Source organism: Bartonella senegalensis OS02, from assembly GCF_000312545.1.
Classification (GTDB): Bacteria; Pseudomonadota; Alphaproteobacteria; order Rhizobiales; family Rhizobiaceae; genus Bartonella; species Bartonella senegalensis.
On the sequence record NZ_HE997540.1, the window covers coordinates 133,908 to 191,578 of the forward strand.

The 57,671-nt window shown below is 38.5% G+C and carries 50 protein-coding genes and 2 pseudogenes; 21 read left to right on the top strand and 31 right to left on the bottom strand.

The annotated features are described in order from the left end of the window. The coding region (locus tag BN200_RS00560; RefSeq protein ID WP_019220453.1) for a pertactin-like passenger domain-containing protein at positions 1 to 3,014 on the bottom strand (3,014 nt) is incomplete at its 3' end. A gap of 554 nt (positions 3,015 to 3,568) precedes the next feature. Between BN200_RS00560 and BN200_RS00565 the strand changes: the two genes are divergently transcribed. Then, entirely contained in the window at positions 3,569 to 4,858 is a 1,290-nt protein-coding gene (locus BN200_RS00565) for an MFS transporter (RefSeq protein ID WP_019220454.1), read from the top strand. On the opposite strand, the gene BN200_RS00570 is transcribed toward BN200_RS00565, so the two are convergent. Together BN200_RS00570 and BN200_RS00575 are read right to left on the bottom strand one after the other, a co-directional pair. Further along, complete coding sequence (locus BN200_RS00570) at positions 4,855 to 5,118, bottom strand: hypothetical protein (protein WP_019220455.1); 264 nt, start codon at positions 5,116 to 5,118, stop codon at positions 4,855 to 4,857. The two genes, BN200_RS00565 and BN200_RS00570, sit on opposite strands and share 4 nt — an antisense overlap. A gap of 192 nt (positions 5,119 to 5,310) precedes the next feature. Continuing rightward, complete coding sequence (locus BN200_RS00575; RefSeq protein ID WP_019220456.1) at positions 5,311 to 5,757, bottom strand: DNA polymerase III subunit chi; 447 nt, start codon at positions 5,755 to 5,757, stop codon at positions 5,311 to 5,313. Between the two features lie 427 nt (positions 5,758 to 6,184). Between BN200_RS00575 and lptF the strand changes: the two genes are divergently transcribed. The 6 genes from lptF (at position 6,185) to rsmA (ending at position 13,727) form a co-directional block, all read left to right on the top strand. Continuing rightward, a complete protein-coding gene (gene lptF / locus BN200_RS00580; RefSeq protein WP_019220457.1) occupies positions 6,185 to 7,375 on the top strand; it encodes an LPS export ABC transporter permease LptF in 1,191 nt (396 codons plus the stop codon). After that, positions 7,372 to 8,466: an LPS export ABC transporter permease LptG gene (gene lptG / locus BN200_RS00585; protein ID WP_019220458.1), complete on the top strand. Its 1,095-nt coding sequence runs from the start codon at positions 7,372 to 7,374 to the stop codon at positions 8,464 to 8,466. Before lptF ends, lptG begins: the two co-directional genes overlap by 4 nt. Continuing rightward, the gene (locus tag BN200_RS00590) at positions 8,467 to 10,821 is read left to right on the top strand and encodes an LPS-assembly protein LptD (protein WP_034988525.1); all 2,355 of its coding nucleotides are present in this window, start codon (positions 8,467 to 8,469) and stop codon (positions 10,819 to 10,821) included. Positions 10,822 to 10,936: 115 nt separating this feature from the next. After that, positions 10,937 to 11,893, top strand: coding sequence for a SurA N-terminal domain-containing protein (locus BN200_RS00595; protein ID WP_019220460.1), 957 nt, complete (start codon positions 10,937 to 10,939; stop codon positions 11,891 to 11,893). Next, positions 11,893 to 12,906: a 4-hydroxythreonine-4-phosphate dehydrogenase PdxA gene (pdxA, locus tag BN200_RS00600; protein WP_019220461.1), complete on the top strand. Its 1,014-nt coding sequence runs from the start codon at positions 11,893 to 11,895 to the stop codon at positions 12,904 to 12,906. The genes BN200_RS00595 and pdxA overlap by 1 nt, the downstream gene beginning before the upstream one ends. Next, positions 12,897 to 13,727, top strand: coding sequence for a 16S rRNA (adenine(1518)-N(6)/adenine(1519)-N(6))-dimethyltransferase RsmA (gene rsmA, locus BN200_RS00605; RefSeq protein WP_019220462.1), 831 nt, complete (start codon positions 12,897 to 12,899; stop codon positions 13,725 to 13,727). Before pdxA ends, rsmA begins: the two co-directional genes overlap by 10 nt. A gap of 37 nt (positions 13,728 to 13,764) precedes the next feature. On the opposite strand, the gene gmk is transcribed toward rsmA, so the two are convergent. The 7 genes from gmk to BN200_RS00640 all read right to left on the bottom strand — a co-directional run bounded on the left by gmk (position 13,765) and on the right by BN200_RS00640 (position 19,948). Then, entirely contained in the window at positions 13,765 to 14,433 is a 669-nt protein-coding gene (gene gmk, locus BN200_RS00610; RefSeq protein ID WP_019220463.1) for a guanylate kinase, read from the bottom strand. A 67-nt stretch (positions 14,434 to 14,500) separates the two neighbouring features. Beyond that, positions 14,501 to 15,610, bottom strand: a complete 1,110-nt coding sequence (gene mltG / locus BN200_RS00615) for an endolytic transglycosylase MltG (protein ID WP_034988529.1) — start codon at positions 15,608 to 15,610, stop codon at positions 14,501 to 14,503. Between the two features lie 99 nt (positions 15,611 to 15,709). Then, positions 15,710 to 16,972: a beta-ketoacyl-ACP synthase II gene (gene fabF / locus BN200_RS00620; RefSeq protein WP_019220465.1), complete on the bottom strand. Its 1,263-nt coding sequence runs from the start codon at positions 16,970 to 16,972 to the stop codon at positions 15,710 to 15,712. Positions 16,973 to 17,081: 109 nt separating this feature from the next. Further along, a complete protein-coding gene (locus BN200_RS00625) occupies positions 17,082 to 17,318 on the bottom strand; it encodes an acyl carrier protein (protein ID WP_011180466.1) in 237 nt (78 codons plus the stop codon). Between the two features lie 262 nt (positions 17,319 to 17,580). Continuing rightward, positions 17,581 to 18,318 carry a 3-oxoacyl-[acyl-carrier-protein] reductase gene (gene fabG / locus BN200_RS00630; RefSeq protein WP_019220466.1) on the bottom strand — a complete coding sequence of 246 codons (738 nt, stop codon included), beginning with the start codon at positions 18,316 to 18,318 and terminating at the stop codon, positions 17,581 to 17,583. Positions 18,319 to 18,339: 21 nt separating this feature from the next. After that, positions 18,340 to 19,284 (bottom strand): ACP S-malonyltransferase, encoded by a 945-nt coding sequence (gene fabD / locus BN200_RS00635; RefSeq protein ID WP_019220467.1) that lies wholly within the window; start codon positions 19,282 to 19,284, stop codon positions 18,340 to 18,342. Positions 19,285 to 19,360: 76 nt separating this feature from the next. Continuing rightward, positions 19,361 to 19,948: an undecaprenyl-diphosphatase gene (locus BN200_RS00640; RefSeq protein ID WP_019220468.1), complete on the bottom strand. Its 588-nt coding sequence runs from the start codon at positions 19,946 to 19,948 to the stop codon at positions 19,361 to 19,363. 351 nt (positions 19,949 to 20,299) lie between these two features. Here BN200_RS00640 and rpsF point away from each other — a divergent pair, with 351 nt between their 5' ends. The 9 genes from rpsF (at position 20,300) to BN200_RS00690 (ending at position 30,246) form a co-directional block, all read left to right on the top strand. Continuing rightward, entirely contained in the window at positions 20,300 to 20,707 is a 408-nt protein-coding gene (rpsF, locus tag BN200_RS00650; protein ID WP_019220470.1) for a 30S ribosomal protein S6, read from the top strand. Continuing rightward, positions 20,707 to 20,955 (top strand): 30S ribosomal protein S18, encoded by a 249-nt coding sequence (gene rpsR / locus BN200_RS00655; RefSeq protein WP_019220471.1) that lies wholly within the window; start codon positions 20,707 to 20,709, stop codon positions 20,953 to 20,955. The genes rpsF and rpsR overlap by 1 nt, the downstream gene beginning before the upstream one ends. Before the next feature lie 150 nt (positions 20,956 to 21,105). Beyond that, the gene (locus BN200_RS00660) at positions 21,106 to 22,086 is read left to right on the top strand and encodes a hypothetical protein (RefSeq protein WP_019220472.1); all 981 of its coding nucleotides are present in this window, start codon (positions 21,106 to 21,108) and stop codon (positions 22,084 to 22,086) included. Between the two features lie 24 nt (positions 22,087 to 22,110). After that, complete coding sequence (gene rplI / locus BN200_RS00665) at positions 22,111 to 22,731, top strand: 50S ribosomal protein L9 (protein ID WP_019220473.1); 621 nt, start codon at positions 22,111 to 22,113, stop codon at positions 22,729 to 22,731. A gap of 1,601 nt (positions 22,732 to 24,332) precedes the next feature. Continuing rightward, positions 24,333 to 25,820 (top strand): replicative DNA helicase, encoded by a 1,488-nt coding sequence (locus BN200_RS00670; protein WP_019220474.1) that lies wholly within the window; start codon positions 24,333 to 24,335, stop codon positions 25,818 to 25,820. Between the two features lie 5 nt (positions 25,821 to 25,825). Continuing rightward, positions 25,826 to 27,223: a DNA repair protein RadA gene (gene radA / locus BN200_RS00675; protein WP_019220475.1), complete on the top strand. Its 1,398-nt coding sequence runs from the start codon at positions 25,826 to 25,828 to the stop codon at positions 27,221 to 27,223. A gap of 119 nt (positions 27,224 to 27,342) precedes the next feature. After that, positions 27,343 to 27,924, top strand: coding sequence for a CvpA family protein (locus tag BN200_RS00680; protein WP_019220476.1), 582 nt, complete (start codon positions 27,343 to 27,345; stop codon positions 27,922 to 27,924). 79 nt (positions 27,925 to 28,003) lie between these two features. Further along, positions 28,004 to 29,494 (top strand): amidophosphoribosyltransferase, encoded by a 1,491-nt coding sequence (gene purF, locus BN200_RS00685; protein WP_019220477.1) that lies wholly within the window; start codon positions 28,004 to 28,006, stop codon positions 29,492 to 29,494. 2 nt (positions 29,495 to 29,496) lie between these two features. After that, on the top strand, positions 29,497 to 30,246 hold the full coding sequence (locus BN200_RS00690; RefSeq protein ID WP_019220478.1) for an SDR family NAD(P)-dependent oxidoreductase: 750 nt from the start codon (positions 29,497 to 29,499) through the stop codon (positions 30,244 to 30,246). 373 nt (positions 30,247 to 30,619) lie between these two features. Here the strand turns inward: BN200_RS00690 and pssA are convergent, their stop codons facing one another. The 5 genes from pssA to cysS all read right to left on the bottom strand — a co-directional run bounded on the left by pssA (position 30,620) and on the right by cysS (position 36,520). Beyond that, positions 30,620 to 31,459, bottom strand: coding sequence for a CDP-diacylglycerol--serine O-phosphatidyltransferase (gene pssA / locus BN200_RS00695; protein WP_019220479.1), 840 nt, complete (start codon positions 31,457 to 31,459; stop codon positions 30,620 to 30,622). An 8-nt stretch (positions 31,460 to 31,467) separates the two neighbouring features. Beyond that, positions 31,468 to 32,166, bottom strand: a complete 699-nt coding sequence (locus tag BN200_RS00700; RefSeq protein WP_019220480.1) for a phosphatidylserine decarboxylase — start codon at positions 32,164 to 32,166, stop codon at positions 31,468 to 31,470. Between the two features lie 114 nt (positions 32,167 to 32,280). Continuing rightward, positions 32,281 to 34,164 (bottom strand): ABCB family ABC transporter ATP-binding protein/permease, encoded by a 1,884-nt coding sequence (locus BN200_RS00705; protein ID WP_019220481.1) that lies wholly within the window; start codon positions 34,162 to 34,164, stop codon positions 32,281 to 32,283. A gap of 122 nt (positions 34,165 to 34,286) precedes the next feature. Further along, the gene (locus BN200_RS00710; protein ID WP_019220482.1) at positions 34,287 to 34,961 is read right to left on the bottom strand and encodes a DUF421 domain-containing protein; all 675 of its coding nucleotides are present in this window, start codon (positions 34,959 to 34,961) and stop codon (positions 34,287 to 34,289) included. Positions 34,962 to 35,008: 47 nt separating this feature from the next. After that, complete coding sequence (gene cysS / locus BN200_RS00715) at positions 35,009 to 36,520, bottom strand: cysteine--tRNA ligase (protein ID WP_019220483.1); 1,512 nt, start codon at positions 36,518 to 36,520, stop codon at positions 35,009 to 35,011. 508 nt (positions 36,521 to 37,028) lie between these two features. Here cysS and BN200_RS00725 point away from each other — a divergent pair. After that, positions 37,029 to 37,400 (top strand): TIGR02301 family protein, encoded by a 372-nt coding sequence (locus BN200_RS00725; protein WP_019220485.1) that lies wholly within the window; start codon positions 37,029 to 37,031, stop codon positions 37,398 to 37,400. A gap of 214 nt (positions 37,401 to 37,614) precedes the next feature. On the opposite strand, the gene BN200_RS00730 is transcribed toward BN200_RS00725, so the two are convergent. Continuing rightward, positions 37,615 to 38,943, bottom strand: a complete 1,329-nt coding sequence (locus tag BN200_RS00730) for a dihydroorotase (RefSeq protein ID WP_019220486.1) — start codon at positions 38,941 to 38,943, stop codon at positions 37,615 to 37,617. Between the two features lie 65 nt (positions 38,944 to 39,008). On the opposite strand from BN200_RS00730, the gene ygfZ reads away from it, so the two are divergent. Together ygfZ and BN200_RS00740 are read left to right on the top strand one after the other, a co-directional pair. Continuing rightward, a complete protein-coding gene (gene ygfZ / locus BN200_RS00735; protein WP_019220487.1) occupies positions 39,009 to 39,875 on the top strand; it encodes a CAF17-like 4Fe-4S cluster assembly/insertion protein YgfZ in 867 nt (288 codons plus the stop codon). Continuing rightward, positions 39,875 to 40,495, top strand: a complete 621-nt coding sequence (locus tag BN200_RS00740; RefSeq protein WP_019220488.1) for a YfbR-like 5'-deoxynucleotidase — start codon at positions 39,875 to 39,877, stop codon at positions 40,493 to 40,495. Before ygfZ ends, BN200_RS00740 begins: the two co-directional genes overlap by 1 nt. 507 nt (positions 40,496 to 41,002) lie before the next feature. On the opposite strand, the pseudogene BN200_RS09510 reads toward BN200_RS00740, so the two are convergent. The 12 genes and pseudogenes from BN200_RS09510 to rpoZ form a co-directional block, all read right to left on the bottom strand. After that, positions 41,003 to 41,275 (bottom strand): annotated as a pseudogene (locus BN200_RS09510) (Arm DNA-binding domain-containing protein); the annotation flags it as partial. 916 nt (positions 41,276 to 42,191) lie between these two features. Continuing rightward, a complete protein-coding gene (gene panB / locus BN200_RS00750; RefSeq protein WP_019220489.1) occupies positions 42,192 to 43,019 on the bottom strand; it encodes a 3-methyl-2-oxobutanoate hydroxymethyltransferase in 828 nt (275 codons plus the stop codon). Between the two features lie 11 nt (positions 43,020 to 43,030). Further along, on the bottom strand, positions 43,031 to 43,876 hold the full coding sequence (panC, locus tag BN200_RS00755; RefSeq protein WP_019220490.1) for a pantoate--beta-alanine ligase: 846 nt from the start codon (positions 43,874 to 43,876) through the stop codon (positions 43,031 to 43,033). Positions 43,877 to 44,051: 175 nt separating this feature from the next. Beyond that, positions 44,052 to 44,798: a DNA repair protein RecO gene (gene recO, locus BN200_RS00760; RefSeq protein WP_019220491.1), complete on the bottom strand. Its 747-nt coding sequence runs from the start codon at positions 44,796 to 44,798 to the stop codon at positions 44,052 to 44,054. A gap of 6 nt (positions 44,799 to 44,804) precedes the next feature. Further along, positions 44,805 to 45,704, bottom strand: coding sequence for a GTPase Era (era, locus tag BN200_RS00765; RefSeq protein ID WP_019220492.1), 900 nt, complete (start codon positions 45,702 to 45,704; stop codon positions 44,805 to 44,807). Beyond that, positions 45,697 to 46,404 carry a ribonuclease III gene (gene rnc, locus BN200_RS00770; RefSeq protein ID WP_019220493.1) on the bottom strand — a complete coding sequence of 236 codons (708 nt, stop codon included), beginning with the start codon at positions 46,402 to 46,404 and terminating at the stop codon, positions 45,697 to 45,699. The genes era and rnc overlap by 8 nt, the downstream gene beginning before the upstream one ends. Next, complete coding sequence (gene lepB / locus BN200_RS00775; protein ID WP_034988812.1) at positions 46,385 to 47,197, bottom strand: signal peptidase I; 813 nt, start codon at positions 47,195 to 47,197, stop codon at positions 46,385 to 46,387. The genes rnc and lepB overlap by 20 nt, the downstream gene beginning before the upstream one ends. A gap of 80 nt (positions 47,198 to 47,277) precedes the next feature. Then, a complete protein-coding gene (acpS, locus tag BN200_RS00780) occupies positions 47,278 to 47,679 on the bottom strand; it encodes a holo-ACP synthase (protein ID WP_019220495.1) in 402 nt (133 codons plus the stop codon). Next, positions 47,657 to 48,277, bottom strand: a complete 621-nt coding sequence (locus tag BN200_RS00785) for a DUF2062 domain-containing protein (protein WP_154645964.1) — start codon at positions 48,275 to 48,277, stop codon at positions 47,657 to 47,659. Before BN200_RS00785 ends, acpS begins: the two co-directional genes overlap by 23 nt. A 92-nt stretch (positions 48,278 to 48,369) precedes the next feature. Continuing rightward, entirely contained in the window at positions 48,370 to 48,948 is a 579-nt protein-coding gene (gene pyrE / locus BN200_RS00790) for an orotate phosphoribosyltransferase (protein ID WP_034988814.1), read from the bottom strand. Between the two features lie 17 nt (positions 48,949 to 48,965). Then, a complete protein-coding gene (locus BN200_RS00795; protein WP_019220497.1) occupies positions 48,966 to 51,191 on the bottom strand; it encodes a RelA/SpoT family protein in 2,226 nt (741 codons plus the stop codon). 130 nt (positions 51,192 to 51,321) lie between these two features. Continuing rightward, entirely contained in the window at positions 51,322 to 51,720 is a 399-nt protein-coding gene (rpoZ, locus tag BN200_RS00800; RefSeq protein ID WP_019220498.1) for a DNA-directed RNA polymerase subunit omega, read from the bottom strand. Between the two features lie 575 nt (positions 51,721 to 52,295). On the opposite strand from rpoZ, the gene BN200_RS00805 reads away from it, so the two are divergent. Continuing rightward, positions 52,296 to 52,964, top strand: a complete 669-nt coding sequence (locus BN200_RS00805; RefSeq protein WP_019220499.1) for a uracil-DNA glycosylase — start codon at positions 52,296 to 52,298, stop codon at positions 52,962 to 52,964. A gap of 46 nt (positions 52,965 to 53,010) precedes the next feature. Here BN200_RS00805 and smpB read toward each other — a convergent pair whose 3' ends face one another. Together smpB and dapA are read right to left on the bottom strand one after the other, a co-directional pair. After that, the gene (gene smpB, locus BN200_RS00810; RefSeq protein ID WP_019220500.1) at positions 53,011 to 53,487 is read right to left on the bottom strand and encodes an SsrA-binding protein SmpB; all 477 of its coding nucleotides are present in this window, start codon (positions 53,485 to 53,487) and stop codon (positions 53,011 to 53,013) included. A 17-nt stretch (positions 53,488 to 53,504) separates the two neighbouring features. Continuing rightward, positions 53,505 to 54,389 (bottom strand): 4-hydroxy-tetrahydrodipicolinate synthase, encoded by an 885-nt coding sequence (dapA, locus tag BN200_RS00815; RefSeq protein WP_019220501.1) that lies wholly within the window; start codon positions 54,387 to 54,389, stop codon positions 53,505 to 53,507. Positions 54,390 to 54,639: 250 nt separating this feature from the next. On the opposite strand from dapA, the gene BN200_RS00820 reads away from it, so the two are divergent. Next, positions 54,640 to 56,745, top strand: coding sequence for a lytic transglycosylase domain-containing protein (locus BN200_RS00820; protein WP_019220503.1), 2,106 nt, complete (start codon positions 54,640 to 54,642; stop codon positions 56,743 to 56,745). Between the two features lie 120 nt (positions 56,746 to 56,865). Here the strand turns inward: BN200_RS00820 and BN200_RS00825 are convergent. Further along, positions 56,866 to 57,635 (bottom strand): annotated as a pseudogene (locus BN200_RS00825) (energy transducer TonB family protein). Positions 57,636 to 57,671: the final 36 nt, after the last annotated feature.

Sequence of the window (57,671 nt, forward strand, 5' to 3'; positions counted from 1 at the left end):
TCTCTATGATCTGCAGCGACATTATCTTTGCTTTTGATTGCATGCACCCAGAAAGCTCCATGCTTCTTACTTCTGTCTACAATTCCTCTTCCCGTACGTACAGTTTGCAACTCATGGTGAAAAATAAGCGCTGGAGCTACAGATATCGACAACACCGAATCAGTAGAAGGGGTAGTTAAAAAACGAGGTACCGGCATTTCCTCACGCGATTGGGAAGAAGATTGATCCTGATGACTTGTGTGTAAAACCATTTGATTGACTGGCAATGAATTACCTTCTGAAACAGCGGTCCGTTGTTTTTCATCAGAATGCTGATGATTATCAACTGGACGTGAGACCTCAACAGCCTGATTTCCCTGAGACGAGACAGTGGAAGGAATGAAAATCGGTTGATTTTGGTCTAAATTTCGGCGAGATCTACTCCTACGTGGCAAATTATCAATGTATACTGCAGACAAATACCAGATTTTTCCATGTCCACCCTCACTGTTTTTCTCTTTCAAACCATAGGTATAGGTTCCACCATCAACATTACCAATTTTTGCCCCAGAAAATTTTTTCAAAGTAAAATGCGCTTCTCCACTTTGATCAACAATTAAATCAAGATCTGTTGAACGATCGGCTATTTCAACTCCAGAATCTACAACGCTTACTGTATGAAAGCCACTGCCACGCGTAATAAAGAGATAATCACCTTTTCCTTCTGCAAGACTCACATGAAACTTAAAATGTAAACTTCCTGAAAGCTCATCAACATAAAGGCGAGAATAGTGTAAATCAGACCCTGCAGACTTAAAAATAACCCTACCCACACCGCTCAACTTCTGAATGTGAGTACTCGTGTCATCATCCCCACTAGCAATAGAGTATAATCTAGCTTTTTCACCCTCTAAATTAATATCTTCTGCTGCAGTCTGATCCTCATCATCTCCAGCATAAAGATGGAGCTGTCCAGAATCATGAACTGTTATTTGTCCTCCTAACGTCGCACCAGCAAAAATCCACGAATTGGCTCCGCCTTCAATTGTTAGATTTTTTACCAATCCACCAGCATGCACTTCTTGAGCAGCATGGCGATGTAAAGTAACAAGATCTGCTGTTCCTCCTGCTAACACACGCTGTACACCATTCGCAAACACTTCAGTATTAAATGCTAAACCACCACTCTTTTCCGTAAAATCATCCTTGTCTGGAAACCATTTAGAAAGAACTTGTATCCCTCCACTCATAATTTTTGTTCCAACAGCCATCCCATCATCATACACACTCTGGTATCCTGATGTTTCACCTTGACCATAAATTATGGTGTTATAAGCACTACTCCCTACAATCCCCCCATTCACATAACCATCTCCGAAAATAAGCTGCTCACCGCCATAGATTTCAGCTTTCAATACAGATCCTCCACCCTCCACACTTTGCCTCCCACCTTCATAGACAATAGTAGATTCTGAAATGCCTTGTTCTGCTACAATCTCAGAACCACCATTCATAACTGTCGTATTCTTACTGAAACCACCTGCCTCAACATAGAGTGTGCCAGATTCCTCAACTGTATTGTTAATGGACCATTTAGGAGTATACGAATCTCCATCATCAGAAATATAAACGCTATCCTCACTGATTATAGAACTTTGCAGAATTTCTTCTTCTTTTTCCATAATGAAATCATCTGGATAAAAACTGAAATTACTTGCATAAGAACTGACTATAGGATCCTGGAAAACTGTCATATCCTCTTTTTTCCCAAAAGATCCAGTTATAGGTAACTGTGTATGAGATGAAGGGGATGAAGAAGTATAAATCTTCTCTGCAGCAGCCAAATACCAAATTTTTCCTTCTCCCTTCCCACTATTTTTCGATTTCAAATCATATACATATGTTCCACCATCAACGGCATCAGTTTTTTTATCAGAATGGTTTGTTAAAGAAAAATGTGCTTTTCCACTTTTATCCATAATTAAATTAACTGAGTGGAGTGAAGAACTGGTCATTTCAGTACCAATATCCATAACACTTACTGTATGACTCCCCGCCCCTTTCTCAATGATAAGGTAATCACCATAGCTCTCTGCAAAATTAACCCTCAAATTAAAATTTATATTCCCTGAAAGCTCACCAATATCAAGCAGAGAATGATACGGATTAAGCTTTGTAGAACCCGTAGAGACAGAGGTAGAAGTGAAAATAACACTCCCCTCACCGCTTAACTTCCCAATCAGAGAGCTTGAACCATCAGATTCAGTGGCAATAGAATGTAATTGAGATTCTTTTCCCTCTAAAATAATTTCTTCTGCTTTCGTTTGCTGCCCCTTATCTCCAGCATAAAGGTGAAGCTGTCCAGAACCATTAACTTTTACTTCCCCTTCTAATGTCGCCCCTGCATATACCAATGCATTTGCTGTGCTATTAATTGTTAGAGTTTTGACATATCCACCAGCATAAACTCTTTGAAGAGCTCCTTTTTCCAAAGTAACGGTATTTGCTCTACCACCAGCAAAAACATTCTGCACCCCAGCTTTATAAACCACAGTATCTACTGCTAAGCCCCCCTCATCTCCAAGCCATTTACTGAGATTTTGTTCCCCCCCACTCATAACATTGGTGAAGAAAGCTGCTCCATCACCATATACATTCTGTTGCCCCGATGTTTCCCCTTCGCCATGAACTTCAGAATTATAAGCATAGCTATCATCTCCTAAAACAATTTGTTCACCACCACGAACTGTAACATCCTCTGTTTGTCCTCCATACTCAACACTCTGTAATCCGTATTTATTGATAAGAGTCCCCTTTGAAGTTTTTCCATTCTTGACAATCTCAATTTCACCACCTTCAATTGTAAGGTTCTCATTAATGATATTCTTATCTATTTCTCTTAACTGTTCACTTATACCTATCGCTCTTTGCGATCTGTTTTTTGAATCAATAACTGCCTCTGCATTTATAGTCTTTATAAGAAAACTACTGGTCGTCAATAATGTCCAAAAACTCAGATTCAATTTACGTTGCATTCTCCAAACTCTACAATTTCAAATAAATTCAGCCTCTTAAAACAAAGTGGATAGAGAAAAACATCGCTACACTGCTGCTCACACCTCTGTCTTCAAGATAACGAGGCATCCTCTATAAAGCATTCAATTCAGTGCACTAAGCTCTGACACGAAAAATTTCACACTCTGTGCCTTAAAAAATTATACAATTAAAGATTTATGCTTTATATTATACACTTTAAAAGTGTTTAAATTGCAGTCATACACGCTTTTTTAACACTCTTGAGATGCTAAAAAACTTGACTACCAAACAAGACTGATCCCTCAATAGACAAAATTAGGGATGCGTTTTAAAGACATTGCATCATCTCTTTGTTAAGATACTTCTCCCTGTTAAATGGTGTTTTTACTATCTTCAATTCAGATAGAGATACAATGTTCCTATATGTCTATTCATTATTCTCATGCATTGGGATCATAATAATATCGACTCGACACTTGCCTCAAATTTTTATAATTATGGGAGTTTAGTGTCATAATTTGATTTGTCATATACTGAAAGGGACATTCTATTCATGTCTATAAACTCAGAAATACAAAGTATAAGCAAACAAAATTCTCCTTGTCGCATTCTGTTTGCGAGCCTTATTGGCCCAACAATTGAATTCTTTGATTTTTACGTCTTTGCAACTGCTGCAGCTCTCATATTTCCTCATGTGTTCTTTCCAACGCAAAATGATCAAATTGCCATTTTGCAATCTTTTCTAATCTTTGGAGCAGCCTTTTTTTCACGCCCTCTTGGATCAATTATCTTTGGACATTTTGGAGATAAAATTGGACGAAAAGCAACCCTTATCGCCTCTCTTCTAACGATGGGGCTATCAACCGTTATTATTGGTTTCCTTCCCACTTATGAAACAGCTGGATGGTGGGCACCCTTTTTCTTAACCTTGTGCCGTATTGGGCAAGGAATGGGATTAGGAGGCGAATGGGGGGGAGCCGTTTTGCTCGCAACAGAAAATGCTCCTCCAGAAAAACGCGGATGGTATGCGATGTTTCCTCAATTGGGTGTTCCAATTGGTTTATTCTTGTCTATTGTTGTTTATTTAGGTCTGTTGCACTTCCTTGATCACGATGAACTTTTAGCTTGGGGATGGCGCATTCCCTTTATTGCTTCAATCATTTTTATGATTGTAGGATTGTGGGTTCGTCTTTCTATCAATGAAACAGTGCAATTCAAGAAAACCCTTGAAAATAAAGAACGTGTCAAAGTTCCTATAATTGATGTCTTTTTAAAATGTCCACGAATCCTATTTCTTGGAATATTTTCTGGTATGGCGACATTCGTTTTGTTTTATTTAGTCACAGCATATTTATTAAGCTATTCAACAAATCACCTAAAACTGCCATATCATCAGGCTCTTCAAGTAGAGGTGATTGGTGCTATTTTCTGTGGAATTTTTACCGTTATCACCGGAAAACTCGCTGATCGTATTAGGCGTAGAACTTTGATGATTTGGGTCACAATCATTACTGGTATCTACTCTTTCGCAATTCCTTATTTTCTAAATTCTGGAATTATAGGAGTCCTTGTGATGTCTATCATTGGCTTGTCGATCATGGGAATGGTGTATAGCCCCCTTGGTGCTGTTTTAGCTTCGCCATATCCAACAGAAATTCGATACACGGGTTCTTCTGTAACATTCAATTTATCTGGTATCGTAGGTGCATCTCTTGCACCTTATATTGCAGAATATCTGGTACAGCATTTTGATACTTCTTATATAGGCTATTATTTACTTCTTGCCTCTTTTATTTCACTCCTTTGCTTCGTTGGGTTTAAGGATGAGGAAATATCAAACTAAAATGTAATGAAAAAGAATAAAATTAACACTGGCAGCAGAAATGCTGCCAGTTTTATTTTCAAAGTCATTGGTTGAGGGACATTCCACCATAATATTCCAGCAAACAATGCGCTCAAAAAAAAGAACAAAATATCCGCTATATTGTTAATATAAGCAACAGAAACTATTTGTGATAAAATATGTGTTGTTCCTAGCCATGAAACGCAAAAAAAAGCTAACATTACAGCCCATAAAATAAGCAAAATGCGATCAATGATCATCATCACTCCGTTTGAATATTTTGTCAGAAAAACAATGATGAGTAATTGTAGACCACATCTTTTTTATTGCTTCCAGAAGAAAAATCATAATAAAAACCCGACGTCCCCTTCTGATCCTTCTGCAATAAAAAGTATCAGATTAATCATTTCTCCCAATCCTATAAAAGTCAAAAATAATAGATGTGGCGTACATCAAACCTGTTTTTTCCAACAGCGATCTTCAGTCTGCTGCCAATAAGTCAAGTTATGATTTTCCATTTTATATTTTTTCCACTGTGCACGAGCAAGATTCAACTGTTCCTCACTCTGACCATCAAAGAGCACTACAAGTCTTTGATAAGCATCAATATCCGAACAAATCGCTCCCTCTATGAGAAAACGTATTTTTGAATCGTTCGGATTCTCCTGCCCTGTAGTAAGAAATACAGGCTGAAAATTTGGATATCGATCACACTCCGTTCCGTGCCCAATAAATGCTTCATCAGCATAAACCCATAAACGTGTATCTATAGCATCACGTCGTTCTTGACTCACACATTGGACTGTTACCCTACCGAAACGTTCTAGTGCACGTTCCACAAGTGTTGGTAAAATATCTTCCAATGTTGACTGCGTCAAATGATAGAAAAAAATATCCACCCTCTTCGCCCTTATCATTCTTTATAAAAAAGCTAATATCTTTCTGAAAAAACTTCTCTATCCCTTATACAAATACAAAAAGAAATATTTTAAGATAAAGTGATTCCTTTTTTGCATTTCTGTATAAAGCTTTTTCGCCTGTGTCTTAACTGTGTATTAAAGAGAGAAAAAGAAAAAAGACAATTCTTCATTTTTACAGTTAATAAAAGTTCTATTTTAGTCCATTTTTTAGCTTCTCTGTAGAATAGAATTGAAAATGGAATATAATGTACGCCAGAATGTGTAGAAATTAACTAACTACTTTATACTCTTTATTCGTAAAAATGCACAAGATAGTGAGGGGGGAGTAAATTTTGGTTATCTTTTTTAACCTAAGTCGTAGAGAGTATCTACTCTCTCATTAAATTTTAAGGATGTTATCCAATCTATGCGTATTATTGAGTTATACATCCTGAGGCGTGTTCTTATTCTGTTCAGTGCGGTCATGGTTGCAGCAGTTGGTATCAGTTGGACAGTGCAAATTCTTGCACGAATAAATTTTCTTACAACAAGTAGACAAACGCTTCTAACAGTCTTACAATTCTCGCTCTCATTGGTTCCTTCTGTTGTTTTTCTTGTTATTCCATTTGCCTTAGTCATTGCAATTACAAGCACCCTTTCAGCAATGAATCAAGACTCAGAGCTTGCTATCATCAGTGCCTCTGGTTTTCCCAAAAGTACTGTTTGGAAACCAATTCTTCTTCTTGCTCTTATTGCATCATGTGCATCCTTTTTTATAGCCAATTTTGTCGTTCCTCAAGCACGTCTTAATATGCGACAAATGCTGGCAAATACTCATTATGATCTTATTAATCTTTTTATCAGTGAGGGGAGCTTCCAAAAACTTGCCAATAATCTTTACATAGAAATTGGCCAAAGAAATCCAGATGGCACCCTTGGACGCCTTTTCATTGCCGACCAGCGTGATCCTAAAATTGATCTTTTTTATTATGCAACAAAAGCATCGATTGTCAGCAATAAAAATGGCAATTTTTTAATCCTCAAGAATGGTGAAATAGAAAGAAACAATCATCAAAATGATAGCGTTTCAATCGTTCAATTCAGTTCATATAGCTTTAGCCTAGGTGAATTCATCCCCAACGATAAAACACTCACGCTTTATCCAAAAGATAGACCTCTTTCTTATTTGCAAAATCCTAATCCGAAGGATCCGTACTATCAGCGTAAACCACTCCAATATAGAGCTGAATTTCACCGCAGACTTACAGAATGGCTTTATCCTATCGTTTTTTCACTCATTGCATTAGCAGCAGCAGGAGATACGCGCTCATATCGGCAAGTAGGTAATTCTGCAATTTTCTTAGCAATTGCCTTTTCTTTTCTAGTTTATTGGATGGGATATTTTGTTGCTGAAAAAGCAAAGAGTGATCTTGCATATGTCCCTCTCCTTTATCTGATACCAATAGGAATGAGTATGCTGGTTTTTTTCATGCTTTTAACAAATCGTACAATTGGTATTCCCACAAAACTTAATGAAGCTATTCAAATTGTTTTTCAAAAAATAATCAGTAAATTTGAACATCGAAAATCTCAATCTTCCTCGGATGAGGTATCATGATTGGATGGACGCTTGGGAGATATTTCTTTATACGATACCTCAAAATGACTTGTTATTTTTTGGGAGGGATTTTTGTTCTCGCTCTTTTAATTGACTTTACAGAAAACTCTAGTCGATTATCCTCTCTGTCCCAATATACTGCTAAAGATGCATTCCTTATATCCGTTTTACGCATCCCTTTTATCATGCAGCAACTCATCCCCTTTATTGCACTCTTTTCTGCAATGGCAATGTTGATCTCACTTAATCGAAAATCTGAGCTTGTTGTGACTCGTTCAATCGGTGTTTCTGCGTGGCAGTTTCTCATGCCTGCTTGTTTTGGAGCTTTTCTTTTTGGATTATTTTCAATTCTTCTCGTTAACCCTCTTGCCGCATGGGGATTTTCCCAAGCAGAAAAAATGATGACAGAATGGCGCAGTAGCAATAATGTGCTTACATCTCTTTATAACACACGCATTCTATGGTTAACACAACGCACATCCTCAGGCAGAACAACCATTGGTGCTAAATCTATCACCGATCAAGGGCTTTCTCTTATCGATGCAACCTTCATACAATATAATGACAATGCAACAGTCAAAAATTGGATTAACAGCAGAAAAGCAACATTAATCAATGGGGCTTGGCTGTTAACAGATGGAACAATTTATAAAATAGGGCATCCTCCTAAAAAGTTTGCTGAATTTCAGATAAAAACCAATCTAAAGCCTGAATTTTTAACTGAACGTTTAGCGAATCCCGCGACGATCCCATTTTACCAATTACCAACAAAAATTATGATTGCACGCTCATTTGGCTATTCTGCCAATAATTTTGATATGTATTTACAATCTTTGATTGCATTACCAGCATTGCTTATAGCAATGACTCTGATTGCAGCAACAGTATCTTTAAACTTTACGCGCTTTGGACAATCTAAAACATTGATTCTTGGTGGCATAATCGCCGGATTCTCCCTTTATGTCATTTCCGTACTGGTTCAAGCTTTTGGTAATGCCGGATATATTCCGCCAATTATTGCAGCTTGGACACCAGTTTTTATTGCATTATTTTTAGGAATCTCTTTTTTACTCCATAAAGAGGATGGCTAAGTGAAAGCGTTAGTAAGTAAGAAAATGATTCTGATAAAATTACCTGCACTTGCCTTTAAAATTATTATGGGCTGTGTCTTAAGTCTATTTTTATCCTGTTCTACAAACGCCAAAAACCCTACTCTTCTTGCTCAAAATCACAGCCAAAATCCTGTAAGTCCTCTCTTGCTTTCTGCAGATGAACTCATCTACAATCGTGATGAAAATACTGTTTCTGCACAAGGAAATGTGCAAATCGAATATGATGGCAATAAAGTTATCGCAAGAAAAGTCACTTATAATCAAAAAACAGGGCGTATTATCGCACAAGGAAACGTTGAAATTGTTCAAAAAGACGGTAATAAAATTTATTCAAATCAGATTGATATGACCAAAGATTTTGGCGAAGGCTTCGTAAATGCCTTACGTATCGATACAGCTACAAACATCCATTTTGCGGCAACAAGTGCTACGCGTAGCAATAACCAGATAACAGTCTTCGACAATGCCACCTATACAGCCTGTGAACCTTGCTCTTATAAACCAGATAAAGACGTCCTTTGGAAAATTAAAGCAAGAAAAATTATCTGGAATAACATTACAAAAAAAATTCGCTTTGAAAATAGTCGTTTTGAAGTTTTTGGTGTACCGATAGCACAGCTTCCAACTTTTGAGCTCTATGATCCAACGGTACGGCGTGCTAGCGGTTTCCTTGCGCCTCATTTTTTTTATACTGATTATCTCGGTATGGGCATCAAAAATTCTTATTTCTGGAATCTTGCTCCCCATTATGATTTCACGCTTTCCTCCACAGTCTATAGCCAACAAGGTCTTTTAACCGAGGGGGAATGGCGTCAACGTTTTCAAACGGGCAATTACAACATTCGCTTCGCTCATATAGACCAAATGAGACCACAAAACTTTGATAATGATATGATTGATGCACAGCATAAAAACCGTTATATGCTTGCAACAAAGGGGGATTTTCGTCTTAATTCACGCTGGACTTATGGATGGGATATTCTTGCCCAATCTGATCGACATTTTAGTCGTGCTTATAAACTTGAAAATTATAGGGATCCTATACAGCTCTCTCAGCTTTATCTTAATGGTCTTGCAGGTAAAAACCACTTTGACATGCGTTTTTACCATTTCAAGGTTCAAGATTTGATTTTGAATGACCCTGATCATGAACGCCACTCTCGACAAGCGTGGGTTCTCCCTCAAATTGACTATTCTTTCACTCCAGATGAATCAATCTATGGCGGATTGCTTACTTTTCATAGTAATATGCAATCAATTTATCGTCGTCATACTGACTTTAGCGCTAGTAAATGGAACAACCATTCACTTAATTCTTTTAGACTTTCTGGTCTCGCGGGAAATAGTTTTCGTTTAACAAACGAGATCGAGTGGAAAAAACGCTTTACCATGCATGGTGGTCTCATATTAACCCCTCTTCTCTCTTTACGTGCTGATATCATAACAACAAATATGCACGACAACGAGAATGCTCATATAATAAATGACTCCTTATCAACACTCCGTGGTTCAGCACTGCGCGGCATGGCAAATGCTGGTTTAGAAGTACGCTATCCATTCCTCATTACATTTGATAGTTCTACGCATATTATAGAACCAACCGCACAAATTTTTATACGTAATAATGAAAAATATATTGGACAAATCCCCAATGAAGATGCGCAAAGCTTTATATTTGATGCAACCACTCTCTTTCAACGGGATAAGTTCTCTGGTTATGACCGCGTAGAAGGTGGGACAAGAGCTAATATAGGACTAAGATATTCTGGAAATTTCAACAATGATTGGTCCCTCTATGGTGTTATTGGACAATCCTTTCATCTTGCAGGGAAAAACTCTTTTGCAGAAAGGGACTTTGTTAATGTAGGCACTCATTCGAGCCTTGAAGCAACACGTTCAGACTATGTTGCAATGTTTGGTGCAAATCATAAGAATGGTTTTTCCTTGGAAGCTCGTGGGCGTTTTGATAAAAAAACGGGAGCAATTCGCCGTAGTGAAATTGAAGCGTCACAGAAATGGCAAAATTTCTCAGCAGCTGTGCAATATGCCTATATTGCCAGCCAACCAAACTATGAACATCCACAAGAACGCCAGGAGATTTCTTTTCAAACTGGTATTAAACTGGCTCACTTTTGGTCTCTTAATAGCAATGCCGGTTACGATTTAATATCCAGTACATTTGTAAAGCGAGGAATCAGCTTGAGTTATGCAGATGAATGTTTCGGGCTAACATTTGGTTATCAGCAAGTAGCTCATCCAGGGGAAAAAACACCTTTGCAAAACTTTAATTTCTCTCTTTCATTGCGTACAATTGCAGATATCGGAAAAAAATAAAATCAGATTTATAAAGAGAATGTACAGGGAATGTAACTTATCATTGTTTTTATAAAAAAAACGTATATTTTAAGTCATTGGTGAGAATTGATAAACAATGCGAAAGCCTAATTCTATGAACAAGTTGAAAAAGCGTATTCTTGCTTTATTTTTTATTGCATCTTTAAGCGTGAGCAACCTAATGGTTAGTGAATTTTTAATTTCACCGGTCTTCGCACAGACTGCCATTGTTGTCACAGTCAATGGTAATCCTATCACAAATTATGATATTCAAAGACGAACAGCTTTTCTCAGATTGCAACAAAAGCAAGGCAATCTCTTTGAGCAAGCTAAAAATGAACTTATCAATGAAGCCCTCAAAAATACCGAAATAAAGCGTCGAAATATTGAGGTGAGCAATGATGAGGTTGATAAAGCTTTTGAAAATTTTGCAATACAAAATAATATGGCTGTTGATCAACTCAATCAGATTCTGATTCAAAATGATATCACAGTACAACATTTTAAGGATTACATCCGTGGACAAATAGGATGGGGACGCCTTGTTAATGCACGTTATCAAGCTGAAATGGGTATGATCAGCGAACAAGAAGCCGTACGCAGAATATTAAAAAATGGTGGTGTCAAACCTTCAACCAATGAATATACACTACAGCGCATTATTTTCGTCATTCCTGCGCATCGTCGTTCAGAAATTTTTGAAAGACGCCAAAGGGAAGCGAACAGTTTCCGCGCACATTTCCGTGGATGCGCGAATTCTCAGAAGCAGGCAAAGGGCATTTTAGATGTTACTATTCGCCACTTGGGAAAATTTCTCGAACCACAGCTTCCTAGTGCATGGGAACAAGCTATTCTTGCAACGCCTGTTGGAAAAATGACTCAATTTCAGGAAACAACGGATGGAATTGAAGCAGTTGCTGTTTGTAAAATAAAAAGAGTTTCTGATGATTACGTTGCTCGACTCATCTTTTCCCTTCAAGATAATAAGCAAAAGAGCCCGCAAAAACTTGAAATGTTAAGTGAAAAATATTTAAAAGAATTGCGGCAAGTAGCGCTTATTAGAAGTTCATAATGGCTGCACTTGTTGTTAGTGGTGGTGATCCTGCCGGAATTGGTCCTGAAATAGCACTGAAAGCGTGGAATTTGCGTGCCACACATCAAATTCCGCCTTTTGTTCTTATCGCTGATCCAGATGTTATTCGTGCACGTGCGCGTTTCTTACAGATTGACGTCACAGTAGAATCTGTTTTAACAGATAACCTTGCGAAAAACTTCCAAGAAGCTCTTCCTGTAATACCTTTAAAAAACCGGCAAAGTGATCAACTAGGATTGCCTTCACATGGAAATGCTGCTGGAATTATTGAAGCGATCAAGCGTGGCGTTCAGTTGATTCAAAGTGGTCATGCTTGTGCACTTGTCACTTGCCCTATTGCAAAAAAAAGCCTTTATGATACCGGATTTGAATTTCTCGGTCATACAGAGTTTTTAGCCGATTTAGCCCATCAAACTTCCGATAAATGTTATCATCCGGTTATGATGTTATCTGGACCTCGATTAAAGACAGTGCCTATTACCGTTCATATTCCATTCAATAAAGTTCCCTCACATCTTAGCCAGCATTTAATCATAGAGACGGCACTCATTACTGAAAAAAACTTAAGAACGCGATTTAAAATATCTTCACCCCGTCTAGCTGTTGCTGGATTGAATCCTCATGCTGGAGAAGAAGGAGCAATAGGAAAAGAAGAGTTTGAAATTATCATTCCTGCTATTGAAACTCTTAAAAATAAAGGACTTAATATTGTAGGTCCCTTGCCTGCCGATACAATGTTCCATGAGTGCGCACGAAAAACATATGATGTTGCCCTTTGCATGTATCATGATCAAGCCCTTATCCCTGTTAAAACATTAGACTTTGATGCCACTGTCAATGTCACTTTAGGGCTGCCTTTTATTCGTACTTCTCCAGATCATGGAACTGCTTTTGATATTGCTGATAAAGGAATAGCCTCTCCTGAAAGCTTTATTGCTGCTCTTAAACTTGCACATCAACTGGCAAAAAATAGTTTTACACCATGCCAATAGATAACCTCCCTCCTCTTCGTGAGGTCATTGAAACATATGGATTGCAAGCGCATAAATCCTTGGGTCAAAATTTTCTTTTTGATCTGAATTTAACATCTAAAATTGCCCATCAAGCAGGAAATATAGAAGGAAAACCTGTTATTGAAGTGGGACCAGGTCCTGGAGGATTGACACGCGCCTTGCTTGCAAAAGGTGCCATTGTAACAGCAATCGAGCGTGATGAACGTTGTATACCAGCTCTTTTAGAGATAGAAAAGCACTATCCACAAAAACTAAAAATCATTTGTAATGATGCTCTAAAACAAGATTTTTCAAAACTGTTTGAAACATCTCCAGAAAAACCACGCATTATTGCAAATCTTCCTTATAATATTGGAACACAACTCTTATTAAATTGGTTGTTAGCTGAACCATGGCCTCCTTTTTATGAATCCATGACATTGATGTTTCAGCGTGAAGTTGCACAACGTATTACGGCAAAACCTCAATCCGCCCATTACGGACGTCTAAGTGTCTTAACCGGATGGCGTACCGTTGCTAAAATTGCTTTTGATGTCCCTCCTCAAGCCTTTACACCAGCCCCTAAAATAACTTCTTCTGTTGTTCATATCATGCCGCGAATACAACCTCTCACCTGCTCCGCACAAAAATTAAGCTTTGTAACAAAAACCGCTTTTGGACAAAGACGAAAAATGCTTCGTCAAAATCTTAAAAAGCTTGGAGGTGAAGTGCTTTTAGAAAAAGCTGGTATCGATGCAGCACGCCGTGCGGAAACGCTCTCAATTTCCGAATTTGTGACTTTAGCTAATTTGGTGACCTAAAAAGCTTAACTTTATTTTTTCCAAAACAATAAGGACATTAATCAATCTTTTCAGCAATAAGCCCATTAATAAAAGATTCAAGAAAGGTACAACGTTCGCGTTTTACTGTTTCTGCTAAATAAATCGATTGAATAAGTGAAATGGATTGATTTAAATCTTCGTTAATAACTACATAATCATAAGAACACCAATGCTGCATTTCCGTTCGCGCATTTTTCAATCGTAAATTGATGATCTCTTGGCTATCTTCTGCTCGACGATGTAAACGTGAAATGAGCTCTTTCATTGATGGTGGAAGAATAAAAACAGAGACAGTGTCTCCTGGCATCTTTTTTTGAAGCTGTTTTGTGCCTTGATAATCAATATCAAATAACATATCTCTCCCCGCATTCAACACATTTTCAACGCTTTCGCGTAAAGTGCCATAATAATTCCCATGAACTTCTGCCCATTCAATAAACTCATCACCATCACGTTTGCGTTCAAACTCTTTTTTTGAAATAAAATGATAATGAAGACCATTCACCTCACTTGGACGTCTTTGTCGTGTTGTCATGCTTACGGAGAGTTCTAATTTTCCATCTTTCAAAAGTAACCGAGAAAGAGTTGATTTACCAGCACCTGAAGGCGAAGAGAGAATAAATAAAAAACCGCGGCGTTGATTTGTTTTTTTAGTACTCAATGCATTCTCAAAGAAGGTCATCATATCGTTCTACTTTTTAAACTTTTCTTCAAACTTCAATAACACGCTTTCTACAGTCCCCCCCAAAAAATTAATGCGTTGCTTTTAATGCACGCCATTTGCGGACATTTATATTATGCTCCTCTAAAGTTCTAGAAAAAACATGCCCTCCAGAACCATCAGCTACAAAATAGAGCACATCACTGCTTGGTAAACGCGCCACCGCTTTCAAAGAATCTTTGCCTGGATTGGCAATAGCTGTTGGTGGCAAACCCTTAATTTTATATGTATTATAGGGTGTTTCCTTCTCAAGATCTGAACGGTAAATTGCACGACCGGATGGCAGTCCTTTTCCACCAAAGAGACCATAAATCACTGTTGGATCAGATTGAAGACGCATATGTTTTGCAAGACGGTTATAAAATACCGCAGCAACCTTTGGTCGTTCTGCTGCAATTCCTGTTTCTTTCTCAACAATTGATGCCAATATAACAAATTCATCAATAGATTTGATTGGTAAATCAGGTGAGCGTGTAGCCCATATAGCATGAATGAGTTTTGTCTGTCCTTCACGCAGTCTGTTTATAATTTCCTTACGCGTTGTTCCCCGAATAAAACGAACAGTATCCGTCATCAAACTGCCTTCTGGAGGCAAAACTCTTGGAAGATCTCCAATCAAGATTTCATTAGCAGCTAATCGATCAAAAACTTGTTGAACCGTTAACCCCTCTGGGACTGTAAATGTATATTCAATAGATTTCCCCTTCACTAGGATATCCATAATATCTCGCATAGAAGCATATGCTGGTATTAAATACTCACCAGCCTTAAGATGTGTTGTTTTTTGATGGTAACCAACTCCATAAATAAAAACATCAGATGATCGAATGAAACCGTGTTTTTCAAGAAGTAAAGCAATTTCACGAATTCCTGTTCCCGGATAGATTAGGACAACTTGTTCTTTCTGCATCATCCCCTTTTCTTCAAAAATAATTTTTCCAATATAAAGAGGAATACTTATGGCCAAAACAAAAACCACAATAAGCATTAGAAAAAAATGACCAAGAATAACCAACGGATTACGAACGATAGACGACTTTCTCCGTTTCTTATATGCTAACAGACTCTTACTATCTACTCTATGATTCGAAGAGGAATCATTTACGTCCTTCAGCGGTCTTTGATTGTTCACATCGGACACAACTATCACCCTCAACAAATTTTAAGTATTACAATTATAATCTTCTCGCTTAAATTTTTATAATAAATTAGAAAATGCAGAAATAAATAAAAATATTTATTATTCTGCAAAACGCCGCATCACTAAAGAGGCATTTGTACCGCCAAATCCAAAGGAATTGGACAAAACCGTATCAATTTTTCGTTCGCGTGGTTTATGTGGAACAAGATCAATTTTCGTTTCAATTGATGGATTGTCAAGATTAAGTGTTGCTGGAGCTATATTATCTCGTATAGCTAAAACGCAAAAAATAGCCTCAGCTGCACCAGCTGCACCAAGTAAATGCCCTATCGATGATTTTGTTGATGACATGGAGACTTTTGGTGCATAATCGCCCAAAACACGCTCAACAGCCGCCAACTCTATAACATCAGCCATTGTTGATGTCCCGTGGGCGTTAATGTAATCAAGGTCGCTCACATTCACTTGTGCACGCTTAAGCGCAGCCATCATACTACGCTGCGCACCCTCACCATTCTCTGAAGGTGCTGTGATGTGGTAAGCATCACCAGATAAACCATAACCAACAATCTCAGCATAAATACGAGCACCGCGTTTCTTTGCATGTTCAAGCTCTTCTAAAACAACAATCGCCGCTCCCTCCCCCATCACAAAACCATCACGATCAGCGTCATAAGGACGTGATGCTCGTTCAGGGTCATCATTACGACAAGTAGAAAGAGCTCGACAAGCAGCAAAACCAGCAAGAGATATTCGATTTATCGGGGATTCAGTGCCGCCTGCTAGCATCACATCTGCATCCCCCAACGCAATCAAACGTGCTGCATCACCAATGGCATGCGCCCCTGTTGAACAAGCCGTTACAACCGAATGATTAGGACCACGCAAACCGTATTTAATAGACACATAGCCAGAAGCAAGATTGATCAAACGCCCTGGAATAAAAAAAGGAGAAATACGCCGCGGACCTTTATCACGAAGCGTGTAACCGGCCTCAACAATTCCTTCAATGCCTCCAATACCCGAACCAATTAACACACCTGTGCAAACCTGGTCTTCATCACTTTTTGGAAACCACTCAGCATCTGCAAGTGCTTGGTCAGCAGCTGCCACTGCATAAACAATAAATGCATCAACCTTACGCTGTTCTTTAGGCTCCATATGCAAATCAGCATTATATGTGCCATTTGTCCCATCCCCTACGGGGATACGTGCAGCAATCTGGCAAGATAAGTCGGATACATCAAATTCACTAATGCGTCGAGTACCACTTTTTCCTTCAAGAAGTCGCTGCCAACTATATTCAACATCACCAGCCAATGGAGACACCAATCCTAAACCAGTAATAACAACACGCCTCATGATTCTGTAACCCTGAATTGAGATTCACTCCTCAAAGCTTCCTTCCCCCAATAGCCGCTAAAGAATAGAGGCAAAAGCATCTTAACTTTACACCTTTGCCTTTTAGAAATTATGCAGAAGCTTTATCAATAAACTTGACTGCATCACCCACCGTGAAAATCGTTTCAGCAGCTTCATCTGGAATCTCTACACCAAATTCTTCTTCAAAAGCCATAACAAGCTCAACCGTATCAAGGCTGTCTGCCCCTAGATCATCGATAAAACTTGCATCTTCTACAACCTTATCTGCATTAACCCCAAGATGCTCTACGATAATTTTCTTAACGCGCTCTACTGTATCACTCATGTTGAAATCCTCAAATTTATAATATTTCCCATAATTTGGTTAGCTCTATCAAATCGCTTCATTAAGCAATAGATGCTTTAATTGTAAAGATTTTAGCAGCAATTTAAAACATCCTGTGGATATCCCCTAAAAAATGAAACAATCTGACCTTCCGACACCAATTGATTAACTCCCCTGGTAAAGAAACGGATGTTTTTTCTATTTTAATTGCCCCTATCTAAAATAATACGACTTATAAATCAATGTGGAATAACGTAAATACTCAGATCATTGCCATCCCACCATTGACATGAAGTGTTTGCCCCGTCACATATGCCGCTTTATCGCTGGCTAAATAAACAGCAGCAAAAGCGATTTCTTCCCCCATTCCCATACGTTTCATTGGAATCATAGTCATAATGGCTTCTTTTTGCTTTTCATTTAGTTTGTCGGTCATTGCAGACTTAATAAACCCTGGAGCAATACAATTGACAGTGATATTTCGTGAAGCAATTTCTTGTGCCAATGCTTTAGAAAAACCTATCAAACCAGCTTTTGCAGCACAGTAATTTGTTTGTCCAGGATTTCCAACAACACCAACAATAGAGGTTATGTTAATAACCCGTCCATAGCGACGACGCATCATTGTGTGTATCAATTCACGTGTCAAAATGGAAGCAGCTGTCAGATTGATCGCTAAAACATCATCCCAATCTTGATCCTGCATACGAACAAAAAGACCATCTCTTGTGATTCCAGCATTGTTAACTAAGATATCGACACCCCCCATTTCTCTTTCCGCTACTTCAGCCAGTTGTTTAATAGATTTACGGTCAGAAAGATTGGCAGGAAATACAAAAACATCTTTTCCTAAATCTGCAGCTATTTCTTGCAGCTTGTCTTCACGTGTCCCATGGAGTCCAACAATTGCCCCTTGCGCATGGAAACAACGCGCAATTGCCTCACCAATTCCTCCCGTTGCCCCCGTCACAAGAGCTTTACGACCTGTTAATTTAAACATTTTTTCAGACTCCTTAATAGACTAAATACCAAGCACCTGTAATGCTGCTTCTATTTCCTCCGCTGTCCCAACTGTTAATGCCTTTACATCCTTATTCATACGACGCGCTAAACCCGTTAATATCCTTCCAGAACCAATTTCAAAAAGCGTATCAACCCCATTGGCACTGATCCACTCAATCGTTTCACGCCAGCGCACTCTCCCAGTTACTTGTTGGACAAGAAGCGTTACAATACGCTCCGGATCACTTTCTGGTGTAACAGAAACATTGGCAACGAGAGGAACAATAGGAGCTGTTTTGTTAACAGTCAAAAGTGCATTCTTCATGGCATGAGCAGCAGGCTGCATTAAAGCCGAATGAAAAGGTGCAGAAACAGGAAGAAGAAGTGCACGTTTAGCACCTTTTTGTGATGCAATCTCTACCGCTGTCTCAACTGCTTTTGCTGCACCTGAGATAACAATTTGCCCACCACCATTATCATTAGCTATTTGGCAAAGCCCTTCCTCAACAACAGTTTCACAAATTTCTTCCACATCTTTCTCATCCAAACCAATAAGTGCTGCCATAGAGCCCTCACCAACAGCAACAGCATCCTGCATGGCATTTCCACGAATCCGCAAGAGCCTTGCCGTATCAGTAAGACTAAATGTACCAGCAGCACAAAGAGCCGAATATTCCCCTAAAGAATGGCCTGCAACAAATTTTACCTTCGTTTCTATATTAAGCCCTAATTGTTCCATCACACGAATAACAGCCATGGATACAGCCATTAAAGCTGGTTGCGCATTTGCTGTTAACGTTAAAACATCTGCTGGCCCTTCAAAAATGATCTCTGATAATTTCTCACCTAAAGCATCATCCACTTCCTCAAAAACCATTCGCGCTGCAACAAATTGCTCTGTAAGAACTTTTCCCATACCAATAAGCTGACTCCCCTGCCCTGGAAAAGTAAAAGCTGCACCCATCAATCGACTCCTAAATTGTTTAATGAAATTGTTTTCTTTTGAGCTGATTTATGGGCACAAATCAAGACAAAGTATCTTATTGGGAGCGAGTATTCCTCTTAAAATTATATTTTAATGGCGGAATTTGATACAAAAACTGAGGAAAATACGGTACTATAAAATGAATAACACCCCAACTGGTAAGACATCCTAAAATTGTACCAGCTAAAACATCAAAAGGATAATGTACACCAACAAAGATACGCGCCCAACAGATTAAACATAAAAATATCGCTGCAAACTGAGCAGCGATTTTGTATCGGTAAAAATAGAGACACGCCACATAAGGGGCAATAGTTAAGGCATGATTACTAGGAAAAGAAGCTGTTGCACGATGCTTTATCAGCGGTGTTGTCAAACCCACAACAAAAGGGCGTGGACGTAAATAAATAAGAGAAATAAGATAACCTATAAAAAGAGCCATAAAAATGCTCACACAAGTGCTGAGCACTACGCGTCGTTCCCTCTCTCCACCGCAAAACCACAACGTACAAAGATGTAGTGGGATAATATAAATTAAAAACTTTGCACAAAAAATACTCAATAAAACTAAAACAGACCATGATTGATGATGACCCGCAAACATTCCAAAAAGTGCAACATCAATCTGATTTAAAAAATCCATTCTTCTCTCCTTCCTTGTTATAGTTTTACAGCATTGTCTTTTTATGAAGAAGAGCAAAATGCATAAAAAATATATCAAGATTGAATAAATCACATTTTTTATGCGCGTAAACTTGCTATTTTAAAAGATAAGCTGTAAACACTAAGCGTTTGTTACCGGCACTTTGGCTGGAGATTGAACGGAGGACTGAAAAATACCAGTAGGAAATGCAATATTTCCGACCTCCTGTGTCTCCGCTCTCGAATGTCTCAAATGATAAACGCGTCCTTTCTTCTTTGGATTTCCAAAAAAGACAAGTCGCAGAGGCTTTGCGCTAAAACCGGTAAAGTTTAATTGAAGAAAGGCAAAACAATGGCTCTTTATGAACATGTGTTCCTTGCCCGACAGGATATTGCACCGCAGCAAGTTGATGAACTTTTGAATCTCTACAAAGGTGTCATTGAAGCGTATGGTGGAAAAGTTGGGCGTGTAGAAAATTGGGGTCTTCGTCCCCTTGCTTATCGTATTCGTAAAAATCGTAAAGCTTATTATGTATTGGTTAATATTGACGCACCAGCCACAGCAATTGCTGAAGTTGAACGTCAAATGCGAATCAATGAAGATATTTTGCGCTATATGACTATTCGTGTAGAAAAACATGAGAAAGAAAAGTCTGCTATGCTCTCGCGCCTTGATCGTAATAATCAGATTGGTCATGATGAAGAGCGTCCTCGTTCTCCACGTCGTCAACGTGAAGATGTTATAGAAGGAGTAGAATGATGACTGAAATTAATCAAACTGCAGCACGTCGTCCTTTTCACCGCCGTCGTAAAACATGTCCGTTTTCAGGTGTCAATGCTCCAAAAATTGATTATAAAGACATCAAATTATTACAGCGTTATATTTCAGAACGTGGGAAAATCGTTCCTTCACGGATTACAGCGGTTAGTCAGAAAAAACAGCGCGAATTGGCTAATGCCATCAAACGTGCGCGTTTTCTTGGCTTGCTTCCATATGTTATAAAATAATATCAAATGTGTTTTGCAGCTGGGGGGACTTCCCAGCTGCTTTTCTTATATGATTCAGCAATAGGTTTAATTGTATACTATAGGAAGATATAAAATATCAAAGTTGGGGCGTGATAATGCTCCTAACTGCTGAAAGCAGGACAGCAATAAATGAAAAACTTTCGTACTTATGAAATAATGACTGGTATTTTAGCTGGATTGTTTGCTGTTGTTATAGGAATGGCAATCATCAGTGTTATAAATATCGCACCTTATTTTTCTCTTCTTCTTGGTTGCTTTCTTTCACTGCCAATTTTTATTGTTGCATTTGGTCGAGGAACATTAGCCAGCCTCGCTGCCTTAATAAGTGCCACTGTTGTTCTCGTTATAGTAACAAATCTTTACATTGCTTTTGGCTTTACGTTATTGTTCTTTCTTCCTGCTGTCTATGCTTCTTGGCTTCTTGGGCTTGCAAGACCAGCACAAAAGGAAAATTCACTGATATGGTATCCCTTATCATCGGTTATCTTTCATTTAACCAACTTTATTGCTCTTATCTCAAGCTTTATCGGATTCTATGTTGAAACTCATCCATCAACGTCTCTTATTGCGAAAAAAATCACTGCAAACATAGCACAAGCTATGCAACAGTCACAGTCACTAAAGGAAACTGATATAGTTGCCTTTAGTGAACTTTTAATGACACATGCAGCAACTTTAACAGCTATTATTTTGACTGTTTATAGTCTGATTTTTCTCATTGGTAATCTTTATTTTTCAATGATAACAGCACAGCATATGAAGTGGCTCAAAAGACCTCGCGATGATTGGAGCAAAACCCTCCGACTTCCAATTTCGGGAATTGTTATTTTTATTGGTGTTTGTATAGCATCTATGATTGAGTTAGGCTTTACTCTTAATTTGAGCACGCGTGTCTTTAGCACTGCATATACTGTCGTCCTATCAATTAGTGGACTAGCATATCTCCACAATATTACAAAAGGGATAAACGGTCGGATCATTATACTCTCTCTTGTTTATATTGCTATTTTAACCGTCGTTTTTGCTCCACCTATTTCTTTCATGATGCTTTTAATGGGTATTTGGGCAGCTATTCAATACAACTTTCAGTCACGCAACAAACTTCATTAATTTATTTATTCGAAAGGAAAAACTATGGATATTATTCTACTTGAGCGCATTCCTCGTCTTGGTCAGATGGGTGATATTGTCTCAGTTAAAGATGGTTATGCACGTAACTTTCTTCTGCCTCAAGGGAAAGCTTTACGCGCTAATGAAGCGAATAAAAAGCATTTTGAAATACAGCGCGCGCAACTTGAAGCTCGTAATCTTGAACGCAAAAGCGAAGCAGAAAAAATTGCTGAAAAACTTGATGGTAAATCCTTCATTGTCGTCCGTTCAGCTGGTGAAACAGGACAACTTTACGGATCTGTGTCAACGCGTGATATTTCTGAAATCATAACAAGTGAAGGCTTTTCTATAGGACGCAATCAGGTTGAACTTAATCATCCAATAAAAACGATTGGTCTTCATAACATCACGCTTAGCCTACATCCTGAAGTTCAAATTTCTGTGATCATTAACGTTGCGCGTTCAGCTAGTGAAGCACAACGCCAAGCAGAAGGTGAAACTCTTACCTCTGCCGAAGCAATCTATGATGTTCAGAAAGAGCTCTTAGCAGAAAATCAAGAAGAAATGTTTGCTGAAAATCAGCAGAAAGCATTAGCAGAAGCAATGAATGACAACGATGCAAACAGCATCAATGAAGAGGCTTAATTGCCATTTTTTTCTGTTTTGCATTTTTTATTTTTCTACCATTTAAATTGGTATGTCATAAAAATACTCAGCTCCAAAAGCTGAGTATTTTATTATTACCATAATTTAAAAACTAAGTTCTTGTTACAGAATCAGCCTTTGATGTGTTGCTGTAAAAGCATAAAACCCCATATTATACAATATATTGTGACAAGCAATTTACATTAAGAAAACCATCACCAGAAAAAGAGAGGATAAAGTCACTTCTGGAAAGATAACGAGCTTGTTCAAGCACTTTCAGTGTGCTTTTGATGTAAAGGCACACGAAACTTTGTGTAGTCTATCACGTCTTCCTTTTTATATTTTCAGCAGGAATTATCCATAGATCGGTGTCAATCTGCTCTTTATAGATATGACACAAAGAATTTGCACAAACACTTATAAGGATAAGCAAACGCAAAGCTATATGTGTTAAGGTCGTCGTTTAGCAAAGTGCTTTATAAACAGCAGAGATATCTCTCCAATCCACATAGCCGGCATATTTCTCATTTTATGACGTTATTTTCTTAATTAAAGCTTTTTTTGTTATCTATGAATCAGCATTTAACTCTAGCGCAATAGCATGCTTGAGACAAAATTAAGATGGGTTAAGATCATTACATTACGATCTATATCAACTTTTGTATGCTAGATTGAAGCCAAGGTATTATTCTATTCGATTTATCTCCGATAATAGAACAGCATAATTTGGGGAGAATATAAAGCCTTAAAGGTTAAAACCAATTGCATTTTTACCCTTATCCCTTCATTTAGCCTTTTGTAACTTTCAAAAATATCTAGAGCAATATTTTTTAAATAATGGAGATTACGCGTTGCCTCACACTTTTGTTTCTCATATTCTTTAAGGGGATCATACCCCTCACACAAAACAGAGTGCTATTGTGTTTCGCACTCACGTGTTTGTTTTAAAAAGACACCTCCCTAATGCCCCCAATCTCATTTCACGATAGTATCTACGAAGAGTATAATGGAAAAGCCATTGTGCACCACCATCTTTACACCTATAATGGAGAAAGATGGCATCATTATTCTCTTTGTTAACTCTCAATGTTATGACAATCCTTGTATTGATGCAGTTTATAAGGAGCATTTTTACTTACTTAAGTAATTTTTAGTCACACTCCTTCCCTTGTACATATAAGCAAATAAGCGAATGATTTTGATTGATTCACTCTGATAGGATTTGAAATGAGAAAAGCTTACGATATTCTGATCTTTCATTGACATTGAAAAATAATAAATTATCTTTATAAATCAATATGATGTATATATTTTAAACCACGTAATTTCCTCATACCCAAAACAACAGTAGCATATTTTTTAGAAAAACAGAAAAAACAATTTTGAAAATTACCTGATACTCTTACCTGAAATTTTTAATTAAAAAGGTAAAATATAAAGAAATATGGTACGGCTTATATTGTTATTAAGAGATAAGAGATTAAAAACTGAAAATATGATTTTAACTTAACAAAAATTTATAATTCTATTCTTAACTCTTAATATGCATCACTCGGTTTGTTGCTTAAAATAGCTAAACATAATTTTAGTGGAAAAATGTTATGGAAGAAACAAGCATTGTTAATTTCAGCTCTTTGCAAAAAGAAGAAGCTTCTTTTCGGGAACTTCCTCATAACATTGAAGCTGAGCAAGCATTACTTGGAGCGCTTCTTATTAATAATGATGCGCTCGATCGCGTTTCAGATTTTCTCAAACCAGAACATTTTTTTGAGCCATTACATCAAAAAGTCTATGAGGTTTTGTCTCACCTTACACAAAATGGAAAACTTGCAAATCCGGTTACTATAAAGCCCTTTATTCCAGCAGAAGAAAAAATTGGAGAGATTACCGTATTCAATTATATTATTCGTTTAGCGAAAGAAGCAGTAACAATCATTAATGCTGAGGATTATGGACGAGTTATCTATGACCTTTTTATCCGACGGTCCTTGATTAACATTGGGAACCAAGTTGTTAATACAGCCTTTGATGCTCCTGTAGAGCTTACACCCTCCCAACAAATTGAAACTGTTGAACAGCAGTTGTTTGAACTAGCAGAAAAGGGAAAATATGGCGGTGGTTTTGAAAATTTTAATGAAGCCGTCAAAAAAGCTATTGATATGGCAACCGCTGCCAAAAAGCGTTCTTCACACTTATCAGGGATAGCTACCCATATTAAAACACTTGATGAAAAAATGGGAGGATTACAACCCTCTGATCTCATTATCCTCGCTGGTCGCCCTGGTATGGGTAAAACGTCACTGGCTACCAATATTGCCTTTAATATTGCTAATGCTTGCAATCGTGATGCTAACACGCAAGAGAATGAGGGAGGTACTGTTGGTTTTTTCTCACTTGAAATGTCATCAGAACAGCTTGCAACCCGTATTATTTCGGAACAAACAGAGGTTTCTTCTTCTGATATTCGGCGTGGATCTATTTTAGACGAACAATTTTCCAAAATCATCCGTGCAATGCATCAACTGCAAAAAGCCCCTCTTTACATTGACCAGACCGGTGGGATATCAATTGCCCAATTAGCAGCACGCGCACGGCGTCTTAAACGGCAACATGGTTTAGATGTCTTGATTATTGACTATATACAACTTATGACAAGTAATTCAAAGCGTTCTTCTGAAAATCGTGTTCAAGAAATTACAGAAATTACGACAGGACTCAAGGCGTTAGCTAAAGAACTGAATATTCCCATTATCGCTCTTTCACAGCTTTCGCGCCAAGTTGAAAATCGCACAGATAAACGTCCACAACTTTCAGATTTACGGGAATCTGGCTCGATTGAGCAAGATGCCGACATTGTCCTTTTTGTGTATCGTGAAGAATATTACCTTAAAAATGGCGAACCCAAAATAGGCACTCTTGAATATGAAAGATGGCAAGAAACAATGGACAAAGCTTTTGGAAAAGCCGAAGTTATTATTGCAAAACAACGTCACGGACCAACAGGAACCGTTCATCTTGCCTTTCAGTCTGATTTCACACGCTTTAGTGATCTGGCAGACAGTCATTATCTTCCAGAGCAATATGGTTAATCACTATGGCACGCATCCGTGTTCAATTTATCTGCCAAAATTGTGGAACTGTCCATTCACGTTGGGCTGGTAAATGTAATTCCTGTGGTGAATGGAACTCCCTTATTGAAGAAAATACGAGTAGCGGTATTGGTACTGGCCCAAAGAAAAATGTTCATAAGGGGCGTGTAGTTGCTCTTACGTCTCTTTCCGGAAATATCGAAGATGCTTCACGCATCCATTCTGGCATTGCTGAACTTGATCGGGTAACTGGAGGTGGTTTTGTACGTGGATCAGTCTTACTTGTTGGTGGTGATCCAGGTATTGGCAAATCAACATTGCTTACACAGACGGCAGCAGCCTTATCGCGAAAAGGACATCACGTTATCTATGTTTCAGGAGAAGAAGCTATTGCACAAATCTGCCTTCGTGCTCAAAGACTTGATGCTGCAAATACAGAGGTTAAGCTCGCTGCTGAAACCAATGTTGAGGATATTCTTGCAACCTTAAATGAACACAAAAACCTTGATATGGTTATTATCGATTCCATTCAGACCCTATGGTCAGATGCAGCAGATTCATCACCCGGCACTGTCACACAAGTGCGCATCAGCGCTCAAGCAATGATCCGCTTTGCAAAAAAAACAGGAGCGGCTGTTGTTCTTGTTGGACATGTTACAAAAGAGGGACAAATTGCCGGTCCTAGAGTTGTCGAACACATGGTTGATGCTGTTCTCTATTTTGAGGGGGAAGGTGGACATCATTATCGAATCCTTAGAACTGTAAAAAATCGCTTCGGACCAACGGATGAAATTGGTGTTTTCGAGATGTCTGATAAAGGATTACGGGAGGTGATTAATCCATCTGAACTTTTTTTGGGTGAACGAAATGAAAAAGCACCAGGCGCTGCGGTTTTTGCAGGAATGGAAGGAACACGCCCGATATTAGTAGAAATTCAAGCACTTGTTGCTCCCTCTTCACTTGGAACACCAAGACGTGCTGTTGTTGGATGGGATGGTAATCGCCTTTCAATGATTCTTGCTGTCTTAGAAGCCCATTGCGGCATTCGCTTTGGACAACATGATGTCTATCTGAATGTTGCAGGCGGATATCGCATATCAGAACCAGCAGCTGATTTAGCTGTTGCCGCAGCTTTGGTATCTTCTCTCACAAATATTCCTCTCCCAACAGAGTATGTCTATTTTGGTGAAATAAGCCTTTCAGGAGCTATCCGCGCAGTTTCTCATTCAGCACAGCGTATCAATGAAGCCCAAAAACTCGGATTTCAAGGATCTGTTCACCCCACTGCAACACCCAAAATGATAAAATTGCCAACCTTTCAACAAAAAACATTCTCTGAACTTCCTGAGTTGATTGCCGCCCTTGCAACAGGTAAAAGGCGAACTCCCCCGCATACATCATAATAAAGAAAAAACTCTATAAAATGAAAAAGATCCTTGCTATAAGAATAAAAAATGGCATAACCACAAAATACTTGTATGCTATTTAAATAAAACGCAATTTATATATAAGGAATAAACAAATGATCATAACAGTTCTTGATGGAATTGTCGTAGCAGTCATCCTGTTTTCTGCCTTTCTCGCCATGCTCCGAGGATTTTCACGAGAAATATTGTCGTTGATTTCTTGGGCAATTGCCGCTGTCGTTACGTTGTTTTTATTTAAACCCGTATTACCTTTCTTTGAGAAGTATATTTCTAATAAAATGGTTGCGTTGATCACAACATTGATTGTGATTTTTATTATTGTTCTGATTATTACTTCCATCATTACAATGAAAATATCCGATTTTATTATTGATAGTCGAATTGGTATATTTGACCGCACTATCGGTTTTATTTTTGGAGCACTGCGCGGCTTATTAATCATGGTCATTGGCATGTTACTCATTAATGCACTTGTTAAACCTGAACAACAACCTGACTGGTTAAAAGACGCAAAAACAAGGCCCATCATTGATTCACTGGGACAAAAAGTTTGGGACATATTGCCTAAAAATCTCGATACTGTTCTCGAAAAAGCAGAACAATTCTTTAAAAAAGACGATACAAATACAATTGATCAACATTCTCATGAAAATATGTCCCCTAAAAACGGAAAATAGTTTGTCATTGAGGAAAAAATTCAGATAATACTAAAGCCATAATACGAACCATTTCTCACATCACAAACGAAAGAATAGGATGACAAAAATCGACATTCCGTTTCAGGATTTCTCACTGAATGACGATACCCTTCATGAAGAATGCGGAGTTTTTGGTATTCTTGGCCATGAAGATGCCGCGACCTTAACAGCTCTGGGGCTTCATGCACTTCAGCATCGTGGACAAGAAGCAGCTGGGATTGTTTCTTATCATAATAAAGTGTTTCATCAAGAAAAGCATCTAGGTCTTGTTGGTGATCACTATACAAATCCTGCAACGCTTGCTCGTTTACCAGGAAATCGCGCTATTGGGCATACCCGTTATTCAACAACTGGAGAAATAGCACTACGCAATGTACAGCCCCTTTTTGCTGAGTTAAAAGCTGGAGGTATTGCTATTGCCCATAATGGCAACCTCACCAATGGTCTTACATTACGCCGAGAACTCATTGCCTCTGGTGCCATTTGTCAATCAACATCAGATTCTGAAGTTTTTCTTCACCTTATCGCACGTTCACGTTATGAATCGTCATCGGATCGCTTTGTTGATGCTATTCGACAAGTGGAAGGTGGTTATGCCATGTTAGCACTCACACGCACCAAGCTGATTGCTGCGCGTGATCCGATAGGTATTCGACCTCTGGTGATGGGTGAACTTGATGGTAAACCAATATTTTGTTCCGAAACCTGTGCTCTTGATATTATTGGAGCAAAATATATCCGTGATGTTAAAAATGGTGAAATCATCATATGTGAAATACAAAAAAATGGTGAAATTACTACAAAAATTATAAAGTCAGAAAATAATAAACCAGAAAGACTTTGCCTTTTTGAATATGTCTATTTTGCTCGTCCTGATTCAATCGTTGGAGGGCGAAGTGTTTATACGGCACGTAAAAATATGGGTATTCATTTGGCGCAAGAGGCTCCCTGTGAAGGTGATATTGTGGTTCCTGTTCCTGACGGGGGAACACCCGCTGCAATTGGCTATGCCCAAGAAATTGGAATTCCCTTTGAGCTTGGTATTATTCGTAATCATTACGTTGGACGCACTTTTATCGAACCAACACAACAAATTCGCGCTTTTGGGGTTAAATTAAAGCATTCTGCAAATCGTCCTGTTATCAAAGGAAAACGCGTTATTCTGGTTGATGACTCCATTGTACGTGGAACAACATCCGTTAAAATTGTGCAAATGCTTCGCGATGCAGGAGCAAAAGAAGTGCATATGCGTATTTCTAGCCCTATGATTTTCCATCCCGATTTCTATGGCATTGATACACCTAAAGCTGAAAGCTTGCTGGCTAATCAATATCCAGATTTAAAATCGATGTGCAATTTTGTTGGAGCTGATTCATTAGAATTTCTTTCAACAGATGGTCTCTATCTTGCTGTGATCGGGGAAAAACGAAATAATGCTGATCCACAATTTACTGACCATTATTTTACTGGAGATTATCCTACACATCTCGTCGATCAAGAAAATATTCCTGAAATTCATCAATTATCTCTCCTTAAAACAAGAGATTAAGGATGAAAAAACTTGATTTTAGTCTCTTTGGTCGTGTTGCACTCGTTACCGGTGCCTCAAGGGGAATTGGGTATCATTTAGCACTAGAACTTGCAGAACGTGGCGCTCACATTATTGCTCTGGCACGAACAATCAGTGGGCTTACTGAACTTGACAATCAAATCCGCAAAAAAGGTGCTCGTACAACACTCATCCCAATCGACTTACATCATATGGAAAACATTGATTCTCTTGCTGTTTCAATTGCTCAGCGCTGGGGAAAACTCGATATTATGATCGCAAATGCAGGAATACTTGGAACACTTTCGCCAATAGCACACACAGAAAATAAGGTTTTTGAAGATGTTTTTCAAATAAATCTCATCAGCCAATGGCGCTTAATGAAAGCTGTCGAACCCTTGTTGCGTCAATCTGATGCTGGACGAGCAATCCTGTTATCCTCAAGCGTTGCTCATATTGCGCGTGCTTTCTGGGGACCTTATGCAGCCTCTAAAGCCGCTCTAGAGATTATTTCCCGCTGTTGGGCAGAAGAATTAAAGCAAACTCCAATCAAGATTAATTGTGTTGATCCCGGTGCAACACGCACGACCATGCGCGCACAAGCTATGCCTGGAGAAGATCCTCAAAATCTTCCTTCACCACAAGAGGTTGCAGCAAAAATAGCATATTTATTCTCACCTGACTTAAAGGAAACAGGCAAACTCTTTAATGTGCGGAAAAATCGATTTGTGGATTATCATGCACCTCATTAAAGCAATAAATTGATTTATACAAATAATTCATTTTTCTAGTGAATTAGAAAAGTCTTTTGAGAAAAGAGGAAATATACCTCTCATGAACCACCTAAATTAAGAGCAATCATAACATTGAAAATTGGTAAATAGAATGATGGTGGGGATTTCGTGTCTTTAATTGTAAACAGGATAGTGCATAATCAATTCTTGCCCTACTCTACACCCATCACCATAAAGTGGATTTGAAAATAGCAAGAAATATTTTTTAAAAAGCAAATTTATGAATGAATAGCATTCCTGGCGTGCTTTTCTTTGTTATGAAGCATAGAAATGACCAGCCGGAATTAGATTTCTTTTTATTTCTCATGTGCTTACAAAAAAATATGAAACTCTACGAATTTGAAAGAGCTTTAACATTTGTCTTTTTTTCTTCCAAAGCAGCTCGTTTATTATAAGCCACAAAGCTACAGGGAAGAAAAATCATATAGCTAACAGCTGTGATCAATAAAGTGTGCCATGTATAAGTTGCCAGAAAACCTACATAAATAACAATACCCAGCATACACGGTACAACGATATCGCGTCTCAAATTTTGATCAATTGTTTTTCCACTCCACACAGGTAAACGACTGACCAAAAGAAAAGCAATAATGACAGTATAAAGGCTAAAAAACAATGCCCAACTCCAACTTGGTACCAAACCAAGCGCTCCTAAATACATAGGCAACAAAAGCAATAATGCCCCTGCTGGAGCCGGAACACCAACAAAATAATTTCCCTGCCATTTTGGTATATCTGGATTATCCAGCATCACATTAAAGCGTGCTAAACGCAAACAACAAGCAACACAATAGACAAGTCCTGCGACCCAGCCAACTTGGTGAGCTTGATTCAAAACAAAGGAGTAAACAATCAATGAAGGCGCAACACCAAAATTAACAACATCGGCAAGAGAATCCATCTGCGCTCCAAAAGATGAACTCCCATCCATCAAACGGGCAATGCGACCATCAGCCCCATCTAAAATGGCTGCCAAAAGCACCATTAAAATAGCAGCTTCATAGCGGTGCTCAAAAGCTAAACGAATACTGCTCATCCCTGCGCAAATCGCTAAAATAGTAATAATATTGGGAATGATGTATCGCATCGGTGTGGGTGAACGCCACCGATTTCCAGCATCATCATGCTGTCCTTCAGGATTAAATGAGGAAAATAGGGAAAAATTTCTCATTGCTCATCCTAATCAAATCTAAATTCAGTTGTAGCACTTTTATCGTCAAAAGAGCCTAAAACTGTTTCTCCAGCAATGGCTGTCTGACCAACTGCAACACGCAATTTCACTTCAGCTGGTATATAAATATCAAGACGAGAACCAAAACGAATGAGCCCAAAACGTTGCCCAGTAATAACGGAATCATCTTCTTGTGACCAACAAACAATCCGGCGAGCAATTGCTCCAGCTATTTGTACCACACCAATTTTACCATGCTTACTACCAATCACCAGCCCATTTCGCTCATTAAATTGGCTGGCTTTATCAAGCTCAGCATTGGCAAACCGACCTGGATGATAGACAATAGATTCCACTGTACCACTTATAGGAATACGATTGATATGGCATGAAAAAATATCCATAAACACAGAAATACGAATCATTTCTGTATTCCCTAATCCCAATTCTTCAGGCGGAATACAAGTCCCTGCAAATGAGATACGCCCATCAGCAGGAGATATAATCCAATTTGGATTCAAAGGAACCACGCGATCTGGATCACGGAAAAAATATATACACCATACTGTGAGGACAAGACCACACCAAAACAAAGGACTCCATACCCAACCAAGAATAAGCGAAATAACAAAAAAAGCTATGATAAAAGGATAACCCTCTTTATGAATTGGAGCAAAGCTATTATGGACAGATTGTAGAATACTCATATAATTTCCTATTCATCAATATGATTCAATAAGTAATAAAGCTTTTTGTTCCTCCCATCTTTTTCTATACTTAATCAATCACTTTCTATAAAGCTAAAGATCATTTCACGCAGCTTATTTTTTACGATTAACAACACCAAACTCATCTTTTTCACGCATTTTACGTAATTTTTCTTCTGCTTGCGATGCTTCAAGTTGCTTATTCCACATTGAAGCATACAAACCTTTTTTACGCAAAAGTTCTGTATGTGTTCCATTTTCAATAATACGACCATTTTTGAGAACCAAAATTTCATCAGCATTGATAACAGTAGAAAGACGATGTGCAATGATCAATGTTGTACGCCCACGGCTTACAATATCCAATGCTTGTTGAATTTCTTGTTCTGTTGCTGTATCAAGCGCCGCAGTTGCTTCATCAAGAATAAGAAGTGGAGGAGCTTTTAATAATGTCCGTGCAATGGCTACACGTTGTTTTTCACCACCTGATAGCTTGAGTCCACGCTCACCTACCATAGATTGAAAACCTTCCGGAAGTATCTCAATAAATTTTGATATCTGTGCCATTTCAGCAGCTTTGCGCATCTCTTCCTCTGTAGCACTTGGACGCCCGTAGCATATGTTATAGGCAATTGTATCATTAAATAACACTGTGTCCTGCGGGACCATACCAATAGCTTCCCGCAAGCTTTTTTGTGTGACATCACGGATATCTTGTCCATCAATTGTTATAGAGCCTGCATCAACATCATAAAAACGAAAAAGTAATCGAGAAATAGTCGATTTACCAGCACCTGATGGACCAACAATTGCAACGGTTTTGCCTCCTGGAACCTCAAAATCAATATCTTTGAGAATCTGGCGATTCTGATCATAGGAAAATTGTACCTGATTAAACCGAATGCTCCCATTATTAACCACTAATGGTTTGGCATCTAATTTATCACCAATTTCCTGCTGAACATCGAGAAGATCAAACATAGCTTCAATATCCGTTAAGCCTTGTCGAACATCACGATAAATTGAACCAATAAAATTCAACGGAATAGAAAGTTGCATTAACAACGCATTAATAAAAACAAAATCCCCTAAGGTTTGTGCCTTATGAAAAATTTCGTAAGCCGACATCAACATCAGGGTCGTCATTCCAATACCAAAAATAACGGACTGACCAAAATTCAGCCAGCTTAAAGATGTCCAAATTTTTGTCGCAGCTTTTTCATAACCTGCCATAGAAGCATCAAATCGATATGCTTCTAGAGTTTCATTGCCAAAATATTTAACCGTTTCAAAATTTAAAAGAGAATCAACAGCACGTGTATTGGCCTCAATATCTGCTGTATTCATTTCTTGCCGAATACGAATACGCCAATCACTCGCTTTAATTGTGAACCACGTATATAAAACAACTGTTATTACAACTATAAGAAAATAATGCCAGCCATAGCTTATGTAAAACACAAATGCCGTCAGAGCGAATTCTAACACCGTTGGCACTGTATTAAGAATTGAAAATCTCACAATAGCTTCAATTCCCTTCGTACCACGCTCAATTACACGAGATAGTCCACCTGTTCGCCTTTCTAAATGAAATCGCAAAGACAGTTCATGAATATGGACAAAGGTCTTATAAGCCAACCGACGAATAGCATGTTGACCAACCATTGCAAAAAGGGCATCTCGTAATTGGTTTAGTCCAGCTTGAACAATACGTGCGACATTATACGCCAAAACGAGCATGATAGGCACAACCCAACTGGATGGAAACCATACAGGGAAATCTAAGCTTACATCGAGCGCATCCGTAGCATATTTAAAGAAATAAGGGACAGATATGAGAATCAGCTTGGCTAAAACAAGATAAAATACCGCCCATATTACACGTATCTTCAGATCACGCCGATCTGCCGGCCACATATAAGGCCATAAATTATAAAGCGTACGGAGAGTTTGTCCTGTATCTGACGAGACAGTTTTTACCATTTTATTATGTTTCATAAAACCCTGACTTCTCTGTCATCCATTCAGCAAGTATCATAATATTTCCCCCTCTTGTCGTTTACAGGTTATACTCTTTTTCTATACGCTTGTCGTAAACTATACTGCTTAATAGTTTTAGGCTAGACTGTTTTTGAAAAAGGGACAAGAAATAATCCTTGAGAGGATTTATTCTTTTGATCTGTATTCTTCTCATACCACTCTGCTGCAAATAAATTTTCAACCTTTACATGCTTTTTTTTCAATTCGGCTTGCAGCCATTTCTTCGATTTACCGATCTCTTTAAGACCATCATCGAGAATTTCGCCACTTTGCACTAAAATGGTAGACTTTTTTCCCTCTTCTTTTTTAATAACAGTACAGTCGCCATTGGTCTCCAAACGAACAAAAGCTGCTTCATGTAAATTACAACCTTTAATACGTAACATTGTAATTAAATCATTTACATTGATACCCAACTTCTTAATCTCATCCATTTGAAAAATACCATCTAAAACTAATGCAATACTCCGCCCCATAACAAGATGACGAAAAAAGACTGAATGGCGTCCCCATACATTAAGAGAGGTAATCAAAGTTTGCCAAGTGAATAAGACAAGCAATAATTGAATGATACTGATATTTTGATTATAAATAACACCCCCAATGATACTCCCCATCACAAAATTGCTTACCAAATCAACCGGTGTCATTTGTCTAAGACTACTACGACCTGTCGTTCTTAAAATTAAGAGGAAGGCAACAAGGCCTACAACCAATTTAAGTGCAACATATCCATAATAAGATAAAAATTCCATCAAGCTTCCTCCCTGAGTTATGAAAGCTGCTTGCTAGAATTCGAGACTCAGAACCGTTTTATTTCCCACAGAGTCGTACGCTCACCAGTTTGTGGATCCTTGATATCTTTTAAGATAATCCCCTCGGCTGCAAGCTTATCACGAATTATATCCGCAGCTGTCCACTCTTTATTATGGATAAGTTGCAACCTTTCGGCAATGCGCTGATCAATAAATTTTGCATCAAGAGCAGTTTTTCTCATAAATAATGGGCATCCTCCATCCCTAACCCATTCTCGCCGCAAGAGTCCAAATAAATTCATCCCATTTGCAAGAGCAACAACATTCCCTTGTTTATAAAATTTTCGTAAAAGAGTAAGTGCTTTAGGAGTGTTGAGGTCATCACTAAGTGCATTTATCAAAGAGTCATCAATAACTTCATTCTTCTTCTCTATCTCCTTCTTTTCACAACGAAGCAACTCATACCAACGATACAATTCGCTACTGGATTGCCTTAAACGCTGAGCGGTCCAATTTAACGGTTCACGATAATGCGTTTGTAACATCGAAAAACGAGCAGATAAACCAGCCCAATTTTGTTTCATTTCATTTGTCAAAATATCATTGAATTCAAAAAAATCACCCTCTAAAATGGAACGAATGGTGATGAAGTTGCCAAGGCTTTTAGACATCTTCTTGCCTTCAATTTGCAAAAAACCATTATGCATCCAAAGATTAGCCATGCGCTCAGTCCCGAAAGCTGAACAACTTTGTGCAATCTCATTTTCATGATGAGGAAAAATCAAATCAAGTCCACCACCATGGATATCAAAAACATTCGCTGTTGGATCATCACATGTTAAACCACCGCCATAGGGTGCTAATAGCTTTGCCATGGACATTGCTGAACATTCAATATGCCACCCCGGACGCCCCAAAACAGGAATTCCTGCCGGCGATGTCCAACCTGGTTCCCCTTCAGCAGATGGCTTCCATAAAACAAAATCCATCTCCTCCCTTTTATAAGCTGCAACATCAACACGTGCCCCTGCTCTCATTTCACCTAATGAACGTTTTGCAAATGACCCATAATGGGGATTATTCTTTATACTGCTTACTGAAAATAAAACATGATTTGCCGCTTTATAAGCGTGCCCCTTTTCAAGTAATCTTTCAATTAAAGAACGCATCTCCTCTAAATGATCGGTTGCGCGCGGTTCACTAGTTGGCTTGAGACAACCAAGTGCCATTGTATCTTGCTGAAATTGAGTATATGTGAGCTGCGTTAATTGGCGAATAGCATCGTTTAGCGCTAATTCTGGATATTCATAAGCTGCACGTGCATTAATCTTATCATCTACATCTGTAATATTACGGGCATATATAACGTGCTCTTTGCCATAGATATGGCGTAATAAGCGGAATAAAATATCAAAAACAATGACAGAACGTGCGTTCCCTATATGCGCGTAATCATAAACTGTTGGACCACAAACATAAAGGCGCACTCTCTTTTCATTTATTGGTATAAAATTCTCTTTTTTACGTGTAAGCGTATTATAAAATCGCAGCTCTTTCATCCTTATACTCCGTTAGCGATATTACTCGCCGCTTTTCAAAATAAAGCTTACCCAAAATCATTGTCTTATGTAGATTGAGATTCAAACTTTTTCATTTTATGGAAATTTTCATCACTGCTCCACTTTATAGATTTTCTCCATCATTTATCACAAATAACAATCCTTATTTTTATTTGATCAAGCAAAAGCATTTTCTTGATAAAGATCTCTCATCCCCTTTCTTGATGATAAAACTTTTAGAGAAAGAAATTTTCGATGCAGCAAAAATAACGTGCATTTATACAAAAAATCTGAAATTTTTAATCACACGAAAATTTATAAAAATTTTCAATATTCCCATAAGTCTTTCCTTACTGTCTCTTATGCCCTAAATTTTATAATAAGTCCCGATGCTCGTCATCATGCATACGTCATTTTGTCCGTATTTTTTAACATATACTCAATGACAAAATGACTTTCTCTGCGATTGTAATTGTATAGAAATTTATTCAAATGGAGTCATAAAATAATGCGCAATACATTGATAAAAATTGCTCTTTTAACATTTTATGTAACTCCAATGCCAACTTTTGCGCAGCAATCTCCACCTTATGATGCAAAATTGTTACGACTGGCAGAAATTTTGGGAGCCCTACACTCTCTACAAAATCTTTGCAGTACTCCAACAAACCACTGGTATGACCACATGAGTGCACTGATTGAGGCAGAAAAACCGTCTCCACAAAGACGTGCTTATTTTTATGAAGCCTTTAATGAAACTTATCGTGCTTTTTCAGAAAATTATCATCGTTGTACACAATCAGCAATTGAAGCAAACCAACGATACATTAAAGAAGGAAAATTCTTATCCGAAAACCTTCTTACACCTCTTAGCAATTAACCGCCTATAAAAACAGGAAACCTTTAAATTTTTGCTATATTCATGATAATAATTGAAAAAATAAATGAACTAATCAACAAAATCTAACATAAAGAACTATTTCAATTGCTAAAAAACAAATCCGCAAAAGACTTTTATTTATGGGTACTAATTCATCATGAGAAGTTTTTCCAAACAAAAAATCATCCCATAAAACCTCTCAATTTTTATCTGTTCACACCAAAACTTCCGTAAATTTAACAGGCTGTCCCTGTGAAGGGGTCACAATTTCACCTTCCCACATAACCCGCATGCCACGAATAATGGTCCCAACGGGCCAACCTTTAACCTTTTTACCATCATAAGGTGTCCAACCCGCGCGTGAACCAATCAATGCATTTGTCATAATCTCTTCCCGTTTAAGGTCAACAATAGTTAAGTCCGCATCATATCCAACAGCAAGGCGTCCTTTACAACTTATACCAAAAATACGACTGGGGCCATGAGACGTGAGATCAACAAAACGTTCAAGAGATATCTTCCCTGCATTGACATGGGTTAACATAATTGCTGCTGTTGTCTGCACACCTGTCATCCCTGAAGGTGAAGAAGGATAAGCTTGAAGCTTTTCTTCAAGCGTATGGGGCGCATGATCAGAACCTAAAATATCGATAATACCCTGCTGAACACCGTACCAAAGAGCTTCACGGTGGTGACTCTCACGGATAGGTGGATTCATCTGAATCAACGTGCCCAATTGCTGATAATCATCAGACGTTAAAGTCAAATGATGGTGCGTGACTTCAATTGTTGCGATATCCTTATGATTTTTCAAAAAATTAATTTCTTCCGCAGTAGAAAGATGTAAAATATGGATACGCGCCTTTATTTCATGCGCGATTTTCACCAAGCGTTGCGTACATTTTAATGCTGCAACCTCATCACGCCAAACCGAATGTGATGATGCATCCCCTTCAATACGTAACATTTTACGCTCTTTAAGCCTTGCTTCATCTTCAGAATGAAAAGCCGCTCGACGGCGTATATTTTTCAAAATAAGACGGACACTTTCATCATCATCCACTAAAAGATCACCCGTAGAAGACCCCATGAAAACTTTAATTCCGGCAGCACCAGGAAGTCTTTCCAACTCAGCCAATTGATGTACGTTTTCACGTGTTCCCCCAACCCAAAATGCAAAATCACAATGCATCCGGTGAAATCCGCGTTTTACCTTATCAGTCAATGTTTCTTCCGATGTTGTCAATGGATCAGTATTAGGCATTTCAAAAACTGCTGTCACTCCCCCCAAAACCGCAGCACGAGATCCACTTTCCAAATCCTCTTTATGTTCATTACCCGGCTCACGAAAATGAACTTGGCTATCAATGATACCAGGCAAAATATGGAGCCCTGTACAGTCAATCACCTCCCCAGCAGACGTACGTGTAAGATCACCAATTTCAGCAATACGACCATTCGTGACACCAATATCACGTTTGCTACTTCCGTCATGATTTACAACTGTTGCGCCTTTAAAAATTGTATCAAATGTTTTAAACATGATCGTACTCTTTCAATGTTCCCTTGTTCATCGATTATGTAACTTTAAGCAGAAAGGCAAGAACCATGATCGAAAAGCCAAATGCCATTCGCTTTAAAAACCGTAACATTATTAAAGTTACGGGTGAAGAAGCAACACATTTTCTGCAATCCCTTATCACAACAGATGTCAAAAAAATCGGTCCACAAGAAATTTTTCCTGGAGTCCTTTTATCCCCACAAGGAAAGGTTGTTGTTGATTTTCTCATCGGCAAAAGAGATGACGGCTATTTTATTGATATTTCTTCATCTTTATCTGATACTCTCTACAAGCGCCTGCTTCTCTATAAGCTACGCACAAAAGTAGAAATTATGCAACCATTCCAAGAACTTGTTACAGTTTTTTGGAAAAATGAAACAGATACTTCCAATTTTGATTCAAGTTTTATTGATAAACGGTTTCCAACAAAAGAAAAAATAATACGAATCTATGGTGAAACACCCTTTTTGACTCCAGAATATCATGACAATTGGAATCGATTGCGTGTCCGTTATGCAATTGCTGAAAGTGATAAAGACTATGAAATAGGTAAAGTCTTTCCCCATGATATTAATTATGATCAAATTAACGGATTAGCATTTAACAAAGGGTGCTATATCGGACAAGAAGTTGTCTCACGAATGCATCATCGGCGTGCAGCACGGCGCCGTATTTTACTCATAAAAAGTCCACATGAATTAACTCCAGGTTCCAACATTGAAGCAGAAACAAAAATTCTTGGTTCTTTAGGAACATGTGCTGCAAATGAAGCTCTCGCTTTAATGCGTATTGACCACGTTAAAGATGCGATGGATAATAATATCCCCTTTACAGTAAAAGATATTCCCGTCACTATAAGAATTGCTGAAAATATGAATTTTACCTTCCCTGAAAGCACCGTGGAAACGCATTAATGGCTAAAGTTCATTTATCACAAAATGGAGAAGCACGCGCTTGGCAAAGAATGCTTTCGGGTCGGCGGCTTGATCTTCTCAACCCTTCTCCTTTTGATATCGAAATTGAAGATATTGCCCATGGACTGGCGCGTGTTGCACGTTGGAATGGTCAAACACAAGGAGAATATGCCTATTCTGTTGCACAACATTCACTCTTGGTAGAACAAATATTTCAGAAACTTTTTCCGCAATCGCAGAGCAATGAATGCCTCTGTGCTCTTCTTCATGATGCACCAGAATACGTCATCGGTGATATAATTTCACCCTTTAAAGCTGTTATAGGAAAACAATATGAACTCATCGAAAAACGTATCCAAGATGCTATCCATATGCGCTTTTCTCTCCCCGTTGATCCCTCTCAAAAGCTCTTAAAAAAAATCAAACAAGCTGACCGCATTGCTGCATTCCACGAATCTATCGCTCTTGCCGGATTTAATACAGAAGAAGCTATTCGCTATTTCGGTCACCCGGATAATATCTCACCCGAAGGACTCAATTTGCAACCATGCTCGACACAGAAAATTGAGAACGCTTTTTTAAAACGTTTTCATGATTTTGATATCGAGAGGTCACATTGATATCGTTTTTGATTATTTATCTTTTGTTACAAGTAAAACACTCCATAGTATCTTAACTCCATGATTTGAATCTTTTGATATATGTAAAAGTCTTCATGTAATTCTCTATAAATTTCATAGAACATCATCTTTACTTTTATAGGAAAGAATATTCAAAAAACACTGTGTATATTAAATCGTTACGCTTCGTATAAACAACTCTTTGCATTTAGCTTATGAAAAGAATTTTTGTCCTGAGAGGAATGTATTCGATAAATGGCGCAAAACAGTGCTGAACTCAAATACTCACTCGCTACCATACGCTCTCCACAACACCGCAGAAAAGCTATGATCCCATTCGCTATTATATGAATCCCATAAATAAACTAATAAATCAAATTAGTTTCTGTGCACCTTACTTCTCTTAGCCAGAAAATGATTGAAGAGTAAATATAGAAATCCCATAAGAAAAAAGAAGAACAAAAGCATAGTCCTACTTTTTCATCCCTTCTGTTCATACACATTGCCTTTACGCTTTTTTTTATCGCATTCTTTAATCGAGCTATGCCCCTCAGCAAAACAGAACGCCATTGTGTTGCCAATACACGCGCTTGTTTTAAAGAAACATCCCTCAAAGCGCCCACCACCCATTTCACGGGGCGCTCATGAATGGTGTAACGTAAAATCTCTTGAGCACTGCCATCTTTACCACTTATGAAGGAGTAATCCGACACTATCATTCTCTTTTCCAGCTCCTTATGTTGCTACAATCCTTGCATTGAGATGGTTCATAAAAAGAATTTTTATTCCTTTCTAAATAATTTTATTCCCACACAAACCCCGCTTTTGACGTGCAAGTGAATGGTTTTGATTGATTCAACATAAACGGATTTGAAATGAGAAAACCTTATAGTATCAGGGGATCTTACCCAACATGAAAAAGATTAATTATACTTATAAAACAATATCTTATATACATTTTTAATATAACTATTATCAGCAATAACTTATGTATTTTCACCCCATTTAACAAGCTCAACTGTTCTGATTATAGCATTTCAGTTCTACCAAAGTAGAGACAAAAACGTAAAATTTTTCTCAAACCATCCTACACAACATGACTCTTATGGATCAAATTTTTAGTTTATGTCTTACAAAATCTTCTCTCTCATACTGACCTTCTTGATAGGCTATTGCACAATCGATAGTCTGCAAGAACAAGGATGTGAGAACAGGAAAGACGATATCAGCCCTTACAATTTTACTATCATAGTCTACGTCTATAGTTCTTCATATACTCTTCCAAAACTGGATGCCAAATCCCTTTCTGGTACTAGTTTCTATAACATTAGGGATGCTACGTCATTTTTCATAAATGAAGCGACCAAACATCATTCATCTCAGAAGTAAAAGAAAAAATCTCCCTATTTTTAAATAAAATCAACTTTTTCAACAAAATAAAGTTTTGAAACCATCACATGCATCTGAGAGAATTATCTTCAAATAAACGCCAAATCCGTTACCAATCTTTGGCGAAGGTGATACTTCTCTCTGATAACAGATTGTTCCTTACAAGTGAAATGTTACTAGCATCCAATTTGATCAAATCTTGGGCTTAGTTGCACAAAACCTAAGTAGAAGAAAAATTCCTATAAAAGAAATATCCGTTTCTATTAATCTTCTTATAACTTAAGCATTCTCTGGCAAAGTTTTCGTCTTAACCTAACTTTTGTTTGAGCTTATAAACCTCTGAATCACATGGAAAAGCACGTGATTTAACATCATCCGCATAATTCTTGATCGCCGTTTCTACCTCCTGTTCGAGCATACCATACCGGCGTACAAATTTAGGTATCCAAGTGCCATAACCTAACATATCCTCCATTACCAATATCTGCCCATCACACTGATTAGATGCACCAATACCAATGGTAGGAATAGAAAGCATCTGTGTAAGTTTTACTGCTAATGGTTCTACAACCCCTTCCACAACAACAGCAAAAGCACCAGCCTCCTCAATCGCCGCCGCATCCATTTCAATCTGTTGCCAATTCCTTTCACTGCGCCCTTGTGTCTTAAAACCACCAAAACAATTCACAGCTTGGGGTGTAAGACCGATATGTCCCATAACTGGGATACCGCGTTTACACAAAAAGTCTATCGTTTCTGCTATATAAACACCACCTTCAAGTTTTACTGCACCACACCCTGTTTCTGCAAGAATACGCGATGCATTGGAAAAAGCCTGTTCTGGACTTTCTTCATAAGAACCAAAAGGCATATCAACAACAACAAGAGCCCTCTTAGCCCCACGCATAACCGCCTGCCCATGCAAAATCATCATATCCACACTTACTGGAAGCGTTGTCTCAAACCCATGCACAACCATACCAACGCTATCACCAACTAAAAGAAAATCACAATAAGGATCAGCAATCCGCGCATTGTAAGCCTGATAAGCCGTTAAAGAAACTATTGGTTCTTGCCCTTTTTTTGATCGTATTTCAGAAGCAGTAATACGCTTTGCAGTCTTATGAATACTCATTTTTAGCCCTTCTATTGCAATATATATTGATCAATAAGCCTAACATCACCAAAGCGGACAGTTAGTAATAAAACTGCGGGTTTATTCAACCTTCCCTTCACAATAGATAAAGTTTTCATATCCCGAAAATCTATTGCTTCAATGATCGCGCGCGATTCTTGCTGTAAAGTATCCCGCACAATTTTGCATAATTTATCAACCGAACGTTCTCCTTGGCGATAGAGATTTTCAGCAGCGTTACCACTTTCAGGAATAATTTTTGCCGCTTTACGATCTTCTAATGTTAAAAATTGATTACGGGAAGAACTTGCTAAACCATCTGCTTCGCGTAAAGTAGGCACTCCAACAATTTCAATAGGAAAAGCTAAATCTTCAACCATACGACGAATAATCGAAATCTGTTGAAAATCTTTTTCTCCAAAAAAAGCCTTATCTGGCTGAACAATGTTAAAAAGCTTCGCAACAACGCTGGTCACACCATAAAAATGCCCTGGACGCAACTTCCCTATCAACATATGTGACAATTTCTCTACCTTTACAATTGTCTCATTTCCAGGTGGCCACATTTCCTCTACAGAAGGTGCAAAAACATATTCAACACCTGCTTCTTTTAACAAAGCACAATCGCCCTCTAAATCTCTCGGATATTTATCAAAATCCTCATGAGGACCAAATTGCTTGGGATTAACAAAAATAGAAACCAATATTCGATCACACATTGCCCTTGCTTGCTGTACTAATGCAAGGTGCCCCTTATGCAATGCTCCCATAGTTGGAACAAAACCAATCGAAAATCCCAGACGACGTTCTTCTATGAGACATTGGCGTACTTCAGGAATTGTTTTTAAGACTCTCATCTTCATTTTCTATTTATTTTTTCAAATCAATAAACTTATGCTCACATCCGAACATGTACTACCCATCTATTTCGACAGAACCAATCGAAAGTCCTACTCATCGTCCTTCTGCAACACACTCCTCAGAAATTGTTTTTAAGATCGATATTTTCACACTCTATTTATTATCTTCAAATCAACAAATGAATGCTTGCATACGGAATCGCCGTTCAAATAATTGAAGCAAACTTATACGCACCGATGGCTGTTTTATACTTCGTGGTTCCCAGATATGACGCATTAAAAAGAAACCTGTTAGAATAAATCCATTCTTTATGTCACTAAAATCAACAGGACGAATAGTTCTTTGCACAAGAAACTGGGGTAAATTTAAGAGCTTTTCCCTCCAAGGGTGCCCTGCTTCCTCGCATACAGCACGTCCTGATTTTGGCGATACATAACAAAGTTTTTCTAAGCGACCTGTTGCAGCACAACGAGATAAATCCAGACCGAAGCCAAGTTCTTCAAGAAATCGCATTTCAAAACGTACAAGCAATTCAGCGTTTATAAACGGCTCATCAAAATTCTGTATAAACAGATGTAAAATATCATATAAAATAGGATGCGGATCACGCTCAGGAAGAAGACGCAAATGGAAAGCGATTAACTGCAAAGCATAAAGTGCCTCTGGTAAAAGAATTAATCGCGCAGCATGTAAATCAAGCGCTTCAAGGCGAAAAAGTCCTAAATGTTCATCTAAACGTGCCCACCATTCAGCCTCTACAAAATTTCCAGGTTGAAGAAGAGCCGCCATACGATGCGAACGTCCTCCTTTTACTACTCCCATATGACGCCCATGCTGACGTGTCATTACTTCAAGAATAACACTTGTTTCACCATATTGGCGTCTACCAAGAATAATAGCTTGTTCTTTCCATTTCATGTTATTTTAAAAATCTAGTCCCATTTCACGATAACGTTCTGGATCGCTATCCCAATTATCACGCACTTTCACAAAGAGAAACAGGTGAACTTTCTGATCCATGATTTCCATCAATTCTTTGCGTGCTGCCTGACCAATTGCTTTAATTGTATCGCCTTTCGCTCCTAGAACAATTTTTTTCTGACTATCACGCTCGACATAGATAACCTGATGAATTTTAACTGAACCATCTCGGCGCTCTTCCCAGTTTTCTGTCTCAACTGTTGAAGAATAAGGAAGTTCGTCGTGGAGACGAAGAAAAAGCTTTTCACGAGTAATTTCAGCAGCAAGCTGACGCATAGGCATATCTGAAATTTGATCTTCTGGATAATACCATGGTCCTTCCTGCATCATTGCGCTTAGCGCATGAAGCAAATCCTTGCAACCAGAGCCATTGAGAGCTGCAATCATAAATGTTTGCAAAAACTTTACGTGTTCATTAATCTCAGCTGTTAAGGCTAAAAGGGATGACTTAGCAACTGTATCAATCTTATTAAGAACAAGAATTTTATCTTGTTTCATATTCGCTACAATATCTAACATCTTACAAACTTCATCCGAAAGACCATTCTGAGCATCAATCAGAACTAACAGGACATCAGCATTCTTAGCACCTCCCCAAGCAGCGGACACCATCGCGCGCTCTAACCGCTTATGAGGAGAAAAAACACCTGGTGTGTCAATCAATATAATTTGCGCGTCATCATGAATGACAATACCTCGGATTAAAGTTCGCGTCGTTTGCACCTTATGCGTTACAATTGAAACCTTCGTTCCAACTAACTGATTCACCAATGTTGACTTCCCAGCGTTAGGCATTCCAATGAGGACAACAAAACCAGAACGCGTTTTCATAACGTCATTCATGATCCGCTTTTTCCATTGTTTCCCATATGCCTTCTCGTCGTAAAATTTTTTCAGCTGCCATTCTTTCAGCACATCGTTTAGAATTTCCTTGTCCAATTTCAGACGCAAAACCAGGAATGCTTACCTCTACCATAAAAACAGGGTCATGATCTGGACCAGAACGTTTTACAACCTGATAATGTGGTTGTACACCACCTTGTACATGCGCCCATTCCTGTAACTGTGTCTTGGCATCACGCCGGCCAGCTTCCATCTGCTTTGCTCGACTTTGCCAATATCTTTGAATAAAGGGGCGAACACTCTCCAATCCCCCCTCAAGATACATTACAGCAATCAAAGCTTCAATCACATCAGCATACATATTTGTCAGCCTGCGACCCTTTAAGTTTTTCATTTCAAAACCAACATGGATCATACTAGGCAATCCCATTTCTAGCGCAATATCAGCACATGTCTGCGCATTCACCAAACCATTTAAACGCACCGACAATTCACCTTCACTGGCCTGGGGAAAAAATTGATACAGCATTTCTGCAATCAAAAGCCCAAGAACCCGGTCACCTAGAAATTCCAGTCTTTCATAATTTCCCTGTTCTGAATCTTGTACACTTGAATGTGTTAACGCTTTTTTTAATTTCTCTTTATTTTTAAAGTAATGCCCCGTTAGCTTTTCAAGCTGATCAATCATTGGAAGCTTCATTATTGATTCCTTGCTTGATAAGCGGCAAATCATGAACAGTATTAATAAGAGAAAATAAACGATTCCAACGCACATCAAATGGCCAACGCCAAATCTGCCAAGCACTTGAACCATTACTGATAGAGAAAAAAATCACACTTGCTCGACCAATAAGATTTTCTTCTGGAACATATCCCACATCCAAACGACTATCGTCTGAATTGTCACGATTATCACCCATCATAAAATAATGACCCTGTGGCACTTCAAAGACCTTTGTGTCATCAACTTTCGGTATAAAAGCTAAATCAAGTGTATCGTAGCTAACACCATTTGGCATTGTTTCGCGATAAACATCAACAGGATAATCAACCTCTGTTATATCAGAATTTTCAATCTTGCCCAAAAAGTGGCGTACAACCGGTTCATCATTAACATAAAGGACGCTTTGACGAACTTGTATACGATCACCGGGCAGCCCAACAACACGTTTGATATAATCAATATCCGGATTACTCGGTAAACGAAAAACAACAACATCTCCACGCTGAGGTTGAGATGCGAAGATACGTCCGGAAAAAAGAGGAGGAGAAAAAGGCATAGAAAAACGAGAATACCCATAGGCATACTTAGAAACAAACAGGTAATCTCCCACTAGCAAAGTAGGACGCATAGAACCAGAAGGAATACTGAAAGGCTGGAAAAAAAGTGTACGAATAAACGCTGCTAACAACAAAGCCTGTATCAAAACGAAAATAAATTCAAGAACTCCGTTCTTTTCTTTATTCTTATGCATTTTCTCTTTCTGAATCATCATCAACTGCCTTCCCATCACAAATATAACTTTGTTTATCATAATGTTTCAAATAGCAAAAGTACAATCTCCCACGAAACCTATCCACGTGGAAGTGCTTCGATAATAATAAATGCTTGCGCCCAAGGAAAATCATCCGTCATGCTAAGATGAATGACAGCATCGTGATAAGAAGGCAATAACTTTTGAAGTTGTATTTGCGCACGATTTGTTAATTTCATAATTGGTTTTCCAGATGGCAAATTGATCACCCCCATATCTTTCCAATTTACACCGTAAGCGATTCCTGTGCCTAAAGCTTTAGCACACGCCTCTTTAGCAGCAAATCTTTTGGCGTAAGAAGAAGATTTTTTGGGAAAATTTTCAGATCTGTTCCGTTCAATATCTGTAAAGATACGTTGGATAAAACGATCGCCATAACGAGACAACATTCTCTCAATACGTCTTATATCAATCAGATCACTGCCAAGACCAACAATCATAAAATATCACCGGAATTTTCTTGCCACAAACGCTTTTTTTTGTAATCTGCTGGTATCTTTTTTGTTGAAAGCGAGTGATTGCTCTGTAAGCACCTATATAAGATAAACTCCCAAAAATAGAACCTAAAAGAGTACCGCCTAAGATCGTTGGTCTCATGATTGATTGCCATGCACCCTTGAAAAGAAGAGAAGAATTTGAAAGCGTCAAACCATCAAACAGAGCACGAATTTGAGAAAGAGAAATCTCATTTACATTACTAAAAAGTGATAAGCAGAAAGAGCCCACCTTATAATCAGCCATAATAATCAGCAAAAATGTAAGGGGATTAGAAAAAATCGTACCAATAATCGCTGCGGCAAAATTTGCGCGCAAGATCCAAGAAAAAAATATCGCCAAAACGATATGCATGCCAAAGAGAGGCGAACACGCTAAAAAAATGCCTATAGCAAACCCCAAAGCAACTTTATGGGGCGTTGCTGATATACGCAAAATGCGTTTACGTATGTAACAAAACGAGCGAGAAAATGAACGACGTGGCCATAACCAAAGTCGAATACGCTGTACAAAATCTATTGGTTCTCGACGACGAAAAAGCATATGATTCTTAATATATATTTTTTGATAATAAAACAATCCGTATAATTCAAATTAACTCCTCCAAGCTTTTGTGCAAAAAAATAGAAAGACAATTAAATATTTCGACTTCCTGGCTTGACCGCTGGAAGTGCGGCAAGTTCAGCAGGAAGAGCATCACTAGCATAAGATGCTATCTCATATTCAGCAAGTGAAATCAACGGAACTCCGACATCAACCTTACCGCCAGAACGATCAAGAATACATGCGCTCGCCAATACATCTGCTCCTGCTGTCACCAGAGCCTCAATCGTTTCACGAATAGAAAGACCTGTTGTCACAATATCCTCAACAATGACAACCCGTGCGCCTTTCTTGATTTCAAAACGACGCAGCTCAAATATGCCATTTACACGCTCTACCCAAAGAGAAGGAATACCAAGATGACGTGACGTTTCATAGGAAGGAATAAGACCACCAATTGCGGGACCAACTACATAATCAATTTCTCCCTCGACAGATTTTTTGATTTTTTCAGCCAATCCACGACATAACTTCTCCGTCAAATCAGAGTGCATAAACACTTTTGCCTTCTGCATATAAGTAGCACTATGACGGCCTGATGTTAAAATAAAATGCCCTTCTAAAATAGCCTCTGCTTGCTTAAAAATATCAATCACATCTTGTGTATTCACTGCAAAATCTTCCTTTTTCATCCATGAACTCGCCTTACTGTATTCACCGAACCGGCCTCTTTTAACTGAGAAAAAATACGATTCAAATGTTTTAAATCCCACACTTCCAGATCAATCATAATTTCTGTGAAATCCGGTGCTGTCCGGATAAAAGATAAATTTTGAATATTTGCATCATTAGCAGAAATCACTTGCGTAATTTCAGCCAAAGAACCGGGACTATTAACAGCCAAAATATTAATCCGAGCAGGAAAACGTTCACTCATTTGAGCATCAATATCCCAACGGATATCAATCCATCGCTCAGGCTGATCATCATATGCCATCAACGCCGAGGACTGTATCGGATAAATAACGATCCCCGCCCCTGGTTGCATAATACCAACAATCCGATCTCCTGGCACTGCCCCTTCAGGAGAAAATCGTACAGGAATATCTCCACGGGTCCCTCGAATAGGTAATGCTTTGGATTGATGCTTCTCTGTCGTTGAATCCTTTTCATTTTCTGGAACTTTGAAAATCATACCTTGAGCATTTTCAATGTTAAACCAACCCTCTTCTCCAGGTTTAAAAGAGGACTTTTGGACCACACGGTGATCTTGATAATCAGGATAAACCGCTTTAATCACATCAGCCGAAGGCAATTCACCACGCCCAACAGCAGCCAATACATCTTCCACATCTTTATGTGCCAAACGTGGCAAAACTTGCTTAAGAACGTCTTTTGAAAATTGTTTTCCCATATATTCAAACGAACGTTCGAGTATACGATATCCCAACCCTGAATATTGCTTGCGCACTGCTGTGCGGGTGGCTCGACGAATGGCTGAGCGTGCTTTACCTGTTACAACAAGAGATTCCCACGCTGCTGGTGGAATTTGAGCTTGTGAACGTATAATATCAACTTCATCACCATTTTTTAACTTTGTCATTAAAGGCATAATACGACCATTGATTTTCACTCCAACACAAGAATCACCAATGTCGGTATGGACTGCATAAGCAAAATCAATAGGGGTAGCGCCTTTTGGAAAGGCAATTAATTGGCCTTTTGGAGTAAAACAAAAAACTTGATCTTGAAAAAGCTCAAGCTTTGTATGTTCTAAAAACTCCTCTGGATTATCTCCATCCGACAAAGATTGAATTGTTTGGCGTAACCATGCATAAGCATTGGTCTCATTCGATAACTTCGAAGTCGAATGATTAGAACCGTGATCTTTATAAATAGAATGTGCAGCAACACCGTATTCTGCAATTTCATCCATAGCAGCAGTTCTAATCTGTAGCTCTACCCGCTGCCTCGAAGGCCCTACAATCGTTGTATGAATGGAACGATAATCATTCTGTTTCGGAATAGAAATATAATCTTTAAAACGACCAGGTACCATGGGCCAAGTAGTATGAATAACACCAAGAGCACGATAACAATCATTCACTGTTTCAACAATAACCCGAAATCCAAAAATATCGGATAATTGTTCAAAAGATAACGCCTTATTTTCCATTTTGCGAAAGACGGAATAAGATTTTTTTTGACGGCTTTTAACATCTGCTTTAATGCCATTTTCGGAAAAAAGTTTTGTTAGTTCATTTTCAATCCTAGAAAGTAAATCACGGTTACGCTTTGATAATTCAGAAAGTCGATTAGTAATCGTACGATACCCTTCTGGATTTAAATAAAAGAAAGAGAGATCTTCTAACTCCTCGCGCATATCCTGCATACCCATACGCCCCGCAAGTGGCGCATAAATATCCATGGTTTCCTCAGCAATTCGTTGACGTTTTTCATCACGCATAACACCAAGGGTACGCATGTTATGAAGACGATCAGCAAGTTTCACTAAAAGAACACGAACATCATCAGAAATGGCGATAAGAAGTTTGCGGAGATTCTCCGCCTGTACTGCCTTCTTCGATACAAGATCAAGCTTATTAAGCTTTGTTAGCCCTTCAACCAATTTACCAATTTCAGAGCCGAAAAGCTGATCAATTTCAGCCCGTGTAGCACTTGTGTCTTCAATTGTATCATGCAAAAGGGCAACGGCAATTGTTGCTTCATCCAACCGCATATCCGTTAAAATAGCAGCAACTTCTAAAGGATGAGAAAAATAAAGATCCCCCGAAGCACGCTTTTGGTGACCATGCTTGCGCATTGCATAATCATAGGCCCTATTTAAAAGAGCCTCATCCACGTCAGACTTGTAACGTTGAACACGCCCAACAAGCTCACACTGACGCATCATACGAGCATATCCTTTATCTTTTTACAAACCTAACCTTATTAAACATGAAGATTTCATCAATAAAAGACCAAAAAATAACCGCTCTCGCATGACAACGTATACCCGCTCTCGATAATATAAATTGCCGCAATTAATAATCGTCACTCTTCTCTGGAACAACCAAACCTTCGATACCTGCTAAAAGCTCCTCTTCAGACATATGATCGAATGAACCTCTCTCTTCTTCCGAAGAAGTACCCAAAACACTTTCAGTTTCACTTGAATGAGTGATAAATTCGCTTGCCATTTCTGGCTCATCTACTTCCACATGCTTTTGCAACGAATGAATAAGATCCTCTTTCAAATCAGCAGGAGAGAGCGTTTCCTCTGCTATTTCACGCAAAGCAACAACGGGATTTTTATCATTATCACGATCAACCGTAATCTGGGCACCCTGTGAAATTTGACGCGCCCGATGTCCAGCTAAAAGCACCAATTCAAAACGATTATCGACTTTATCAATACAATCTTCTACCGTTACACGGGCCATTTATGCCTCTTTCTTAAAGATTAAAAATTTCATAACGAGTATCAAATATATACAATAATCAAAATAAAACACAAGAAAAACAACACAAACTTTAATATTTTTTATTCAAAAGCTTATTAAAGAAAATTCTTGGAAGCTTTATAAAAAGCGCATAACCTCTTTGAGATCATTATCAGTACCACTTAAAAAAATTCAAGAAAAGCTTATTCAAAAAAGAACTCCCCTCATTTGACAAAATGACTCGCTTTAGAGACTTTGTCTTTAATATAGGGAATATCAACCATTCTAAATTCTTAAAAGTTCCTGCGTAAATCACAACAGTTTTATGTACACTTTTTATGATAAAATATTTATTCAGAATAAAGGGTTTTTATCCCATTAACACCTTAATTCATCGAATACATCACTAAAAGAGTGCTTCTCTTTGTAAAATAACCGGCCAATGATTTTCTGTTAAACTCTCTTAAAAGAAGAGCGCGTGATTTATTATTATAGGTTGTTTACAAAGACACAATCGGTCATAAAGCTTATAAAAAACTGGAAAAATGTCTATAAAATGATTGATAGCTTCTCACATGAATAACCAATTAACATCGCTTTGCCCAGAACCACCGCAAAACTGCAATTTATGCCCACGTTTACACAAATTTATCTCTGACTGGCGTGTAAAAGAACCGAGCTGGCATAATGCTCCTGTGCGTCCATTCTTTCCCTATAAAGGGGCAGAGACAACACGTCTTCTCATTGTCGGTCTTGCTCCTGGATTACGCGGCGCAAATCGAACTGGACGCCCGTTTACTGGTGATTATGCTGGATACCTGCTTTATTCTACTTTGAAAAAGTTCGGTTTTGCCCAAGGAACATTTGAAGAAAGAGCTGATGACACCCTTGAACTGATTGATACGGCAATTGTGAATTCAGTTCGTTGTGTCCCCCCAGAAAATAAACCTACTAGTGCAGAAATTAACACTTGCCGATATTTCTTTTCACCTCTTTTAACAAATCTTCCCAAACTTAAAGCTGTTATCACCCTCGGTACCATTGCACATCATTCAACACTTCGTGCCCTCAATGCAAAAATTCTAGCCCATCCCTTTGGACACGGACAAATAAACAACATCGGCAGATTACGCATCTTCTCAAGTTATCACTGTTCACGCTATAATACTAACACTGGTCGCTTAACGGATGCCATGTTCCATCAGATTTTCGAAGCAGCAAAAACATATCTCGATCACTGCTGACATCTTCTTAAAAGCGTTATAATAAAGGACATACAAACCAGTCCTGTCATCCATATCTTTTTAAAAGTCTTGCTTTTTCACGCCCCCAATCACGTTTCTTTTCCGTTTCACGCTTATCATGAAGCTTCTTCCCACGTGCCAAAGCAATCTCTAACTTCACGCGCCCTCGTTCATTAAAATAAAGCTTAAGCGGAACAAGTGTCATTCCTTCACGAGAAGTTGCATTAAAAAAACGCGCCATCTCACGTTTTGAAATTAATAATTTACGCAAACGACGCGGCTCATGATTAAAACGATTAGCCTGCGTATATTCAGGAATATAGCTGTTCACTAACCATAATTCCCCATTCTCAAAGCTGGCATAACTTTCAGCAATATTGGCATGATTGGAACGCAAAGACTTCACCTCTGCTCCCTGAAGTACCAGACCTGCCTCAAGATTATCGAGAATTTCATAATTAAAACGGGCTTTACGATTATCCGCAATTATTTTTCGTACTGGCGCGTTATTTTTTTTGTTCATGGCTACAGTATATCACTTCATTCTTTAAGCAAACCTGCATGGTGCAAAGCTGCATCAATAATCTGCTTTGTGGTATCCGAAAGTGGAACAATGGGTGAGCGAACACCAGCGCCACAAAGCCCTAATTTTGCAGCGGCATATTTAATACCGGCAGGACTTGGTTCAATAAACACCGCACGATTGAGAGGCATGAGAAGATCATTTAATGTGAGGGCTGTTTTATAATCACCACGCAAACAAGCCGCATGAAGCTCTGCACAAAGTTTTGGAGCAACATTGGACGAAACAGAAATACACCCCACACCCCCATGCGCATTAAAGCCTAATGCTGTACAATCGTCACCAGAAAGCTGGACAAAATCTGTACCACACTTTTCACGTTGTTCACTGGCACGTTCAATTTTGCCAGTTGCATCCTTCACACCAATGATATTTTTAAAATCGCGACAAAGATCTTTCATCGTCTCCCCAGCCATATCGATCACAGAACGACCGGGAATATTATAAATTATAATTGGGATCGAAATCGCTTTCGCAATAGAGGAAAAATGTGTGTATAATCCCCTCTGATTAGGCCTATTATAATAGGGAGTGACAACCAAGACTGCATCTGCACCTGCTTTCTCTGCATGCTGTGCAAGCTCTACAGCTTCACTTGTGCTATTTGAACCTGCTCCAGCAACAACTGGAACACGCTTAGCAACCTGCTCGACACATAATTCTATAATCCTCTTATGTTCTTCATGAGTTAATGTTGGTGATTCACCCGTTGTACCAACAGGACTTACACCATGAATACCCTGCGTAATCTGCCATTCGACAAAATTGCAAAATGCTTTCTCATCAATAGCGCCATTATCATCAAACGGTGTGATAAGCGCGGTCACAGCTCCCTTGAGCATGATAAACTCCCTGTAATGTTCGCTTTATTTTTTAAAATCGCCTTGTATAAATTGCCCCTGATAGAGCATAATCTTGCTCTCTCACTGAAGCAAGATGAATTTCATAAAAGCTTTTACAAGATCAGCATTTCTCTCCTTTAATTCCGAAAATTTCTTTAAAATATCAGTCAGCATTAACGCGTTTTTCATGCTTGTATCCTATAAAGATTTGAGTGTTTCAAAAAAGTAAGCTCTCAAGGTCTTTATCTCTATGCATGCATTCTTCGCCTCTTTTTTCGTATCAACCTTTACTGCACTTATACTTGAAGCAACAATTTTATTTTCAAGTGCCTGTGCACAAACAACTGTTTTACACCAAAAAGTACCAATCCCTCTGGTTCGCCCTACCGTCTTTGTCATAGACAAAGAAGATATAAAACCTTTTAGACAGATTCACACAACAACCCATAATATTCTTACATTCAATAACACTTCCACACTCAAACAACTTAAAGAGGGCTTAGATGCACTTTCAAACAATAATATTGCAAAAACGATCAGTCTTCGTAATGCAATGGAAAAGAACAACCTTGATCGGCATATTTTGACATGGGCAATCGGGATATCAAGCCAAACCAATGTGCCCAGCTCTGAAATATTCAGTGCAATCAATGAATTAAAAGGATGGCCAGGCATAACTACGATGCAACGCAATGCTGAACTTGCTTTTATCAATGAAACACATTTGGCGTCGGTGATTATCCAAAAATTTACTCATCATTTACCGCTTACAGCACAAGGTATGGCAACATACGCTAAAGCACTTATCACAACTGGGCAAACTGCTCGTGCTCGGCAAATCATTGCGCCATGGTGGTATAAAACGAAGCTCAACGCACAAGAAGAGGAGTTTGTTCTTAAAAATGCAAAGACAGCGTTACAGCCTATTGATCATCTAAAACGCATGCAATTTATGCTTTATGCAAATCGGTTTGATGCAGCTGAACGCGTTGCAAAATTAGCTCATGCTCAATCTCTTTTAAAGGCTTTTGTTGCAGTTGAAAAAAATGATCCTCAAGCAGCACAAAAATTACACGCTGTAGAACGATCCTGGAAAAAAAATCCCCTCCTCCATTTTGCTCACGTTCGTCATCTTCGTCGAACTGGACAATATAATGAAGCCGCAATACGCATGATGAGAATACCAAAAGATATCTTACGTCTTATGAACCCTCACGCCTTATGGAAAGAACAACGCGCCCTTTCTCGCGAAATGCTCGATCTAAACAAACCTAAAATTGCTTATCAACTCGTTGCAACACATATTGCTATGCCCTCTTCATTGGCAGTCGATGCTGAATTTCATGCAGGATGGTATGCACTACGGTTTCTTCATAATCCTCAATTGGCAATGCAGCATTTTTCCCGTATTCCTCAATTGTCTTCTGCACCTCTTTCCGCATCGCGTGGGTACTACTGGATGGGACGAACAGCGGAGATTCTCGGTGAACATACAAATGCCCAGCATTATTTTCATCGCGCTGCCCATTTTGGTGCAACTTATTATGGTCAAATAGCGGCTTCACGACTTAATCAAAAGGAGCTCAAAATCTCCTTTCCCAAACCAACAATCGCTGAGCGACAACGTTTTAACGCGCGAAAAGCCATTCACGCAATTCAACGTCTTGAATCAGCTGGTTATGCTGATCTTGCTAAAATTTTTTATAGAGAACTTGGAGAAAAGATAGAAAGTCCTGGTGAATTAGCTCTTCTGGCTGTTATGGCAGAAAAAAATGGTGACTATTATACAAGCCTTAAAATTGGGAAAAACGCTGTTGTTCAAGGGAAAAATGTCGGTGCACTATCCTACCCTCTCGGTGCTATAGCAGCCCCTGCCAATATCCCCGTAGCAGGAAAAGCGCTTATCTATGCCATCGCACGCCAAGAAAGCGAATTTAACCCAACAGCCATATCAAAAGCAGGTGCAAAAGGTATCCTCCAATTACTCCCCGCTACAGCAAAAGAACTTGCAAAAAAGCATGCAATCACTTGGTCTCCCAAAAAATTCAGCAGTGATGCCAGCTATAATGCTATGTTAGGTGCCCATTTTATAAGTGAACAATTGGAACGTTTTAATGGATCTTATATATTGACCCTTATTGGTTATAACGCGGGCCCGCGTCGTGTTAACGAGTGGATAAAGCGTTATGGTGATCCTCGAGGACAACCCCTTGATAAAGTTATCGATTGGATTGAACGCATCCCCTATACAGAAACACGTAATTATGTGATGCGTGTTATGGAAAATTATGGAGTCTACAAAGCAAGACTCACCGGAAAAACAGACATAAAATCTGATCTCCTTTCCGGTCGATGACAATGAGAAAACCTCGACCCAAGAAAAAATAGTTTGTTCCGTTTCATTAAATTATAGACCACAACATCATAGAAATTGTAAACATGAGAAGTGTAAAATAACCAAAAAAAACCTTTAACATCAGCTAAATATCAAAGATACTCGGATAATTTTATTCACTTTTGATGGGGGGGGGGTGGAAAAGAGCCAACACGTTGAAGTGCCATCATGGCTAATCGATCAAGTTCTGGATCACCAGCAGAAACTATAATACGACTAGAAAAAATATTCCCCTGTTCGTGCACCTTAAATTCTAACTTCACTGTTCCTTTTGCACCACTGGTACGCTGTTTTACAACATAATTTTTTTGCTTTTCCAATTGTTCCTGTACTTTTGCCAACCATTTGACCAACACTGCGTCCTCAAGGGCTGCTATACGATTGATCTGACTAGTGTTAGAAGAACGTGTCTTTAAAGTGGAATGTTTTACTAAAGTCTTGAGTATCGGTTTTTTAATGAGTTTATGCTCCACTTTTGCAGGAAGAGATTCTTCCAAAGGTTTGAGAAGTGAAAAATCATCTTTTTCTTCATTCTGTTGAGGCTCTTCGGGTTGAACTTCTTCTTCTGATTCCAATATCTCTGACTCTTGCTCTGGAAGATCAGGCTGCAGCACTTCTGGCTCTGTACTTACATTCGATAAATCTGCATCAAGATCTAGCGTATTTGTATCGATATCTGGAAAGACAGTTTCTTGCACAAGAGTCAGCATAATCGTAGAAGAAAGCTTGCCATTACGGACACCAGTACTCGAAAAATAAAACTGTGCTGCTAATGCTATATGCAAAAGGGAAGCGCCCAAAAACGCACCAATCCACAGAGCTAATAACCGCCTTGTACCTGAAAAATTCATCACTTTTTCCGACGCTCTTCTAAGCTTAATATTGGT

What these genes read in the sequence shown, in the direction of transcription:
- dapA (WP_019220501.1), bottom strand. Translation starts at nt 54,389, where the DNA reads ATGCTCAAGGGAGCTGTGACCGCGCTTATCACACCGTTTGATGATAAT.
- ygfZ (WP_019220487.1), top strand. Translation starts at nt 39,009, where the DNA reads ATGATCGAAAAGCCAAATGCCATTCGCTTTAAAAACCGTAACATTATT.
- BN200_RS00640 (WP_019220468.1), bottom strand. Translation starts at nt 19,948, where the DNA reads ATGGATTTTTTAAATCAGATTGATGTTGCACTTTTTGGAATGTTTGCG.
- BN200_RS00740 (WP_019220488.1), top strand. Translation starts at nt 39,875, where the DNA reads ATGGCTAAAGTTCATTTATCACAAAATGGAGAAGCACGCGCTTGGCAA.
- pssA (WP_019220479.1), bottom strand. Translation starts at nt 31,459, where the DNA reads ATGAGAAATTTTTCCCTATTTTCCTCATTTAATCCTGAAGGACAGCAT.
- rpsR (WP_019220471.1), top strand. Translation starts at nt 20,707, where the DNA reads ATGACTGAAATTAATCAAACTGCAGCACGTCGTCCTTTTCACCGCCGT.
- pdxA (WP_019220461.1), top strand. Translation starts at nt 11,893, where the DNA reads ATGGCTGCACTTGTTGTTAGTGGTGGTGATCCTGCCGGAATTGGTCCT.
- rpoZ (WP_019220498.1), bottom strand. Translation starts at nt 51,720, where the DNA reads ATGGCCCGTGTAACGGTAGAAGATTGTATTGATAAAGTCGATAATCGT.
- purF (WP_019220477.1), top strand. Translation starts at nt 28,004, where the DNA reads ATGACAAAAATCGACATTCCGTTTCAGGATTTCTCACTGAATGACGAT.
- cysS (WP_019220483.1), bottom strand. Translation starts at nt 36,520, where the DNA reads ATGAAAGAGCTGCGATTTTATAATACGCTTACACGTAAAAAAGAGAAT.
- acpS (WP_019220495.1), bottom strand. Translation starts at nt 47,679, where the DNA reads ATGATTGTTGGTCTTGGCAGTGATCTGATTGATATAAGACGTATTGAG.
- lptF (WP_019220457.1), top strand. Translation starts at nt 6,185, where the DNA reads ATGCGTATTATTGAGTTATACATCCTGAGGCGTGTTCTTATTCTGTTC.
- BN200_RS00660 (WP_019220472.1), top strand. Translation starts at nt 21,106, where the DNA reads ATGAAAAACTTTCGTACTTATGAAATAATGACTGGTATTTTAGCTGGA.
- fabD (WP_019220467.1), bottom strand. Translation starts at nt 19,284, where the DNA reads ATGGGTGCAGCTTTTACTTTTCCAGGGCAGGGGAGTCAGCTTATTGGT.
- rpsF (WP_019220470.1), top strand. Translation starts at nt 20,300, where the DNA reads ATGGCTCTTTATGAACATGTGTTCCTTGCCCGACAGGATATTGCACCG.
- BN200_RS00595 (WP_019220460.1), top strand. Translation starts at nt 10,937, where the DNA reads ATGAACAAGTTGAAAAAGCGTATTCTTGCTTTATTTTTTATTGCATCT.
- BN200_RS00725 (WP_019220485.1), top strand. Translation starts at nt 37,029, where the DNA reads ATGCGCAATACATTGATAAAAATTGCTCTTTTAACATTTTATGTAACT.
- fabG (WP_019220466.1), bottom strand. Translation starts at nt 18,318, where the DNA reads ATGTTTAAATTAACAGGTCGTAAAGCTCTTGTGACGGGGGCAACGGGA.
- recO (WP_019220491.1), bottom strand. Translation starts at nt 44,798, where the DNA reads ATGAAATGGAAAGAACAAGCTATTATTCTTGGTAGACGCCAATATGGT.
- BN200_RS00785 (WP_154645964.1), bottom strand. Translation starts at nt 48,277, where the DNA reads ATGCTTTTTCGTCGTCGAGAACCAATAGATTTTGTACAGCGTATTCGA.
- BN200_RS00570 (WP_019220455.1), bottom strand. Translation starts at nt 5,118, where the DNA reads ATGATCATTGATCGCATTTTGCTTATTTTATGGGCTGTAATGTTAGCT.
- panB (WP_019220489.1), bottom strand. Translation starts at nt 43,019, where the DNA reads ATGAGTATTCATAAGACTGCAAAGCGTATTACTGCTTCTGAAATACGA.
- BN200_RS00705 (WP_019220481.1), bottom strand. Translation starts at nt 34,164, where the DNA reads ATGAAACATAATAAAATGGTAAAAACTGTCTCGTCAGATACAGGACAA.
- lepB (WP_034988812.1), bottom strand. Translation starts at nt 47,197, where the DNA reads ATGATTCAGAAAGAGAAAATGCATAAGAATAAAGAAAAGAACGGAGTT.
- rsmA (WP_019220462.1), top strand. Translation starts at nt 12,897, where the DNA reads ATGCCAATAGATAACCTCCCTCCTCTTCGTGAGGTCATTGAAACATAT.
- rplI (WP_019220473.1), top strand. Translation starts at nt 22,111, where the DNA reads ATGGATATTATTCTACTTGAGCGCATTCCTCGTCTTGGTCAGATGGGT.
- panC (WP_019220490.1), bottom strand. Translation starts at nt 43,876, where the DNA reads ATGAGAGTCTTAAAAACAATTCCTGAAGTACGCCAATGTCTCATAGAA.
- BN200_RS00680 (WP_019220476.1), top strand. Translation starts at nt 27,343, where the DNA reads ATGATCATAACAGTTCTTGATGGAATTGTCGTAGCAGTCATCCTGTTT.
- radA (WP_019220475.1), top strand. Translation starts at nt 25,826, where the DNA reads ATGGCACGCATCCGTGTTCAATTTATCTGCCAAAATTGTGGAACTGTC.
- BN200_RS00795 (WP_019220497.1), bottom strand. Translation starts at nt 51,191, where the DNA reads ATGATGCGTCAGTGTGAGCTTGTTGGGCGTGTTCAACGTTACAAGTCT.
- lptG (WP_019220458.1), top strand. Translation starts at nt 7,372, where the DNA reads ATGATTGGATGGACGCTTGGGAGATATTTCTTTATACGATACCTCAAA.
- BN200_RS00805 (WP_019220499.1), top strand. Translation starts at nt 52,296, where the DNA reads ATGAATAACCAATTAACATCGCTTTGCCCAGAACCACCGCAAAACTGC.
- BN200_RS00565 (WP_019220454.1), top strand. Translation starts at nt 3,569, where the DNA reads ATGTCTATAAACTCAGAAATACAAAGTATAAGCAAACAAAATTCTCCT.
- BN200_RS00710 (WP_019220482.1), bottom strand. Translation starts at nt 34,961, where the DNA reads ATGGAATTTTTATCTTATTATGGATATGTTGCACTTAAATTGGTTGTA.
- BN200_RS00625 (WP_011180466.1), bottom strand. Translation starts at nt 17,318, where the DNA reads ATGAGTGATACAGTAGAGCGCGTTAAGAAAATTATCGTAGAGCATCTT.
- rnc (WP_019220493.1), bottom strand. Translation starts at nt 46,404, where the DNA reads ATGAAGCTTCCAATGATTGATCAGCTTGAAAAGCTAACGGGGCATTAC.
- era (WP_019220492.1), bottom strand. Translation starts at nt 45,704, where the DNA reads ATGAATGACGTTATGAAAACGCGTTCTGGTTTTGTTGTCCTCATTGGA.
- BN200_RS00730 (WP_019220486.1), bottom strand. Translation starts at nt 38,943, where the DNA reads ATGTTTAAAACATTTGATACAATTTTTAAAGGCGCAACAGTTGTAAAT.
- smpB (WP_019220500.1), bottom strand. Translation starts at nt 53,487, where the DNA reads ATGAACAAAAAAAATAACGCGCCAGTACGAAAAATAATTGCGGATAAT.
- BN200_RS00700 (WP_019220480.1), bottom strand. Translation starts at nt 32,166, where the DNA reads ATGAGTATTCTACAATCTGTCCATAATAGCTTTGCTCCAATTCATAAA.
- BN200_RS00820 (WP_019220503.1), top strand. Translation starts at nt 54,640, where the DNA reads ATGCATGCATTCTTCGCCTCTTTTTTCGTATCAACCTTTACTGCACTT.
- gmk (WP_019220463.1), bottom strand. Translation starts at nt 14,433, where the DNA reads ATGATGACCTTCTTTGAGAATGCATTGAGTACTAAAAAAACAAATCAA.
- fabF (WP_019220465.1), bottom strand. Translation starts at nt 16,972, where the DNA reads ATGAGGCGTGTTGTTATTACTGGTTTAGGATTGGTGTCTCCATTGGCT.
- BN200_RS00670 (WP_019220474.1), top strand. Translation starts at nt 24,333, where the DNA reads ATGGAAGAAACAAGCATTGTTAATTTCAGCTCTTTGCAAAAAGAAGAA.
- BN200_RS00690 (WP_019220478.1), top strand. Translation starts at nt 29,497, where the DNA reads ATGAAAAAACTTGATTTTAGTCTCTTTGGTCGTGTTGCACTCGTTACC.